General features: G+C 75.4%; 56 protein-coding genes (2 of these 56 only partly in view). 28 read left to right on the forward strand and 28 right to left on the reverse strand.

Annotated elements, in window-relative coordinates:
- The 5 genes from mmsB to FHX36_RS14325 form a co-directional block, all read right to left on the reverse strand.
- Positions 1-1241, reverse strand: the 5' portion of a protein-coding gene (gene mmsB, locus FHX36_RS14305) for a multiple monosaccharide ABC transporter permease (RefSeq protein WP_110552082.1). It extends 13 nt beyond the left edge of the window; 1241 of the gene's 1254 nt are visible here — the first part of the coding sequence; it begins with the start codon at positions 1239-1241; its stop codon lies beyond the left edge, outside the window.
- A complete protein-coding gene (gene mmsA / locus FHX36_RS14310; RefSeq protein ID WP_110552083.1) occupies positions 1238-2776 on the reverse strand; it encodes a multiple monosaccharide ABC transporter ATP-binding protein in 1539 nt (512 codons plus the stop codon). The genes mmsB and mmsA overlap by 4 nt, the downstream gene beginning before the upstream one ends.
- Before the next feature lie 183 nt (positions 2777-2959).
- Positions 2960-4108 (reverse strand): multiple monosaccharide ABC transporter substrate-binding protein, encoded by a 1149-nt coding sequence (chvE, locus tag FHX36_RS14315; RefSeq protein WP_220035927.1) that lies wholly within the window; start codon positions 4106-4108, stop codon positions 2960-2962.
- Between the two features lie 212 nt (positions 4109-4320).
- A complete protein-coding gene (locus tag FHX36_RS14320) occupies positions 4321-6885 on the reverse strand; it encodes an FtsX-like permease family protein (protein WP_183513841.1) in 2565 nt (854 codons plus the stop codon).
- Positions 6882-7784 carry an ABC transporter ATP-binding protein gene (locus tag FHX36_RS14325; RefSeq protein ID WP_246405484.1) on the reverse strand — a complete coding sequence of 301 codons (903 nt, stop codon included), beginning with the start codon at positions 7782-7784 and terminating at the stop codon, positions 6882-6884. The genes FHX36_RS14320 and FHX36_RS14325 overlap by 4 nt, the downstream gene beginning before the upstream one ends.
- Before the next feature lie 195 nt (positions 7785-7979).
- Here FHX36_RS14325 and FHX36_RS14330 point away from each other — a divergent pair, with 195 nt between their 5' ends.
- Entirely contained in the window at positions 7980-9596 is a 1617-nt protein-coding gene (locus FHX36_RS14330; protein ID WP_110553824.1) for a long-chain fatty acid--CoA ligase, read from the forward strand.
- On the opposite strand, the gene FHX36_RS14335 is transcribed toward FHX36_RS14330, so the two are convergent.
- Positions 9593-9937 (reverse strand): rhodanese-like domain-containing protein, encoded by a 345-nt coding sequence (locus FHX36_RS14335; RefSeq protein ID WP_246405485.1) that lies wholly within the window; start codon positions 9935-9937, stop codon positions 9593-9595. The genes FHX36_RS14330 and FHX36_RS14335 overlap by 4 nt on opposite strands.
- Positions 9938-10008: 71 nt before the next feature.
- Here FHX36_RS14335 and FHX36_RS14340 point away from each other — a divergent pair, with 71 nt between their 5' ends.
- From FHX36_RS14340 to FHX36_RS14355, 5 genes are all read left to right on the forward strand, one after another.
- Entirely contained in the window at positions 10009-10524 is a 516-nt protein-coding gene (locus FHX36_RS14340) for a PH domain-containing protein (protein WP_110553822.1), read from the forward strand.
- Complete coding sequence (locus FHX36_RS14345; protein WP_183513842.1) at positions 10521-12002, forward strand: PH domain-containing protein; 1482 nt, start codon at positions 10521-10523, stop codon at positions 12000-12002. The genes FHX36_RS14340 and FHX36_RS14345 overlap by 4 nt, the downstream gene beginning before the upstream one ends.
- Before the next feature lie 38 nt (positions 12003-12040).
- Positions 12041-12349 carry a hypothetical protein gene (locus FHX36_RS23975; protein WP_343056622.1) on the forward strand — a complete coding sequence of 103 codons (309 nt, stop codon included), beginning with the start codon at positions 12041-12043 and terminating at the stop codon, positions 12347-12349.
- 154 nt (positions 12350-12503) lie between these two features.
- On the forward strand, positions 12504-13376 hold the full coding sequence (gene yidC, locus FHX36_RS14350; RefSeq protein WP_110554311.1) for a membrane protein insertase YidC: 873 nt from the start codon (positions 12504-12506) through the stop codon (positions 13374-13376).
- Positions 13377-13391: 15 nt separating this feature from the next.
- Positions 13392-14033 (forward strand): pentapeptide repeat-containing protein, encoded by a 642-nt coding sequence (locus FHX36_RS14355; protein ID WP_110554310.1) that lies wholly within the window; start codon positions 13392-13394, stop codon positions 14031-14033.
- Between the two features lie 27 nt (positions 14034-14060).
- On the opposite strand, the gene FHX36_RS14360 is transcribed toward FHX36_RS14355, so the two are convergent.
- The 3 genes from FHX36_RS14360 to FHX36_RS14370 all read right to left on the reverse strand — a co-directional run bounded on the left by FHX36_RS14360 (position 14061) and on the right by FHX36_RS14370 (position 17266).
- On the reverse strand, positions 14061-15107 hold the full coding sequence (locus FHX36_RS14360) for a hypothetical protein (protein ID WP_183513845.1): 1047 nt from the start codon (positions 15105-15107) through the stop codon (positions 14061-14063).
- A gap of 150 nt (positions 15108-15257) precedes the next feature.
- Positions 15258-16505 (reverse strand): glutamate mutase L, encoded by a 1248-nt coding sequence (locus FHX36_RS14365; protein ID WP_110552059.1) that lies wholly within the window; start codon positions 16503-16505, stop codon positions 15258-15260.
- 116 nt (positions 16506-16621) lie between these two features.
- A complete protein-coding gene (locus FHX36_RS14370) occupies positions 16622-17266 on the reverse strand; it encodes a response regulator (protein WP_258372702.1) in 645 nt (214 codons plus the stop codon).
- 37 nt (positions 17267-17303) lie between these two features.
- On the opposite strand from FHX36_RS14370, the gene FHX36_RS14375 reads away from it, so the two are divergent.
- The 3 genes from FHX36_RS14375 (at position 17304) to FHX36_RS14385 (ending at position 19500) form a co-directional block, all read left to right on the forward strand.
- Positions 17304-18080 carry a sensor histidine kinase gene (locus FHX36_RS14375; protein WP_246405486.1) on the forward strand — a complete coding sequence of 259 codons (777 nt, stop codon included), beginning with the start codon at positions 17304-17306 and terminating at the stop codon, positions 18078-18080.
- Between the two features lie 124 nt (positions 18081-18204).
- A complete protein-coding gene (locus FHX36_RS14380; RefSeq protein WP_110552061.1) occupies positions 18205-19068 on the forward strand; it encodes a manganese catalase in 864 nt (287 codons plus the stop codon).
- Positions 19069-19200: 132 nt separating this feature from the next.
- Complete coding sequence (locus FHX36_RS14385; protein ID WP_258372704.1) at positions 19201-19500, forward strand: hypothetical protein; 300 nt, start codon at positions 19201-19203, stop codon at positions 19498-19500.
- 109 nt (positions 19501-19609) lie between these two features.
- On the opposite strand, the gene FHX36_RS14390 is transcribed toward FHX36_RS14385, so the two are convergent.
- The gene (locus FHX36_RS14390) at positions 19610-21247 is read right to left on the reverse strand and encodes a solute symporter family protein (RefSeq protein ID WP_181428752.1); all 1638 of its coding nucleotides are present in this window, start codon (positions 21245-21247) and stop codon (positions 19610-19612) included.
- On the reverse strand, positions 21240-21614 hold the full coding sequence (locus tag FHX36_RS14395) for a DUF485 domain-containing protein (protein WP_110552062.1): 375 nt from the start codon (positions 21612-21614) through the stop codon (positions 21240-21242). Before FHX36_RS14395 ends, FHX36_RS14390 begins: the two co-directional genes overlap by 8 nt.
- Positions 21615-21782: 168 nt before the next feature.
- Here FHX36_RS14395 and FHX36_RS14400 point away from each other — a divergent pair, with 168 nt between their 5' ends.
- Both FHX36_RS14400 and FHX36_RS14405 read left to right on the forward strand, forming a co-directional pair.
- Positions 21783-23147 carry a Rieske 2Fe-2S domain-containing protein gene (locus FHX36_RS14400; protein WP_110552063.1) on the forward strand — a complete coding sequence of 455 codons (1365 nt, stop codon included), beginning with the start codon at positions 21783-21785 and terminating at the stop codon, positions 23145-23147.
- A 42-nt stretch (positions 23148-23189) separates the two neighbouring features.
- A complete protein-coding gene (locus FHX36_RS14405) occupies positions 23190-23642 on the forward strand; it encodes a universal stress protein (RefSeq protein WP_110552064.1) in 453 nt (150 codons plus the stop codon).
- 231 nt (positions 23643-23873) lie between these two features.
- Here FHX36_RS14405 and FHX36_RS14410 read toward each other — a convergent pair whose 3' ends face one another.
- The gene (locus FHX36_RS14410; RefSeq protein WP_110552065.1) at positions 23874-25100 is read right to left on the reverse strand and encodes an MFS transporter; all 1227 of its coding nucleotides are present in this window, start codon (positions 25098-25100) and stop codon (positions 23874-23876) included.
- A complete protein-coding gene (locus tag FHX36_RS14415) occupies positions 25097-25561 on the reverse strand; it encodes a GNAT family N-acetyltransferase (RefSeq protein WP_110552066.1) in 465 nt (154 codons plus the stop codon). The genes FHX36_RS14410 and FHX36_RS14415 overlap by 4 nt, the downstream gene beginning before the upstream one ends.
- 96 nt (positions 25562-25657) lie before the next feature.
- On the opposite strand from FHX36_RS14415, the gene FHX36_RS14420 reads away from it, so the two are divergent.
- Together FHX36_RS14420 and FHX36_RS14425 are read left to right on the forward strand one after the other, a co-directional pair.
- Entirely contained in the window at positions 25658-26842 is a 1185-nt protein-coding gene (locus tag FHX36_RS14420) for a sensor histidine kinase (RefSeq protein ID WP_110552067.1), read from the forward strand.
- On the forward strand, positions 26839-27549 hold the full coding sequence (locus FHX36_RS14425) for a response regulator (RefSeq protein ID WP_110552068.1): 711 nt from the start codon (positions 26839-26841) through the stop codon (positions 27547-27549). Before FHX36_RS14420 ends, FHX36_RS14425 begins: the two co-directional genes overlap by 4 nt.
- A 1-nt stretch (position 27550) precedes the next feature.
- On the opposite strand, the gene FHX36_RS14430 is transcribed toward FHX36_RS14425, so the two are convergent.
- Together FHX36_RS14430 and FHX36_RS14435 are read right to left on the reverse strand one after the other, a co-directional pair.
- Entirely contained in the window at positions 27551-28027 is a 477-nt protein-coding gene (locus FHX36_RS14430) for a hypothetical protein (protein ID WP_110552069.1), read from the reverse strand.
- Between the two features lie 2 nt (positions 28028-28029).
- On the reverse strand, positions 28030-28455 hold the full coding sequence (locus tag FHX36_RS14435; RefSeq protein ID WP_110552070.1) for a hypothetical protein: 426 nt from the start codon (positions 28453-28455) through the stop codon (positions 28030-28032).
- A gap of 146 nt (positions 28456-28601) precedes the next feature.
- On the opposite strand from FHX36_RS14435, the gene FHX36_RS14440 reads away from it, so the two are divergent.
- Positions 28602-29375, forward strand: coding sequence for an ABC transporter ATP-binding protein (locus FHX36_RS14440; RefSeq protein ID WP_220035926.1), 774 nt, complete (start codon positions 28602-28604; stop codon positions 29373-29375).
- A gap of 14 nt (positions 29376-29389) precedes the next feature.
- Positions 29390-31849 (forward strand): FtsX-like permease family protein, encoded by a 2460-nt coding sequence (locus FHX36_RS14445; RefSeq protein ID WP_183513846.1) that lies wholly within the window; start codon positions 29390-29392, stop codon positions 31847-31849.
- Between the two features lie 37 nt (positions 31850-31886).
- On the opposite strand, the gene FHX36_RS14450 is transcribed toward FHX36_RS14445, so the two are convergent.
- Positions 31887-32678 (reverse strand): helix-turn-helix domain-containing protein, encoded by a 792-nt coding sequence (locus tag FHX36_RS14450; RefSeq protein ID WP_183513848.1) that lies wholly within the window; start codon positions 32676-32678, stop codon positions 31887-31889.
- Positions 32679-32795: 117 nt separating this feature from the next.
- On the opposite strand from FHX36_RS14450, the gene FHX36_RS14455 reads away from it, so the two are divergent.
- The gene (locus FHX36_RS14455) at positions 32796-33806 is read left to right on the forward strand and encodes an ABC transporter substrate-binding protein (protein WP_220036056.1); all 1011 of its coding nucleotides are present in this window, start codon (positions 32796-32798) and stop codon (positions 33804-33806) included.
- A gap of 49 nt (positions 33807-33855) precedes the next feature.
- The gene (locus tag FHX36_RS14460; protein ID WP_110553755.1) at positions 33856-35049 is read left to right on the forward strand and encodes an MBL fold metallo-hydrolase; all 1194 of its coding nucleotides are present in this window, start codon (positions 33856-33858) and stop codon (positions 35047-35049) included.
- On the opposite strand, the gene FHX36_RS14465 is transcribed toward FHX36_RS14460, so the two are convergent.
- Positions 35033-35710, reverse strand: coding sequence for an HAD family hydrolase (locus FHX36_RS14465; RefSeq protein ID WP_110553757.1), 678 nt, complete (start codon positions 35708-35710; stop codon positions 35033-35035). The genes FHX36_RS14460 and FHX36_RS14465 overlap by 17 nt on opposite strands.
- Positions 35711-35799: 89 nt before the next feature.
- Here FHX36_RS14465 and FHX36_RS14470 point away from each other — a divergent pair, with 89 nt between their 5' ends.
- Positions 35800-36612 carry a hypothetical protein gene (locus FHX36_RS14470; protein ID WP_246405489.1) on the forward strand — a complete coding sequence of 271 codons (813 nt, stop codon included), beginning with the start codon at positions 35800-35802 and terminating at the stop codon, positions 36610-36612.
- A gap of 36 nt (positions 36613-36648) precedes the next feature.
- Here FHX36_RS14470 and FHX36_RS14475 read toward each other — a convergent pair whose 3' ends face one another.
- A complete protein-coding gene (locus tag FHX36_RS14475) occupies positions 36649-37518 on the reverse strand; it encodes an Fpg/Nei family DNA glycosylase (RefSeq protein WP_110553758.1) in 870 nt (289 codons plus the stop codon).
- A gap of 158 nt (positions 37519-37676) precedes the next feature.
- Entirely contained in the window at positions 37677-38603 is a 927-nt protein-coding gene (locus tag FHX36_RS14480; RefSeq protein WP_246405490.1) for an NAD-dependent epimerase/dehydratase family protein, read from the reverse strand.
- Positions 38604-38699: 96 nt separating this feature from the next.
- On the opposite strand from FHX36_RS14480, the gene FHX36_RS14485 reads away from it, so the two are divergent.
- On the forward strand, positions 38700-39221 hold the full coding sequence (locus FHX36_RS14485) for a TetR family transcriptional regulator (protein ID WP_220036123.1): 522 nt from the start codon (positions 38700-38702) through the stop codon (positions 39219-39221).
- A gap of 4 nt (positions 39222-39225) precedes the next feature.
- Here the strand turns inward: FHX36_RS14485 and FHX36_RS14490 are convergent, their stop codons facing one another.
- The 3 genes from FHX36_RS14490 to FHX36_RS14500 form a co-directional block, all read right to left on the reverse strand.
- Complete coding sequence (locus tag FHX36_RS14490) at positions 39226-40692, reverse strand: NAD-dependent malic enzyme (RefSeq protein WP_110554338.1); 1467 nt, start codon at positions 40690-40692, stop codon at positions 39226-39228.
- 77 nt (positions 40693-40769) lie between these two features.
- Entirely contained in the window at positions 40770-41246 is a 477-nt protein-coding gene (locus FHX36_RS14495) for a DUF309 domain-containing protein (RefSeq protein WP_183513849.1), read from the reverse strand.
- A 1-nt stretch (position 41247) separates the two neighbouring features.
- On the reverse strand, positions 41248-42222 hold the full coding sequence (locus FHX36_RS14500; protein WP_110554413.1) for an anti-sigma factor RsbA family regulatory protein: 975 nt from the start codon (positions 42220-42222) through the stop codon (positions 41248-41250).
- Between the two features lie 155 nt (positions 42223-42377).
- Here FHX36_RS14500 and egtE point away from each other — a divergent pair, with 155 nt between their 5' ends.
- From egtE to FHX36_RS14525, 5 genes are all read left to right on the forward strand, one after another.
- Positions 42378-43520, forward strand: coding sequence for an ergothioneine biosynthesis PLP-dependent enzyme EgtE (gene egtE / locus FHX36_RS14505; protein ID WP_183513850.1), 1143 nt, complete (start codon positions 42378-42380; stop codon positions 43518-43520).
- 90 nt (positions 43521-43610) lie between these two features.
- On the forward strand, positions 43611-44435 hold the full coding sequence (locus tag FHX36_RS14510) for a DUF4397 domain-containing protein (protein ID WP_110554241.1): 825 nt from the start codon (positions 43611-43613) through the stop codon (positions 44433-44435).
- 25 nt (positions 44436-44460) lie between these two features.
- Positions 44461-45117 carry a class F sortase gene (locus tag FHX36_RS14515; protein WP_110554242.1) on the forward strand — a complete coding sequence of 219 codons (657 nt, stop codon included), beginning with the start codon at positions 44461-44463 and terminating at the stop codon, positions 45115-45117.
- 71 nt (positions 45118-45188) lie between these two features.
- Positions 45189-45770, forward strand: a complete 582-nt coding sequence (locus FHX36_RS14520; RefSeq protein ID WP_181428955.1) for an RNA polymerase sigma factor — start codon at positions 45189-45191, stop codon at positions 45768-45770.
- Positions 45751-46479 carry an anti-sigma factor domain-containing protein gene (locus tag FHX36_RS14525; protein WP_183513852.1) on the forward strand — a complete coding sequence of 243 codons (729 nt, stop codon included), beginning with the start codon at positions 45751-45753 and terminating at the stop codon, positions 46477-46479. Before FHX36_RS14520 ends, FHX36_RS14525 begins: the two co-directional genes overlap by 20 nt.
- 64 nt (positions 46480-46543) lie before the next feature.
- Here FHX36_RS14525 and FHX36_RS14530 read toward each other — a convergent pair whose 3' ends face one another.
- A complete protein-coding gene (locus tag FHX36_RS14530) occupies positions 46544-47917 on the reverse strand; it encodes an 8-oxoguanine deaminase (RefSeq protein ID WP_110552820.1) in 1374 nt (457 codons plus the stop codon).
- A 107-nt stretch (positions 47918-48024) separates the two neighbouring features.
- On the opposite strand from FHX36_RS14530, the gene FHX36_RS14535 reads away from it, so the two are divergent.
- Genes FHX36_RS14535 through pucD form a run of 3 tightly spaced genes read left to right on the forward strand, consistent with a single transcriptional unit; the run spans position 48025 to position 51769 of the window.
- On the forward strand, positions 48025-48861 hold the full coding sequence (locus FHX36_RS14535; RefSeq protein ID WP_110552821.1) for an FAD binding domain-containing protein: 837 nt from the start codon (positions 48025-48027) through the stop codon (positions 48859-48861).
- Positions 48858-49361: a (2Fe-2S)-binding protein gene (locus FHX36_RS23980; RefSeq protein ID WP_110552822.1), complete on the forward strand. Its 504-nt coding sequence runs from the start codon at positions 48858-48860 to the stop codon at positions 49359-49361. Before FHX36_RS14535 ends, FHX36_RS23980 begins: the two co-directional genes overlap by 4 nt.
- Before the next feature lie 38 nt (positions 49362-49399).
- Positions 49400-51769, forward strand: coding sequence for a xanthine dehydrogenase subunit D (gene pucD, locus FHX36_RS14545; RefSeq protein ID WP_258372822.1), 2370 nt, complete (start codon positions 49400-49402; stop codon positions 51767-51769).
- Between the two features lie 3 nt (positions 51770-51772).
- Here pucD and alc read toward each other — a convergent pair whose 3' ends face one another.
- Complete coding sequence (alc, locus tag FHX36_RS14550) at positions 51773-52888, reverse strand: allantoicase (RefSeq protein ID WP_110552824.1); 1116 nt, start codon at positions 52886-52888, stop codon at positions 51773-51775.
- 88 nt (positions 52889-52976) lie between these two features.
- Here alc and FHX36_RS14555 point away from each other — a divergent pair, with 88 nt between their 5' ends.
- The gene (locus tag FHX36_RS14555) at positions 52977-53132 is read left to right on the forward strand and encodes a hypothetical protein (RefSeq protein WP_181428823.1); all 156 of its coding nucleotides are present in this window, start codon (positions 52977-52979) and stop codon (positions 53130-53132) included.
- A 4-nt stretch (positions 53133-53136) separates the two neighbouring features.
- Here FHX36_RS14555 and allB read toward each other — a convergent pair whose 3' ends face one another.
- The 4 genes in view from allB to FHX36_RS14575 are tightly spaced (at most 18 nt apart) and all read right to left on the reverse strand, a layout consistent with a single transcriptional unit that may run on beyond the window.
- Positions 53137-54465 carry an allantoinase AllB gene (allB, locus tag FHX36_RS14560; RefSeq protein ID WP_110552825.1) on the reverse strand — a complete coding sequence of 443 codons (1329 nt, stop codon included), beginning with the start codon at positions 54463-54465 and terminating at the stop codon, positions 53137-53139.
- A complete protein-coding gene (locus tag FHX36_RS14565; protein ID WP_110552826.1) occupies positions 54462-55178 on the reverse strand; it encodes an urease accessory protein UreD in 717 nt (238 codons plus the stop codon). Before FHX36_RS14565 ends, allB begins: the two co-directional genes overlap by 4 nt.
- Before the next feature lie 4 nt (positions 55179-55182).
- A complete protein-coding gene (gene ureG / locus FHX36_RS14570; protein ID WP_110552827.1) occupies positions 55183-55863 on the reverse strand; it encodes an urease accessory protein UreG in 681 nt (226 codons plus the stop codon).
- An 18-nt stretch (positions 55864-55881) separates the two neighbouring features.
- On the reverse strand, positions 55882-56072 hold the 3' portion of the coding sequence (locus FHX36_RS14575) for an urease accessory protein UreF (protein ID WP_183513853.1). The gene runs 457 nt beyond the window's last position; 191 of the gene's 648 nt are visible here — the last part of the coding sequence; its start codon lies beyond the right edge, outside the window; the stop codon is at positions 55882-55884.

Below are 56072 nucleotides of genomic sequence, written 5' to 3' on the forward strand. Positions count from 1 at the left end.
CCCGCGCGCCGCTTGTTGTAGACGTCGAAGGCGACGGCGAGCAGCAGGATGAGGCCCTTGATGACCGACTGGATGGACTGGTCGACGCCCTGGAGCTGCATGCCGTTGCTCAGCACCGCGACGAGCAGACCACCGACCATCGCCCCGGCCACCGTGCCGACACCACCGGTGACGGCGGCGCCACCGATGAAGGCCGCCGCGATGGCGTCGAGCTCGAAGTTCTGGCCGGCCGCGGGCTGCGCGCCGTTGGACCGCGAGGAGTAGATGATCCCCGCGACCGCGGCCAGGAAGCCCATGTTGACGAAGATCCAGAAGTTGACGACCTTCACCTTGACGCCGGAGAGCGTCGCGGCGGCCAGGTTGCCACCGATCGCGTAGACCTGGCGGCCGAACACCGAGCGCTTGGTGATCAGGCCGTAGACCGTGATCAGCACGCCGAGGATGATCAGCACGATCGGCAGGCCGCGGGCGTGGGCCAGCTGCCAGGCGAAGTACATGACCACGGCAGCGACCAGGACGACGCGGGCCACGAAGAGCGGGAAGCTCTCGACCGGCTGCTTGTAGCGGATCCGAGCGACCCGGGTGCGGAAGCCGCTGACCGCGTAGCCGGCCACCGCGAGGGCACCGATGAGCAGCGTGAAGGCGTCGTAGCCGTTGCCGCCCAGCAGGCCGTTGAGGAAGCCGCTGGCGACCTTCTGGTACTCGGGGGTGAAGGGCGACAGCGAGATGTTGTCCAGCACCTGCAGCGTGAGGCCGCGGAAGATCAGCATGCCCGCGAGGGTCACGATGAACGCCGGGATGCCGACGTAGGCGACCCAGAAGCCCTGCCACGCGCCGACGGCCAGGCCGACCGCGATGGCGGCCAGCATGCCGACCCACCAGGGGGCGCCGTGCCGGATCACCAGGACGGCGGACGTGGCCCCGCTGAGCGCGACCACCGAGCCCACCGACAGGTCGATGTGGCCGGCGATGATCACGATGACCATGCCGATCGCCAGCACCAGCACGTAGCTGTACTGCAGGACGATGTTGGTGATGTTGCCCGGGCTCAGCGACGTGCCGCCGGTGAGGATGGCGAAGAGCACCACGACGACGAAGAACGCCACGTAGATGCCGCTCTGCCGCAGGTTGCGGGTGAGCAGCTCACGGAGGTCGCTCGTGCCGGTCTTCAGGGCCTTCGACTGGGCGTCGGACACCTCAGCCGGGGTCTCGTTGGTCTCTGGACCCGCGGTCCTGGTCATGCTGCGAGCTCCCTCTCCTTGGTCATGAGCTTCATGAGGCTCTCCTGCGTGGCCTCACGGACCGGCTGCTCGCCGGTGATGCGCCCGGCCGAGAGCGTGTAGATGCGGTCACAGATGCCGAGCAGCTCGGGCAGCTCGGACGAGATGACGATGACGGCCTTCCCGGCCGCCACCAGCTTGTTGATGATCGTGTAGATCTCGTACTTGGCGCCGACGTCGATGCCGCGGGTGGGCTCGTCGAGGATCAGCACGTCGGGGTCGGTGAACAGCCACTTGGACAGCACGACCTTCTGCTGGTTGCCGCCCGAGAGCTTGCCGACGATCGAGGAGACGCTCGGCGCCTTGATGTTCATGTCGCGCCGGCTGTCCTCGGCGACCTTGGTCTCCTCGTTGCCGTTCACCCAGCCGCGGGTGGACAGCTTGGCCAGCGCGGCCGCCGAGACGTTGCGCCGGATGTCCTCGATGAGGTTGAGGCCGTACTTCTTGCGGTCCTCGGTCGCGTAGGCGATGCCGTTGTCGATGGCCTCGGAGACGCTGCGCGCCCTGACCTCGCGGCCGTGAACGAAGACCCGACCGGAGATGTCCCGGCCGTAGGACCGGCCGAAGATGCTCATCGCCAGCTCGGTGCGCCCGGCGCCCATGAGGCCGGCGATGCCGATGACCTCGCCCGCCCGCACGTTGAAGTTCGCGTGGTCGACGACGAGGCGGTCCTGGGTCGGGTGCTTGACGGTCCAGTCCTCGACCCGCAGCACCTCCTCGCCGGGGTGCGACTCGCGGTCGGGGTAGTAGGACTCCAGGTCGCGGCCGACCATGCCGCGGATGATCCGGTCGGTGTCGACGTCCGGGGCGCTCATGTCGAGCGTCTCGACCGTCTGGCCGTCGCGGATGATCGTGGTGTGCTGCGCGATCGCGACGATCTCGTTGAGCTTGTGCGAGATGATGATCGAGGTGATCCCGCGGTCGCGGAGCTGGCGCAGCAGGTCGAGCAGGTGCGCGGAGTCGGTGTCGTTGAGCGCCGCGGTCGGCTCGTCGAGGATGAGCAGCTTGACGTCCTTGGAGATGGCCTTGGCGATCTCCACCAGCTGCTGCTTGCCGACGCCGAGCTGGCCCACCGGGGTGACCGGGTTCTCGTCCAGGCCGACCTGGGCGAGCAGCTCGGCCGCGTCGGCGTTGGCCTTGTTCCAGTCGATGAGGCCGGAGCGGCCCTTGCGCTCGTTGCCCAGGAAGATGTTCTCCGCGATGGACAGGTAGGGCACCAGCGCGAGCTCCTGGTGGATGATCACGATGCCCACGTGCTCGCTGTCGCGGATGCCGCTGAACTTCTGGACGGCGCCGTCGAAGACGATCTCGCCGTCGTAGCTGCCGGCCGGGTACACGCCGGACAGGACCTTCATCAGCGTGGACTTGCCCGCGCCGTTCTCACCGCAGATGGCGTGGACCTCGCCGCGCCGCACCGCGAGTGACACGTCCGACAGCGCCTTCACGCCGGGGAACGTCTTGGTGATGGAGCGCATCTCCAGGATGTTGTCGTCCATGGACGCCGTCGTCCTCGCCCTCTCTGCACAGATGTCGGGCCGGGTGTCAGAGACCCGGCCCCTTGTTCGGTTGCCCGGCGACCCGGGCTGTCCCGACCTGTTCGACAGAGCAGGGTCAGGAGGTGGTACCGGCCGGGCCCGGCAGTCGTGCTGCCAGGCCCGGCCGGGACTGTGGGGCGGACGTCAGTCCGACTGGCCCTTGGCGACCTCGTCGGCCGTCCAGTACTCCGAGTCGATCAGGACGGACTGGATGTCGTCCTTGTAGACCGTCTCGACGGGCAGCAGGTAGGACGGGACGACCTTGACACCGTTGTCGTAGGTCTCGGTGTCGTTGGCCTCCGGCTCGTTGCCCTCGAGGAACGCCTGGGCAGCGGTGACGGCCTGCTCGGCCAGCAGCCGGGTGTCCTTGAAGATCGTCGAGCTCTGGACGCCGTCGTTGATCAGCTTGACCGAGGCGATCTCGGCGTCCTGACCGGTGACGATGGGCAGCGGGTTCGCCGAGGCGATGTCCGGGCCGTAGCCGGCGTTCTGCAGGGCGGTGATGATGCCGCGCGAGATGCCGTCGTAGGGCGAGAGGACGCCGTTGACCTTGGTGCCGTCGCTGTAGCTGCCGGTGAGGAGGTCCTCCATGCGCTTCTGGGCGGTCTCCTGGGACCAGCGCAGCGTGGCGGCCTGCTCGATGTCGGTCTGACCCGACTTCACGACGAGCGTGCCGTCGTCGATCTTGGGCTGCAGGACCGACATCGCGCCGTCGAAGAAGAAGGCGGCGTTGTTGTCGTCCAGCGAGCCGGCGAAGAGCTCGACGTTGAACGGCCCGGTGGCGGTGCCCTCGGAACCGTCGGCGTTGAGCACGCCCAGGCCGGTCAGCAGGGCGGTGCCCTGCGCGACGCCGACCTTGAAGTTGTCGAAGCTGACGTAGAAGTCGACGTTCTCGGTGTCGCGGATGAGCCGGTCGTAGCTGATGACCTTGATGCCCTCGTCCGCGGCGGCCTGGAGCTGGCTGCTCAGCGCGGTGCCGTCGATCGCGGCGACGATCAGGAGGTCAGCGCCCTCGGTGATCATCTGGTCGATCTGCTGGCCCTGCGTGGGGATGTCGTCGTTCGCGAACTGCAGGTCCACCTCGTAGCCGGCGTCCTCGAGCTGCGACTGCACGGCATCGCCGTCGGCGATCCAGCGCTCGGAGGTCTGGGTCGGCATCGAGACGCCGATGGTGAGGTCCTCAGGGGCCGCGTCCTCGGTGTTCGAGTTGCTGCCGGCACCCTCGCCACCACAGGCCGTCAGGCCGATCGCCAGCGCGGCGCCCAGGGCGGTCAGCCCCAGCTTCTTGTTCACTGCCACATCTCTCCTTCGAGACATCTGCCGCCCGTTGGCGCAGGTCCGCATCTGTGCGGACAGCCACAGTGTGAGCGCTAACAACCCGGGTGCGTCAAGCCCTGGGGCACAAGTCCCGCGTCACGGTCGCGTAACGACGCGTTCACGTGCCTCCTGCCAGGCGGAACACCGGTGGCGCCTCCCCCGGAGGGGTGGGCCACCGGTGCGCCCTGCTACTCGCGGGTGCCGACGGCGGCCGCGCGCGGGCGGCGGAGCAGCAGCCGGGTCGGCGCCCAGGTGCAGACCAGGGTCAGCACCAGCACCCCACCGGCGATCCCGGCGGCGACCGGCAGCGGGACGTAGGGCCCGGACCCGGTGGCCCCCTGGACCGCCGGCTGCAGGGTCACCCAGGAGATGGCCGCGCCCAGCCCGAGGGCCGCGCCGGCCACCACGAGCGCCTCGAGCCGGGCGGTGCGCAGCACCTGGCGGCGGGTGGCGCCGATCATCCCGAGCAGGCCGATCTCCCGCCGGCGGGACAGCGCCACCATCACCAGCGTGTTGGCCGCGGCGATGGCGGCGAACCCGGCCAGCCCCGCCGCGAACACGTTGTTCAGCCAGCTGTCCTGCGCCCCGGCGGCGCGCTGCTCGACCGTGGCGGTCTCCCGGTCGGTCAGCGACCCGCCCGGCCCCACCAGGTCGGCCAGCGCCGCGCGCCCGGTGGCGGTGACCGGCCCGTCGTGCCGGACCAGCAGCTGCTCCAGCCGGTCCGAGGGCGCGTGCGGCGCCACCGTCTCCAGCGGCAGCAGGGCCGAGGCGACCCCGAGCCCCCGGGTGTAGAGGGCGACCACCTGCAGCTGCAGCGGGGCGCCGTCGGCGGCGTAGAGCTGCACCTCGTCACCGACCGAGGCGTCCAGCGAGCCGGCGAACAGGGCGTCCAGCGCGACCGTGCCGTCGTCCCCGTCGCCGGTGCCCGGCCGCAGCGCGGCGAGGTCGCCGTCCTGCACGCCCACGTCCAGGGCGAGCGCGACGTCGTCCAGGTCGCCGGTGAGGCCGGCGGCGCTGTGCGACATCAGCTCCCCGGCGGAACCGGCGACGACCGAGCTCGGCAGCACGCCCACCGCCGCCTGCACGCCGGGCAGCCCGGCGGCCTCCTCGACCAGCTCGGCGGGGAGCCCCGCCCCGGTGGAGGTGACGACGGTGTCGGCCTGCAGCGCCGCCTCCCGCTGCTCGGTGGTCGCCCGCTGCAGGCTGCCCTGCAGGAGCAGCAGGGTGCCCGCGAAGGCCACCGCCATCACCAGGGGCACCAGCGCCGAGGCCAGCCGCCGGTTGTTGGCCCGGCCGTTGGCCGCGGCCAACCGGCCCGGCGCCCCCAGCCTGTCGAGCAGCGGCTCGACCGCCCGGGCGACCAGCCCGGCGACCACCGGCCCGAGCAGCCCGACGGCCAGCAGCAGCGCCAGGACGACGGTCGCCCCCAGCCCCATGCCCAGGTCGCCGGCGGAGGTCGCGGACAGGATGAGCAGCGGCACGCTGCCGGCCAGCGCGACCAGCCCGAGCACCCAGCGCAGCGGCCCCAGCCGCCCGCCGGTGGTCGCGGACTCGCGGAGCGCCTCGGCCGGCCGCACCCGCGCCGGCCGGCGCGCGGCGAGCAGCCCGGCCACCAGCGCGGCGCCGGCCACCACCGCCACGGTGACGGCGAGGGCGAGCGGTCCGGTGTCGAGCTCCACGCCAGGCACGAGGTAGCCGCGGTCGGTCATCGCACCCAGCAGCCAGCGGGCGACCAGCACGCCCGGCACCAGCCCGAGCGGGGCGGCCAGCAGGGCGACGACGGCCGTCTCGGTGGCCACGGTGCGGCGCAGCTGCCGCGGGGTCGCGCCGATCGCGCGCAGCAGGGCCAGCTCGCGCGCCCGCTGCTCGACGGCCAGGCCGGTGGTGGACATGACCACGAAGACCGCCACCACCAGCAGCACCCCGCCCAGCGAGCCGCCGATGGCCACCAGGGTCTCCCGGGTGGCGCCGAAGCCGACGGTCTCGACCTCGCCGCGCTCCTGGCCGGTGGCCACCACGAAGCCGGTGGCCGGTGCGGGGACGTCGGGCAGGGCGGCCCGGACGGCCGCCGCGAGCTCCGCGGTCGAGGTGCCCGCGGCGGGCTGCACCGTGACGGCGTCCACCCGGTCGGGGTGGCCGGCCAGGGCCGGGGCGTCGTCGTCGACGAACCAGGCCCGGGTGGAGCCGCCGTCGACCAGCCCGGCCACCTCGAACGACCCGGTGCCGTTCGCCGTCGTCAGCCGGACCTGGTCACCGACCTCCAGCCCCGCGGCCTCGGCGGTGGCCCGGTCCAGGACGACCTCGCCCGGCCCGGGGGCGGTCGCGCCGGGCCGGACGGGCTGCAGGGCGGCCGCCGACCACGCCCCGGCCGACCAGGTCGCCCCCGCCGCGCCGGCGACGTCCGGGTCGGCCGGCGACACGTCGAAGGCGACGTCGGCGACGACCTGGCCGGTCTCCGGCAGATCGGCCAGCACGCCGGCCAGCCCGGCGTCGACCAGCGGGCGGACGGCGAGCGGGAGCGTGGCGGTCCAGCCGTCGCCCTGCCGCTCGCGCAGCTCGTCGTCGGCGGCGACGACCACCGGGGCGCCGGCGTACCGGACCGGGTCGGCACCGGTGGTGATGCCGGTCTGCAGGAACAGGGCGGCGGCCGAGACCACCGTGGAGGCGAACAGCAGCGCGACGAAGGCGCCGACGAAGGAGGAGGGCCGGGCCCGCACGGACGCGCGGGCCAGCCCGTTGGGGCGCCAGCTCATCGCAGCGACCCCGCCCCGGCGGGCGCGCCCCCGGTCAGCTGGACCATCCGGTCGGCGATCTCGGCCACCGACGGGCCGGCGAGGTCGGCGACCAGCCGGCCGTCGGCGAGGAACAGCACCCGGTCGGCGTAGGAGGCGGCGCGCGGGTCGTGGGTGACCATGACGACGGTCGCGCCGTCCTGGTCGACGATGCCGCGCAGCAGACCGAGCACCTCGGTCGCCGTCCCGCTGTCCAGCGCCCCGGTGGGCTCGTCGCCGAAGACGACGTCGGGGCGGCTGACCAGCGCCCGGGCGATGGCGATCCGCTGCTGCTGGCCGCCGGAGAGCTCGGCCGGGCGCCGCTGGGCGTACCCGCCCATGCCGACCCGCTCAAGCACCTCGGCCGCCATCCGCCGCCGGGCCGGCCGGCCGGCCAGCCGCAGCGGGAGCAGCACGTTGTCCTCCGCCGTCAGGGAGGGCAGCAGGTTGAAGGACTGGAAGACGAACCCGATGCGCTCGCGGCGCAGCCGGGTCAGCTGCTCCTCGCTGAGCGTGGTCAGGTCGGTGCCGCCGAGCAGCACCGAGCCCGACGTGGGGCGGTCCAGCCCCGCCGCGGTCTGCAGCAGGGTGCTCTTGCCCGAGCCCGACGGGCCCATCACCGCGGTGAACGAGCCGCGCGCCATGCCGACCGAGACCCCCCGCAGCGCGTGCACGGTGGAGTCGCCGCGCCCGTAGGTGCGCGCGACGTCCCGCAGCGACACCACCTCGCGCGGGTCGGCCGCCGGCTGCTCCGGTGCCGTGGCGCCGACCGCTGCCGGGCGCCTCCTGGTGATCCTCATCAGCTCATCTCCGTCTTCGTCGCAGGTCACGTCGACGGCGCTGTCGATCTCGATCATGTCCAGGGCGCGGCGGACGGCCATCGGACCAGGGCCCGACGTCGAGAGGGTCGACCTCGGTGGGATGGACGAAGACGTCCGCTGTGCCTCGGAGTCGATCTTGCTGGACGCCGGCCGCCGCGTCGATGACGCCAGCCGGTGTCCGCGGGTCGGGCCAGCCCGACGGCGGGCGTTCCGGGACGGGTGGAACGTGAGCCGGGTCACTGGCACCATGCGGCCATGCGCGGGCTGATGCAGGACGTCCCCCTGACCGTCGACACGATCTTCCGGCACGCCGAGCAGCACCACGGCGACGTCCCGATCGTCACGAACAACCCCGGCGGCAAGGTGCGCACCACGTACGCCGAGTGGGCGCAGCGCACCCGGCGGCTCGGCGGCGTGCTGGACACCCTGGGCATCACCGCCGACGGCCGGGTGGGCACGTTCGCCTGGAACTCCGCCCGGCACCTGGAGCTCTACTTCGCCGCGCCGTGCACCGGCCGGGTGCTGCACACGCTGAACGTGCGGCTGTTCCCCGAGCAGCTCACCTACATCGCCAACCACGCCGAGGACGAGGTCGTCTTCGTCGACCGCACCGTGCTGCCGCTGCTGTGGCCGCTGATCGACTCGATGAAGACCGTGCACCACGTCGTGGTGATGGACGACGGCGGCGACAACCCGGTCCCCGACGACCCGCGGGTGCTCGACTACGAGACCCTGCTGGCCGATGCCGAGCCGGTCGAGTTCCACGTCACCGACGAGAGCTCAGCGGCCTCGATGTGCTACACGAGCGGCACGACCGGCAACCCCAAGGGCGTCGTCTACTCCCACCGCTCGACGGTGCTGCACACCATGGCGGTGGTCGCGCCCAACGGCTTCGGCATCGGCGTCGAGGACGTCGCGATGCCCGTCGTCCCGATGTTCCACGCCAACGCCTGGGGCATCGCGCAGGCGGCGCCGGCGGCCGGGGCCGCGATGGTCTTCCCCGGCGCGATGATGCAGCCGCAGGCGCTGGCCGACCTGATCGTCGACGAGGACGTCACCTTCACCGCCGGCGTCCCGACGATCTGGCAGGGCGTGCTGCCGCACCTGGCCGGCCGCCCGCACAAGCTGCGCAAGATCGGCTGCGGCGGCTCGGCGGTGCCGCCGGCGCTCTCGCAGGCCTACCAGGAGCAGGTCGGGCTGCCCATCTACCAGGCGTGGGGCATGACCGAGACGCACCCGGTCGCTTCCGGCGGCACGCTCAGCCGGCGCTGGCAGGACGCCGACGAGGAGACGAAGACCGCCCGCCGCGCGCGCCAGGGTGTGCCGCTGTTCGGCGTGGAGGCGCGGATCGTCGAGGCCGGCACCACCGACACGCTGCCCTGGGACGACACCGCGACCGGCGAGCTGCAGGTGCGCGGCCCGTGGTGCGCGAAGGACTACTACAACCCCGACGCCGGGGTGGAGCTGTCGACGCCCGACGGCTGGATGAAGACCGGTGACGTCGCGGCGCTCGACGAGTACGGCAACATCCGGATCGCCGACCGCACCAAGGACCTGATCAAGTCCGGTGGCGAGTGGATCTCCTCGGTCGACCTGGAGAACGCGATCATGAGCCACCCGAAGGTCGCCGAGGCGGCCGTCGTGGCGATCCCGCACCCCAAGTGGGACGAGCGCCCGCTGGCCTGCGTCGTCCTCAAGCCGGGCGAGACCGCCACGGAGGAGGAGATCCTCGACCACATCCGGCCGCTGGTGGCCAAGTGGTGGCTGCCCGACGCGGTGGAGTTCATCGACGAGGTGCCCAAGACCAGCGTCGGCAAGTTCTCCAAGAAGGACCTGCGCAGCCGCTTCGCCGAGTACCCGGTGAAGGGCTAGACGACGTACGGGGGGCGGCCGGTCTCGCTCACCATCGGCCGGCCGGCCGCGTCCCACTCGCCCATGCCCCCGGCGACGTTGACCGCGTCGTAGCCGTTCTGGTTCAGCCAGGCGGTGACCCGCGCGGAGCGGCCGCCGGCCCGGCAGGTCACGTAGATCGGGTCGCCGTCCGGCACCTCGCCGAGGCGGGCGGGGACATCGCCCATGGCGATGTGGGTCGCACCCTCGATGTGCCCGGCCACCCACTCGTCGTCCTCGCGCACGTCGAGCACGACGGCGTCCTCGGGCACCTCGGCGGCCGGCACGGAGGGCACCTGCTGCGGCATCATCACGCTCGCCATGGTCCCACGCACCACCTCGGGCCACCGGCGGAGCGGGCAGCCGGTGGCCGGGCACTGCCAGGATGAGAGCGATGTCCCCTCCCCCGCCGGCGCCCGTCCGCGAGCCCGCCTGGTCGCTGTCCCGCTCGGCGATCGGGCTGTGGGTGGCCCAGGGGGTGCTCGGCACCGTGGTCTACGGCCTGGCGGTCACCGCCTTCCTGCTCTTCGTCCCCGCGGACGCCGGGTGGCTGGTCACCGTCGTCCGCTGGGCCGGGCCGGTGCTGGTCGTGGTGTACGGCGTCGTCGCCATCGGGGTCCGCCCCCGGCTGCGCTACCGGGTGCACCGCTGGGAGATCACCGCCGAGGCGGTCTACACCCTCACCGGCTGGCTGGACCGCACCTGGACGCTGGTGCCGGTCTCCCGGATCCAGACCGTCGACGTCACCCGCGGCGTCGTCCAGCAGGTGTTCGGCCTGGCCAGCGTGGCGGTGCTGACCGCCTCCTCGCAGGGCACCGTGCGCATCCCGCACCTGGAGGCCGAGGTCGCGCGCCGGGTGGCCGACGACCTGGCCCGCCGGGCGGAGCTGGTCCGGGACGAGGCCACGTGAGCGACACCCGCCAGCCGGCCGGCCGGCGGACGTCGGCCTGGGTGCTGGTGCTGCACACGGTCACCTTCAAGCAGGCCCGCGCGCTGGTGCCGGTGGTGCTGGCGGTCGCCGCCGGCCGCGGGCTGGGCGACGGCCCGACGACGGTGGTCGTGCTGGCGGTGGCCGTCACGCTGCTGTCGCTGCTGTGGGCCGCGCTGTCCTGGTGGCGCTTCAGCTACGCCGACGGCCCGACGTCGGTCGTCGTCACCCGCGGGCTGCTCTCCCGGTCGGTGCGCACGGTGCCGATCGACCGCATCCGCGGCGTGGAGGTCGAGGCACCGGCGCTGCACCGGCTGGTCGGCCTGGTCCGGGTGCGCATCGACGCGGCGGCCGGCTCGGTCGGCGGCAAGGAGGAGGAGCTCGTCGTCGACGGCGTCCCGCGCGCCGAGGGCGACCGGCTCCGGGCCCGGCTGCTGACCCGGCGGGTGCCGGCCGGTGTCGAGGTGGGCCCGGACGGCGAGCCCGCCGGGCCCGAGCCGGAGGAGGAGTACACCCGCTTCGACCCCCGCTGGCTGCGTTACGCCCCGCTGGTCGGTGGCTACCTCGCCGTCCCGATGGCCGCGGTCGGCGCGCTGTTCCGGGTGGCCGACGAGGTGCCCGACCGGTGGCGTCCCGACCTGGGCCAGCCCGACCTGCCCGGGACGACGGTCGTGGCGCTCTTCCTGGTCGCCGCGGTGGTCGTGCTGGTCGCCGGGTCGGTCATCGGCTGCGCGGCGGTCAACTGGCGGTTCCGGCTGGTCCGCCGCGGCGGGTCGCTGGTCGCCGTCCGCGGGCTGGTCACCCGCCGGCACACCGAGCTGGAGATCGACCGGATCCGCGGCTGGACGATCAGCGCGGGCCTGGGCATGCGGCTGGCCGGCGCGGCCCGGGCCAGCGCGCTGGTCACCGGGCTGGGCGACGCCGCCCGGCGCGGGCAGCTGCTGCCGCTGGGCCCGCGGCCGGCCGCCTGGAGGCTGGCCGCCCGGCTGGTCGACGACCCCGGCGAGCTGCGCCGGCACCCGCCGGCCGCCCGCCGGCGCAGCGTCGTCCGGGCCTGCGGCCTGGGGCTGGCCGTGCTGCTGGCGGGCGCGGTGCTCACCCCGCTGGCCGGCTGGTGGTGGCTGCTCGCCGCCGGCGCCGTGCTGACCGTGCTGGGGGTGCCGCTGGGCCGGGCCAGGTACGCGGCCCTGGGGCACACCGCCGGACCGCGGTCGTTCGCGGTGCGGTCGGGCTGGCTCGTGCAGGAGCACACCGTGCTGCAGCGGCGGGCGGTCGTCGGCTGGCAGGTACGGCAGAGCGTCGTCCAGCGCCGGGCCGGGCTGGTGACCGTGCTGGCCTGCGTGGGCGCCGGCCGGGGCGGCTACGCGGCGGTGGACATGGCCGCCGAGGAGGCCGCCCCGTTCACCCGCGCCGCGTCCGGTGCCTGGGCCGCCACGCTGGAACCCGCCCGCGGCGGCTGATCTTGCTCCGCCGGCCCCGCCGGGCCCACACTGGAGCCGTGGCATGGGTCTCCGAGCTGGCGACGCGGCGCGCTCTGCTGCTGTCCTGCCTGCTCAGCGCCCTGGTGCTGGTGATCCCCGTCGACGGCTCGGCCGCGTCGGTCACCGCGCTCAGCGCCGCGCTGACCGTCGCGCTGGCCGCCGGGCTGCTCACCCGGGCGCCGCGGGCCGCTCATGTCGCCACCCGCACCGAGGTCTCCCCCGACGCCCCCGCGAACGACGAGAGGTGCCGCCGCGGCGTGTTCCGCCGGCAGAGCAGCCCCCGCGCTCCCGGCCGGGTGCTCCCCCGGGCACCGCAGCCCGCCTGACCCTCCCGCGGTCCGCCGCCGGCTGAGCCGGCCCACCGCCGCAGCGGTCCTGCTGCGCGCGCCCGCCCGTCTCCCGAGGAGACCGGGCACCTCCGTGTTCCCCGCGTCGCGCCCCGAGGGCGCGCCGCGCCCCGACCCGTCTCGAGGTCCCCCCGTGCTCGACTGGCTCTACACCCCGATCGCGTGGCTGCTGAAGCAGTGGCACGCGCTGTTCTCCACCGTCCTCGACCCGGCCAGCGGCGCCGCCTGGGCCCTGGCGATCGCCCTGCTCGTCGTCACCGTCCGGTTGCTGCTGTTCCCGGTGTCCACCCGGCAGGTGCGCTCCCAGCGCGCCGTGCAGGAGCTGCAGCCGCAGGTCCAGGCGCTGCGCGCGCAGCACCGCGACGACCCGCAGGCCCTCGCGGCCGCGATCCGCGGGCTCCAGCAGGAGCGCGGCGTCAGCCCGCTCGCCGGCTGCCTGCCGGCCCTGCTGCAGGTGCCGGTGTTCCTCGCCCTGCTGCACGTGCTGCGCCGGCTCGCCCCGGGCAAGGAGGGGCTCTACAGCTGGTCCTACGAGCTGACCCAGCAGGCCGCCGAGGCGACCCTGGCCGGCGCTCCGGTCTCCAGCTCGTTCACCGACCACCCGGCCGGGACGACGACGGCGGTGGTCGCCGTCGTGCTGATCGTCGCCATGTGCCTCACCAGCTTCCTCACCCAGCGGGCGACGCAGCGGCGCTCGGGGCCGGTCACCGGCCAGGCGGCGACGGTGCAGCGGCTGCTGCTCTACGGGATGCCGACCAGCCTGGCGGTGACCGGCTTCTTCTTCCCCGTCGGCGTCCTCCTGTACTGGACGACGAACAACCTGTGGACCCTCGGCCAGCAGCTGTACGTGCTGCGCCGGTTCCCGCCGCCGGGCTCCCCGGCCGCCCTCGCCGCTGCCGGTCCCCCGCCGCCGTCCCCGTCGCGGACGCTGCCCCCGCGCCCGGGCGCGCGACCCGACCGGGGCAGGGGCTCCGGCCGGGGTCGGGGACCGGGCCGGCGCCGCTGAGGCCAGGATGGGGTCGTGCCGATCGACGCCGACGACCTCCAGGCCCTGCTCCCCGAGCTGGACGACGCCCCCGGACCGGAGCTGACCGGCGGGGGCACCGCCGACGGGCTGCGCTACACCGGCCTGGAGCTCACCGGCGACGCCACCGGCGCCCGCTTCCTGGAGTGCGCGCTGGCCGACTGCGACGTTGCCGGCGTGGTCTTCGACCGCGCCCGGCTGGCCAGCTGCCTGCTCACCGACCTGCGGTCCCCGGACTGGTCGCTGGTCGGCGCGACGCTGCTGGACGTCGTGGCGTCCGGCGGCCGGTTCGGTGCGCTGACCGCGCACGGCGCCCAGCTCACCCGGGTCGCGCTGGACGGCGTGAAGGTCGACTTCGTGAACCTCCGCGGAGCCACGGCGGTCGACCTCACGCTGACCGGCTGCACCATCGGGGAGCTGGACCTCAGCGGCGCCGACCTGCGCGACGTCCGGCTGGCCGGGTGCACGATCGGCTCGCTGGTGCTCGCGGGCACCCGCAACCGGGGCGTGGACCTGCGCGGCGCCGAGGTGGAGCAGCTGGACGGCGTCACCGGCCTGCGCGGCTGCACGATCAGCGGGGCGCAGCTCGCCGGCTGGTCGGCCGGCATGGCCGCCGAGCTCGGCATCCGGGTGGGCTGACGGCGCGCGGGCCCGTCGGCCCCCCGGTCAGCGGTAGCCGGGGGAGACGTACCCGGCGCCCACGGTGCCGGCCGGGACGAAGTCGCCGCCGAGCGGCGCGCCCTGGCGGACGACACCGGTCGTCGACGGGGAGCCCGGCCAGCTCGCCACCCCACCGGACACGGTCGCCGGGCAGGTGGCGTTGGTGATGCCGGGCCAGACGCTCTGCCCGAACACCCGCCCGCTGCGCGGGGACACGTACACGTCCTCCAGCGCGATCGGGTGCTGGTCGCAGTTCATCCAGAAGAAGTAGCCGCCCTTGTCGACGGGCGTGACCCCGGAGCTGGCGATGTTGGTGTTGCGGATCGTCCCCGAGCCGATGCCGCCGGTGGCCGGCTTGACGTTGATCCCCTGGTAGTTGGTGCTGGCCGTGAGCCGGTCGATGCGGTACTCCCGCACCCCGCCCCAGGGCTGGAAGACGTCGGCGTGGTTGCCGCTCTCGCTGCCGCGCAGCCCCATCACCCGCACGTTCTGCACCTGTACGACCGCCGACGGCGCGCTCACCGCGATCCCGTCGGACTCGGCGCCCGCGACGTTCCCGTCGATCAGCACGCCCTCGATGTGCACGGTGCCGGTGCAGCCCTTGACGTAGATGGCGCGCTGGTCGGCGCCGTTGACCAGCGAGGACGGCAGCACCCGGATGCTGCCGCCGATGAGGACGGCGTTGCGGCAGTTCTGGATGGTGATCGGGCCGACCGGGGTGCTGGGCAGGGTGACCCGCAGGTCGCCGCCGCGGCCGTCCAGCACGGTGAGCGCGGTCGCCGAGGTGACCGTCTTCTGCGGGAAGGCCTGCCAGCCGGCCGGCGGGGCCCAGGAGAGCGCCGAGCCGGTCACGGCCGCGACCGGCGTCGCGGCCGGGGTGGTCGTCGCCGGTACGGCCGACGGGGCGGGCGCCGTGGTCGCCGGCGCGCTCGGGAGGGAGCTCGCCGGGGCCGCCACGGGCGCGGCGACGGGGGCGGGGGCGGGGGTCGGCGTGCCGGAGCCCATCAGGGCCAGCACGGCGGCCACCATCGCAGCTGCCAGGTTCGTCATCATCAGAGATCTCTCGTCGTGCTCGAGGAGGGAGACCGGGCCTGCAGACGTCTGCGTCGCAGCGGCGGAGCGAGCGAACTGTAACGGTTCGGTATCGCTCCGTGACAGGCTTTCAGCGGGCAGCGCGTCGCGGCCGGGAGCGGTCCCGGCGGCTCACCTGGGCAGCAGCGTGCGCAGCAGCCCGGCAGCCGCCACGGGGTGGTCGTCGGCCAGCAGACCCGCCCCGGCCAGCACGTACTGCGTGTCGACGACGACCTGGGTGCCGGCCAGCACGCCCCCCGCCCCGCCCCGATCGGCGGCCACCCGCTCCACCACGGCGGCCACCGCGGCCGGGTCGGAGTGACGGAAGACACCTCCCGACAGCACCACCAGCCCCACGCCCCGCGCGCTGGCCCCACCCGGGCCGTAGGCCGCCTCCGCCCGCAGGTGCCGGCGCAGCGCCACCACCGCGGCCGCCTCGCCGAGCGACAGCCCGTCCGCGCCGGGAGGTGCCAGCCCCTCGGCCGCGGCCGCCTCGCGCAGCGCCCCGGCGCTGGCCTGCACCCCGAGGTCGCCCTCCACGGTGCGCCGCCGGGCTGGGACGCCGACCGCCGAGCGCTGCAGCGCCGACTGCTCGGCGTCGGCCACCGGGACGCAGTGCACGTCGGTGGTGGCGCCGCCGACGTCGAGCACCAGCACGCCGGGCACCTCGGCGCCGGCGCGCAGCCCGGCCAGCGCCGCGACGCCGTCCAGCACGGCGTCCGGGGTCACCGACCGCACCCACCGCCGCAGCCGCGGGTCGGTCGACAGCCGGTCGCCGCCGATCACGTGGGTGAGGAAGACGTCCCGGATCGCAGCCCGCGCCGACTCCGGCGCCAGCCGGCCGATGTCGGGCAGCACGTTGTCGGCGGGGGTCACCGGCATCCCGGCGTCGGCCAGCAGCGCGACCACCTCGTCCCGGACGGCGACGTTCCCGGCCACCACGACCGGGATCGGCCGCGCCAGCCCGGCCAGCGCGGCCGCGTTGTGCAGCAGCACCCCGGCCTCCCCGCCGTCCGTGCCGCCGACCAGCAGGACGACGTCGGGCGCCACCCCGGCCAGCTCGGCCAGCGCCGCGCCGGAGAGCCGCCCGGCGGCCACGTGCACCACCCGCGCACCGGCCGACAGCGCGGCCCGGTGCCCCGCCTCGGCGCTGATCAGCTCCTCGTAGCCGACCACCGCCAGCCGGAGCCCGCCGCCCGCGCTGGAGCACGCCCGGACCGGGGCGTCCCACCCCGCGGTGGCCGCCAGCACGCCGGAGACCACGTCGTCGGGCGTCGTCGGGGCCTGCCGGGTCGCCACCAGCCGGCCACCGGCCGGCTCGACCAGCGCCGCCTTGGTCCACGTGGAGCCGATGTCGACGCAGCAGAGGAGGTCGGCCATGCGCGGACAGTAGCGACGGCGACCGGAGCGCTACGGAACTGTCCGGTCCGGGAATGCGGGCGGGGGCACCGGGTAGGGCGCGCGTGATGCTGCCGAGCTGCCCGCCCCCGCGCCGGTCAGTTCGCCGTGCCCTCCAGCCCCACCCGGCCGGCCAGCGCCGCGGCCTCCACCCGGGTCGAGACCTTGAGCTGGCGCAGCAGGTTGGCCACCAGCCGCTTCACCGTGCGCTCGGAGACGTGCAGCGTGGTGGCGATGTCGACGGTGCTGGTGCCGGCGGCCACCAGCCGCCACAGCCGCCGGTCGTCGGCGGAGAGCCGGCTGGCGATGCCCCGGTCGGCGGTGGGCGCCGCGTCGTGCAGCAGCTGGCGCAGCAGCTCCTCCGGGATCACCGACCAGCCGTCCAGGACGGCGAGCAGCGGCCGGACCAGCGCCTCGGGCGACGTCGTCTTCGGCAGGAAGCCGCTGGCCCCGGCGCGCAGCGCCTCGAGCGCCGCGTCGGCCTCGGCCAGCCCGGACAGCGCGACGATCCGCACCATCGGGTCGGCGCGGTGGATCGCCGCGATCGCCCGGGTGCCACCGGGCGGGGGCATGTGCAGGTCGACGACGGCGACGTCCGCGTTGTGCCGCCGCACCAGCGCCGCACCGGCCGAGGCGTCCTCGGTGGTGCCCACCACCCGTACCCGCCCACCGCTCTCCGGGGGCAGCAGCAGTTCCAGCCCCCGGCTGAACAAGGGGTGGTCGTCGATGACGACCACGTCCACGGGGGGTCGGTGCCCAGCCTCGGCGTCGAAGCCCTCCATGTCTCTCCCACAGGTCTCGCTGCGCCCGGCGTGGCTGACCGACCGCAACCCGGAGGTGCCCGTGACCCTCGCAGCTGACACGCGGACCGGCTCGTTCCCCCATCTGGTCACCGAGGTGGTGCGCACGCTGCGCACCCGGTTCCGCCCGTCCGCACCGGAGCAGGTGAGCACCGGCGACGCCCTGGTGCGGGCGATGTGCCACGACATGCGCAGCCCGCTGGCCGCGCTGGAGTCGGCCCTGGCCCGGCTGGACGACGACACCGCCGGGTCCGAGCTGCTCGAGCTCGCCCGCGCGCAGACCCGGCACCTGGCCTCGATGCTGCGCACCGCCGACGCAACCGGCGGCGCCCCGGGACGGCGCGGCACCCGGCGGCTGGTCGACGTCGTCCGCGCCTCGGTCGACGCCTCGGGCCTGCCGGCGCACCAGCTGGCGGTACGGCTGGGCGAGGACGCCGCCGACGTCGGTGTGGCCGACGCGCGGGTGCAGCGGGTGCTCACCAACCTGCTGGAGAACGCCCACCGGCATGGGGAGGGCCGGCCGGTCCGGCTGGACGCCGACCGGCGCGACGGGTGGGTGCGGCTCGCGGTGACCCAGGCCGGGGTGCCGGCCGAGGCCGTGGTGAGCCGGCTGAGCCAGGAGACGCCGCCGGTCGACCTGGACGGCCTGGGCCTGTGGTCGGTGCGGCGGCAGACCCGGGAGCTCGGCGGCCGGCTGCTGTGGTCGCAGGGGGCCGACGGCGCGTTCACCCTGGTCGTCGCGCTGCCCGACCGCTGACGGGGGGCCCGCGCAGGTCGGCCCCGAGGGGCCACGGGACGGCACGGGGGTGACAGCGGGCGGGGGCATCAGAGAGGTGTCACCGCGAGGGCGGCGACGACGACGACGCAGAGGGAGAACGCCCGTGTTCACGCACACCCACGCCCTGCAGTTCGAGGCCAAGCCCGACGGCCCGGACCCGGACTTCGCCCGCAAGATGCAGGAGGTGCTCGGCGGCCAGTGGGGCGAGATGACCGTCGCCACCCAGTACCTGCTGCAGGGCTGGAACTGCCGCCTGCCCGGCAAGTACAAGGACCTGCTCCTGGCCATCGGCACCGAGGAGCTGGCCCACGTCGAGATGATCGTGACCTGCATCGACCGGCTGCTGGACCACATGCCGCTCAAGCCCGACGCGGCGGACCGCACCAAGGAGGCCGCGGCCGGCTACGGCCAGCACAACCCGCAGCACCCGATCGTCAACGGCGGCGGCGCGTCCTACATGGACAGCATGGGCAACCCCTGGACCGGCGCGTACGTCACCGCCAGCGGCAACCTGATGGCCGACTTCTCCTACAACGCCACCGCCGAGATGCAGGGCCGCCTGCAGGTCGCCCGGCTCTGGAACATGACCGACGACCACGGCGTCAAGGACCTGCTCCGCTTCCTGCTCACCCGGGACCACTACCACCAGCAGCAGTGGCTGGCCGCCATGGAGCAGCTCAAGGAGGACGGGCTCGAGGGCCTGCCGGTGCCGGAGGCGTTCCCGCTGGAGGAGGAGCTGCCGGAGTTCGCCTACACCTTCATCGACGCCTCCGACGGCCCCGAGGCCGCCAACGGCCGCTGGGCCAGCGGCCCGGCGCTCGACGGCACGGACAACGTGTTCCGCGCCGCCCCGATCCAGGCGATGGCCGACGCGCCGATCCTGCCGCCGGGCGACCCGCGGCTCTACGGCACGCCGCAGACCGAGATCACCGGCCTCCTGCAGAAGGCCAAGGACGCCCTCAAGTGAGGTGCCGCCTCGCGCGTCCGCACGCGTGAGGCACCCCGTCGCCGTCGCCGTGCCGGCGCCCCCGACCCGCTCGCGAGCGGTCCTGGGACGCCGGCCCGGCGGGCGCCCGATCACCTGCTGGAGGTCTCCGCCGTGCACCTGCCCGTGTCCGCCCCGCACCTGCCCGCCCTGCACGTCCCCGCGCTGCACCTGACCGGCCGGCTCCCGGTCGCCACCGTGCTGCTGTCGGCCGTCTACGCCACCGCGATCGTCATCGCCCTGGCCGCCCCGGGTCAGCACGCCCTCGCCGGCTGCGCCGTGCTCGCCGGCCTGGTCAGCCGCTCCGTCGTCCGACGTCGCCGGTCGACCCTGGGGGCCGTCGCGGCGGCGACCGTCGCCGTCGACGCGATGGCCCCGGACGTCGTCCTCGCCGAGGAACCCGCCGCCGCATGACACGCCGCGAGGCGCGCCCCCCACGGGGGACGCGCCTCGCGCCGTTGCCCTTCGGCCCCGTCCAGGGGCTCGCCCCGAGCCTGCGAGGGGTGAGGAGGACGGGGTCCTCCTAGTGCTGGACGGCCTTCTCCGCGCCGATGCCGGTGAGGGACCGGACCTCGAGCTCGGCGTACTTGCCGACGTCCGGGCGCTCCTTGGAGAGCTTGGTGCCCAGCCAGCCGAGGAAGAACGACAGCGGGATGGAGACCAGCCCCGGGTTGTTGAGCGGGAACCAGGAGAAGTCGACGTCCTGGAGGAGCGAGGTGCTCTTCCCGGTCGCCGGGTTCACCGGGGCACCCGACACCACCGGCGAGAAGATGATCAGCGTGACGCAGGCGATGAGCCCGCCGTAGATCGACCACAGCGCGCCCTGGGTGGTGAAGTTCTTCCAGAAGAGCGTGTAGAGGATGGTCGGCAGGTTCGCCGACGCGGCCACCGCGAAGGCCAGCGCCACCAGGAAGGCGATGTTCAGCCCCGCCTGGAGCGCCAGGATGCCCAGCCCGATGGCGACGGCGCCGATCACGATCGCGGCGATCCGGGCGACCTTGACCTCCGAGCCCGGTGCGGCGTTGCCCTTCTTGATCACCGAGGCGTAGATGTCGTGCGCGAAGGACGCCGACGCGGTGATCGTCAGGCCCGCGACGACGGCCAGGATGGTGGCGAACGCGACGCCGGAGATGATCCCCAGCAGGGCCGTGCCGCCCAGCTCGAAGGCGAGCAGCGGAGCCGCCGCGTTGACCGCACCCGGCGCGGCGAGGATCTCCTCGCGCCCGACGAGCGCACCCGCGCCGTAGCCGATGACCAGGCTGAAGATGTAGAAGATGCCGATCAGCCAGATGGCCACGACCACCGAGCGACGGGCGTCCTTGGCCGTCGGCACCGTGTAGAAGCGCATCAGCACGTGCGGCAGGCCGGCGGTGCCGAGCACCAGGGCCAGCCCGAGGCTGATGAAGTCGAGCTTGGTCACGTTGGTCAGGCCGTACTGGGCGCCGGGCTCGGCGACCGCCTGACCGCCGTTGTCGATCGCGCCGCCGATCAGCGAGGACAGGTTGAACCCGTACTTGCCGAGCACCCACACGGTCATCACGAAGGCGCCGGCGATGAGCAGCGTGGCCTTGATGACCTGCACGTAGGTGGTGCCGCGCATGCCGCCGACGAGCACGTAGAAGATCATCAGCGCGCCGACGACGACCACCACGAGGGCCTGCGCGGCCTCGCCGCTGACACCCAGCAGCAGGGTGACCAGGCCACCCGCACCGGCCATCTGCGCGAGCAGGTAGAAGAGGCTGACCACCAGGGTCGAGATGGCGGCCGCGGTGCGCACCGGGCCCTGCCGCATCCGGAACGCCAGGACGTCGGCCATCGTGAACCGGGCGGTGTTGCGCAGCAGCTCGGCGACGAGCAGCAGGGCCACCAGCCAGGCGACCAGGAAGCCGATCGAGTACAGGAAGCCGTCGTAGCCGTAGACGGCGATGGCGCCGGCGATGCCCAGGAACGAGGCGGCCGACAGGTAGTCGCCGGCGATCGCCAGGCCGTTCTGGGTGCCGCTGATGTTGCGGCCGGCGGCGTAGAAGTCGGCCGCGCTCTTGTTGTTGCGGCTGGCCTTGAACGTGATGACCAGGGTGATCAGGACGAAGGCGCCGAAGATCGAGATGTTGACGGCCGGCTCGCCGATGGTGCCGGCGTCGGCGGCGATCAGGTCAGCCACGGGTGGTCTCCTCGCGGTGCGGGTCGGCGAACTCGTGCGCCTCGAGGCGGTTGCGCATCTCGTCGGCGATCGGGTCGGTGGACCTGCCGGCGTGCCGGACGTAGAGCTGGGTGATCAGGAACGTGGACACGAACTGCCCGAGGCCCAGCAGGATCCCGATGTTGACGTTGCCGAAGACCTGCGTGGACATGAAGTCGTGGGCGTACGTCGAGAGCAGGACGTAGAGCAGGTACCAGGCCAGGAACGCCACCGTCATCGGGACGGCGAAGCTGCGGAACCGGCGGCGCAGCTCCGCGAACTCCGGGGACTCCTGCGCTTGGCGGTACTCCTCGGGGGTCAGGAGCTTGCGGTCGGTCGGTGGGGTCACGGGACACCTCTCTGTGCGTGGCCTGAGTGGTGATCGCGGTCACCATAGGGTGCGCCACCGGCATTGGGGAGAGCTCGTGTTCCGATAGTTACGCGGCGACTTTCGAACGACCCCTGACGTCCACGCAGGTGCAACGCCGGGGAAACGGCGAGGTGGTGGCATGGGTGCATGGCCTCGACCAGGACCAGCACCGCCCGGACCGGCCCGCACCGCGTCCCCGCGCAGCCGGGGTCCGAGACCGGCTGGTACCCGGTGGCCCGCTCCGCCGAGGTGGGCACGACGCCGGTCCCCGTCGGCGCCGGCGGGCAGGCCTACGTCGTCGTCCGGCTGCGGCCCGGCGCCGAGGTGACGGCGCTGTCGGCCCGCTGCCCGCACCGGCTGGTGCCGCTGGCGACGGCCACCGTCGTCGACGGCCGGTTGCAGTGCGGCTACCACGGCTGGCAGTTCAACGCCGAAGGTCGCTGCGTGCACATCCCGTCGCTGGGGGCGGACGGCACACCGCCCCCGCGCGCCGACCTCTCGGCACCCTGGGCGGTCGAGGAGCGCGACGGCTGGGTCTGGCTGGCCCCGGAGCGCACGCCCGCCGTCCGGCCCCCGCGGGTGGCCGCACCGGTCCCCGAGCCGGTGCCCGCTCCCGCGCCGCCCGCCGGGCCGGTGTTCGGCAACCTCGACCCGGCACTCGAGCACGCCTGGCACCCGGTGGCGCTCTCCGCCGAGCTGCACGAGGGGGGCTACCTGCAGGCCCGGCTGCTCGGCCGGAACTGGACGGTGCACCGGCGCGCGGGCGTGCTGGCGGCCGACCCGCCGGCCTGGGGCGTCACCGAGCGGCACGGGCTGATCTGGATCGCCCCGGCCGAGCCCCGCGACGAGCTGCTCGAGGTGCCGGAGACGACCGACGCCCGGTTCACCGCCGGGTGGCTGCGGCCGGCCCGCACGACCGCGCCCGCCGGGCTGCTCGCCGACGCCTTCCTCGACGCGGCGCACGTCCCGTTCGTGCACGCCGGCACCGCCGGCGCCGCGGCGGGCGAGGAGGTGCCCGGCCCCGAGGTCACCCCCGAGCCCGGCGGCTTCCGCGGCGTGCAGAAGCAGTTGTCCGACGACCCCGAGGCGGGCACCGGCGGGAACCCGCTGCGCCGGGCCACCTACCGCTACCGCGCACCGTTCCAGCTGCTGCAGCGGGTCGAGGAGCTGGACGGCGGCGCGGTGCGGACCGTCCTGTTCCTGCTCCAGCCCGAGGACGCCGACTCGACGCGGGTCTACACCTGCGTGCTGCTGCGCGGGACCGGCGGCGCGGCGGTCGTGCCGCCGGACGTGGTCGCCGCGGAGGTCGCGCTCCAGCAGGCCGTGCTGGCCGAGGACCTCGCCCAGCAGGCCGCCATGGGCAGCACCGGCCTGCCGCTGCTGCTCCGCGACGAGCTGCACGTCCCGGCCGACCGGCTGGGGGTGGCGCTGCGCCGGGCGCTGGCCGACCTCGCCGCCGACTGCGCCGCCGCCGACCAGGCCACCGCGCTGCAGCAGCGGGCCTCGGCCTGACCCTGGTCCCGGTGCCCGGCGGGCGCGGAGGACGATCGGCACGTGACCGCACCAGGAGCCTTCGAGCGGGGCACCGACGGCCCCCGCGTCATCCTCGTCGGCGTGGACGGCTCACCGACGTCGCTGCGGGCCGCCGCCTACGCGGCCGGGCTGGCCCGCCGGCAGCACTCCCGGCTGGTCGCGGTCTACGTCACCGGGGCGACCACGCCGATGGCCGGCTGGGTGCCGGCTGCCGAGGTCGCGGCCCGGGAGGCCTCGGCCGCGGTGGACGCCGAGCTGCGCCAGCTCACCGAGCGGGCCGACGAGCTGGGCATCGAGGCGGAGTACCGCACGGTGCACGGCGACCCGGTGGCCGAGCTGACCCGGATCGCCGACGCGCTGCCGGCCGACGCCGTCCTGGTGGGGGCGTCAGAACAGGCCGGGCACCGGGTGGTCGGCTCGGTGGCGGTGCGGCTGGTGCGGGTCGGCCGCTGGCCGGTGACCGTCGTCCCGTGACGCCGCCGTGAGCATCGCAGGGAGCGCCAGCGACCGAGGAGCGGAGCGGGGGCGGAACGGGACCAGTGCAGTCGTCCCGTGACGCCGCCGTGAGCATCGCAGGGAGCGCCAGCGACCGAGGAGCGGGGGCGGAACGGGACCAGTGCAGTCGTTCCGTGAGCGCCGCTGGTCGAGTGGGCAGTTGGGGTCGCCGACCCGCACGGACACGCCGCTCGGGGTGACCCGAACTGCTCAGTCGTCGTCGTCGAAGGCGCCGGCGACCAGCCCGCGGTGCACCACCAGCAGCCGCCACAGCACCCCGGCGAGCAGCAGCAGGCACGCCCCGGCGACGGCGAAGACGGTCCGCACGGCCGTGGCGTCGGCCAGCACCCCGCCGACCAGCGCGCCGAGCGGGATCCCGCCCCAGACCAGGGTGCGGTAGCCGCCCTGCACCCGGCCGAACAGCTCCTCGGGGATGAGCGCCTGGCGCAGCGACATGGTCAGCACGTTCCAGAACAGCACCCCGGCCGTCTCCAGCCCGAACAGCACCCCGGCGACCAGCGCGTTCCCGGTGAACGCGATCGAGCCGAGGGCGAGCGCGCTGAGCACGGCGCCGGCGACCAGCGTCGCGGTGCGCCCGATCCGGCGGGCGAGCGGCGCGGCGAGGAGCCCGCCGACGACCGCACCGACACCGGCCGCGGTGAGCAGCAGCCCGTACCCCGCCTCACCGATCCCGAGGTCCTCCAGGGCGAACAGCACCAGGACGCCGGTGGTCATCGACTGCACCAGCGACGTGCTGGCCGACACCAGGGTCAGGCCGCGCAGGAAGCGGTGCCGCCACAGCCAGCCGACGCCCTCCGCGACGTCCCGGCGGATGGTGGTGCGCGGCCCGGGGGCGCGGGCGGGCCGGTGCACCCCGGCGATCCCGAGCACCAGCAGGGCGGCCAGCAGGAACCCACCGGCGGTGGTCAGCAGCGGCGCCGCGGCGGCCAGCGCGAACAGCACCGAGCCCAGCGGCGCGCCGAGGAACCCCTGGCTCGCCTCCTCGGCCGTGGTCAGCAGCCCGTTGCCCCGGTCGAGCTGGTCGCGGCGCACCACCTGCGGCAGCACCGCCCGGGCGGCGCTGTCGTAGACGGTCTCGGCCACCCCGACCGAGAAGGCGACGGCGTAGAGGACGACGAGCGACGCCGTCCCGGTCAGCGCGGTGACCGCCAGCCCGCCGAGCGCGACGGCCCGGACGGCGTTGGCGCCGGCCATCGCCCGCTTCCGGTCGACCCGGTCGACGACGGCCCCGGCGGGCAGCGCGAACAGCAGCCAGGGCAGGAAGGCCAGCGAGGTCAGCGCCGCGATCAGCACCGGGTCGCGGGTGAGCGTGGTGGCCAGCAGCGGGAGCGCCACCCGGTTGACGCCGTCGGCCAGGTTCGACGCCGAGCTGGCCGCGTAGAGCTGCCAGAAGGCCGGGCCGAGGGGTGCGCTCACCGCAGCGGCTTGGCCAGGTGCACGAAGGTCAGCTCGTCGTCCACCCGCTGGCGGCGCTGCTCGACGTACCCGGCCCGGGCGTAGAGCCGCAGGTTGCCCGCGCTGCGGTGGCCGGTGAACAGCGCCGCGGTGTCCACGCCGGGCCCGGCGGCCCGCTCGACGGCTGCCAGCAGGGCGGCGCCGATGCCCTGCCCCTGCTGGTCAGGCGCGACGACCAGCCGGCCGACGTGCAGCACGCCGTCGGCGACCCGGGCGCGCACCGAACCGACCAGGCGCGGGCCGCTGCGCGCGACCAGGGTCGGCCCCCGCTGCACCGCGGCGAGCAGCTCGGGCAGCGTCTCGACCAGGGCCGGCAGCCGGGGGTCGCCGTAGAGCTGGGCCTCGGTGACGAAGGCGGCCCGCTGGAGGGTGAGCAGCTCTCCGCCGTCCTCGCGGGTGAACGGCGCGATCCCCAGGTCCACCGGCGGACCGTACCGGGCACCTCATCCCGCGGGCGGACACGCGGTTCACCCCTCAGGACGACGACGCGCGGCCGACCGGCTCCTAGGGTCGGCAGCATGGACCAGCCGCTGCTCGAACGCGCGGCGACGTGGCTCCGGCAGCACCCCTTCGGCGTCGACGTGAGCGCCGCCGCGCTGGCCGCGCTGGTGCTGGTGATCGCGCCGGCGGGCAGCTACAGCGCCAACGGCGGCCTGGACTTCGTGCTGGGCATGGCGCTGGTCGTGCCGCTGGCCTGGCGGCGGCGCCGCCCGGTGCGCGCCGCCGCCGTCGTCGTCGGCGTCTCGCTGTTCGAGCTGGTCGTCGGCACGGAGTTCCTGCCGGCCAACGTCTCCGCCCCGGTGATGGTCTACGCGCTGGCCGCCTACGCGCCCCGCTGGGCCAGCCGGGCGGGGCTCGGCGTCGGGCTGCTCGGCGCCGTCCTGGCCTCCGGCGCCTACTTCAGCAGCAGCGACGGGATCACGTTCGTCACCTCCGCGGTGGCCATCGGCGTGCTGGTGATCGCCTCCTGGGCGCTGGGCGACCTGCGCCGGGCGCGGCTGCAGCAGGTCGCCTCGCTGCAGGAGCGGGCCCGCCTGCTGGAGCTGGAGCGGGAGCAGGAGATGCAGCTGGCGGCGTCGACGGAGCGGGCCCGCATCGCCCGCGAGCTGCACGACGTCGTGGCCCACTCGCTGTCGGTCGTCATCGCCCAGGCCGACGGCGGCCGCTACGCCGGGCAGCACGACCCGGCCGCGGCCACCGGCGCGCTGGAGGCGATCTCGGCGACCGGCCGGCAGGCCCTCACCGACATGCGCAAGCTGCTGGGCGTGCTGCGCGAGGGCGACGGGCAGGAGTTCGCCCCGCAGCCCGACGTCGCCGCGATCGACCAGCTGGTCGCCGACGTGCGCGCCAGCGGCCTGGACGTCGACCTGATCGTCGAGGGCAGCCAGCGGCCGATGCCGGCCGGTGCCCAGCTCGCCGCCTACCGGATCGTGCAGGAGTCGCTCACCAACGTGCTCAAGCACGCCGGTCCGGCCGGGCGGGCCTGGGTGCGGCTGCACTGGCGGGCCGACGGGCTCGAGCTGGCCGTGCTGGACGACGGCCGGGGCGCCTCGGCGGCCATCGCGGAGTCCGACGGCCAGGGGCAGGGGCTGCTGGGCATGCGCGAGCGCGCGGCGCTGCACGGCGGCCGGCTGACCGCCGCGCCCCGCGAGGGTGGCGGGTTCGGCGTCCAGGCCCACCTGCCCTACGGTCCCCAGCGATGAACACCGGCCAGATCCGCGTCGTCCTCGTCGACGACCAGCAGCTCGTCCGCGCCGGTTTCCGGATGGTGATCGACTCCCAGCCCGACCTCACCGTCGTCGGCGAGGCCGGGGACGGCGGGGCGGCGGTCGACCTGCTGCGCCGGACGCCGGCCGACGTCGTGCTGATGGACGTCCGCATGCCCGGCACCGACGGCATCGCCGCGACCGCGCAGGTGACCGCGCTGCCCGATCCGCCGCGGGTCGTCGTCCTCACCACCTTCGACCTCGACGAGTACGTCGTCGCGGCGATCGGGGCCGGGGCCAGCGGCTTCCTGCTCAAGGACGCCCCGCCGGAGGAGATGCTCGACGCGGTGCGCACCGTGCACGCCGGCGACTCGGTGATCGCGGCCAGCTCCACCCGCCGGCTGCTGCAGCACGTCGCACCGATGCTCCGCGGCGCCGGTGGCCCGGCCGGCACGACGCAGGCCGACCCCGGCGCGCTCGCCGAGCTGACGCCGCGGGAGAAGGAGGTGCTGGTGCAGATGGCCTACGGCGCCAGCAACACCGAGATCGCCTCCCAGCTGTTCGTCAGCGAGGCGACGGTGAAGACGCACGTCGGCCGGGTGCTGGCCAAGACCGGCTCCCGGGACCGGGTGCAGGCCGTGGTGCTGGCCTACCGCACCGGCCTGGTCGCCCCGGCCGACCTGCTCCGCGACGCCCCCGCCTGACTCACCCGCCGGGGCAGGTGGTGTCGCCGCCGCTGTGCTCCTGGCACACCCGCGGCCCCGGGGGCTCGGGTGCCTCCGGGGTGACCACCCCGTGCATCCACAGCCCGAGGCACAGGCCGAGCACCGCGCCAGCGCCGAGGACGACCGCCGCGAGCGTCCGACGGCAGGCCAGGGCGAGCAGCAGGCCCAGCCCGGGCGGCACCGCGCCGAGCAGCGTGGCCAGCCGGGCGTGCTGCTGCGCCTCGGCGCGCGCGGGGTCGGGCCCGGGTGGCGCGGACGAGTCCGGCCAGATGTCGAAGAGGTCCGGTGTGGCGAGGTCCGTGGCGGCGCCCGCCCACTGCAGCCACTGCCAGCCGGTCAGCACCAGCCAGACGACCACGACCAGGACCAGCGCGGCGGTGGACCAGCCGGCCGGCCTCCGGGCCGGGCGGTCGGGTGTCCGGACCGCCCGGGGTACGTCCTCGGTCCACTCGAACACGGTCAGCCGCCGGGGCAGGTGGCGTCGCCGCCGCTGTGCTCCTGGCACACCCGCGGCCCGTCGTCGCGCACCGGGGCGTCGGGGGCGTCCGGCGAGACCATCCCGTAGAGCACCAGCCCACCGACCAGCCCGAGGACGGCGGCGAGCGCGTACACCGTCGGGGCGACCGACCGCTGCGACCGCACCGCGAGCCACCAGGCGAGGCCCGGGAGCCCGGCGGCCACCGCAGTGGTCAGCACCGCGTGCCGCTGGGCGGTCGCGTACTCGGCGGGTGCCGGCGGCTCCCCGTACAGGTGCCAGGTGTCCAGCGCCGTGCCCAGCGCCAGCACCGGGGTGCCCAGCAGCCAGCCCGCCGTCAGCAGCACCAGCACCGTCGTCACCCAGAGCGGCTCCTGCGGCTGCCGCGCGTCCCCGACCTGCTCCACCATCGGTCCCCCATCAGCCCGGGGGATGAGACCAGGTCAGCCTGCGGGTGCACCAGGGGCCACGCCGGAAACCCCCTGGGCTCCGACGCGCGGGGAGGCCCCTCGGCGAGAACGTGATCACGTCCCGATCACCGCCTCTGGAGGCCGCAGTGTCCGTCCCCGTCATGACCGTCCCGGGTGAGCCCCCGGCGTCGCTCTCCTCCGCCGCCGTCCGCGCCAGCGAGCTGCGCAAGACCTACGGCTCCGGCGAGACCGCGGTGCACGCCCTGGCCGGGGTCGACGTCGCCTTCGACCGCGGGGCCTTCACCGCGATCATGGGGCCGTCCGGGTCGGGCAAGTCCACGCTGATGCACTGCCTGGCCGGCCTCGACGCCGCCACCTCCGGCTCCGTCTGGCTGGGTGACACCGAGCTCACCAGCCTGCGCGACGACCAGCTCACCAAGCTGCGGCGCGAGCGGATCGGCTTCGTCTTCCAGTCGTTCAACCTGCTGCCGGTGCTCGACGCGCAGGACAACATGCTGCTGCCGATGCAGCTGGCCGGGCAGCGGCCGGACCGCGCGTGGATGGACTCCGTCATCGGCCGGCTGGGCCTGCGCGACCGGCTCAAGCACCGCCCGCACGAGCTCTCCGGCGGCCAGCAGCAGCGGGTGGCCGTCGCCCGCGCCCTGCTCCCCCGCCCGGACGTCGTCTTCGCCGACGAGCCCACCGGCAACCTGGACTCCCACGCCGGCGCCGAGGTGCTGGACCTGCTGCGCTCCAGCGTCCGGGAGACCGGCCAGACCGTCGTCATGGTGACCCACGACCCGGTCGCCGCCGCCTACGCCGACCGCGTGGTGCTGCTGGCCGACGGCCGGCTCGCCGGCGAGGTCCACCAGCCCACGACCGACTCGATCATCAACGCACTGCGCGGACTGGGGGCCTGACCACCATGCGCGCAGTGACCCTCGCGAGCATCCGGGCGCACCTGCCCCGGCTGATCGCCTCCACGCTGGCGATCGTCATCGCCGTCGGCTTCGTGGTCGCCACCCTGGTGCTCAACGAGACGACGAAGGCCACGGTCCTCGAGGCCGCCGGCGCGCAGTACGTCGACACCGACGTCGTCGTCACCTCCGACAGCGGCAGCGGGCTGCTCGACCGGGTCGACGCGCTCACCGCCCTGGACGGCGTCCAGGCGGTCGACCCGAGCTGGCAGACCTCCGTGCAGGCCGTCGTCCCCGACCGCAGCGGCGCCCAGTACCTGCAGGTCGACTCGGTGGCCGGCGAGCCGCAGCTGCGCTGGCAGCAGCTGAGCGCCGGCTCGCTGCCGGTGCGGCCCGGCGAGATCGCGGTCAGCGAGCGCGTCGGCGCCGACGTCGGCGACCAGCTGTCGGTCACCACCTACGACGACGACGGCAACGCCTCGACCACCGAGGCCACCGTCACCGGCGTGGTCGACCTGCGCGGCGACCCGACCGCCGGCGTCTTCGGCCGCGGCTTCGTCACCGCCGACCAGGCGCAGGCCTGGGGCGCCCAGGAGCCGGTCGAGCTGCGGATCGCCGGCACGACCGGCACCGACCCGGGCACGCTGGCCGGCGAGGTGACCAGCGCGCTGTCGGGCACGGGCGCCACCGTCCGCACCGGCACCGAGCAGGCCACCGAGTCCGTCGCCTCCTTGACCGGGGACGCCGCCTGGCTCACCACGGGCCTGCTGGTGTTCGCCACCATCGCCGTGCTGGTCGCCGGCCTGGTCATCGCCAACACCTTCGCCGTGCTGCTGGCCCAGCGGACCCGCGACCTGGCGCTGCTGCGCTGCGTCGGCGCCACCGCCCGGCAGGTGCGCCGCAGCGTGCTCGGCGAGGCCGTGCTCACCGGGCTGGCCGCCTCGGTCATCGGCGTCCTCGCCGGGATCGGGCTGTCCGCCGCCGTCTCGGCGCTGGTCGCCACCACCGACTCGCCGATCCCGCTGTCCGGGGTGTCGGTGCCGGTCTACGTCGTGCTGGTCGGGCTCGCCGTCGGCACCCTGACCACCCTGGTCGCCGCGCTGGCTCCGGCACGCGCCGCCACCCGGGTCGCCCCCCTCGCCGCGCTGCGGCCGACCGACCCCGCGCCGCTCCGCTCCCGCGGCGGCGTGGCCCGGCTGGTCGTCGGGCTGCTGCTCGCGGTGCCCGGCATCGCGCTGATGGCCCTCGGCGTGGCGAGCTCGCAGATCCTGGTCTCGCTGGCCGGCGGGGTGCTCAGCGCCCTCGGCGGGCTGCTGCTCGCCCAGCGGGCGCTGCCGCCGGTCGTCGCGGCCGCCGGCCGGCTGGTGAGCCGCGTCGGAGGGCTGCCGGCTCGGCTGGCCAGCGGCAACGCCACCCGCAACCCGCGCCGGACGGCGGCGACCGCGACCGCGCTGCTCATCGGCGTCACGCTGACCAGCGCGATGGTGGTCGGCGCGGCCTCCACCCGGGCCACCGCCCAGGCCGGGCTGGCCGCTGCCTACCCCACCGACGTGGTGGTCAACGGCAACGGGACCGAGCTCCCGGCGTCGTTGCTGGGCCAGCTCGAGTCGGCCGACGGCGTGGTCGCCACCACCACCCTGGCCGGGGGCACGATCACCGGCCCGGACGGCTGGGAGACCTGGGTCCTCGGGGTGCAGCCCGCGGCGGCGCTGCCGGTGCTGCGCTCCACCTCGGACACGACGCTGCCCGAGCTCGGTCAGGTCGCCCTGTCCACCTGGCAGCGCGAGAGCTGGAGCACGTCGGTGGGCGGCAGCGTGACGCTGACCGCCGGCGACCGGTCGCGCACGCTGACGGTGGTGCGCGGCGACTCCGACAGCGCGCTGCTCAACGAGGCGGACCTGCGCGCCCTGGTGCCGGACGCGGCCGAGGACACCGTCTGGATGCGGCTGGCCGACGACTCCGACCAGGCCGCGGTGATCGACGAGGTGACCGACCTGTCCGGGGCCGCCGTCCCGACGGCCTTCGTGACCGGGCTGGCCAGCGAGCGGGCTGCCATCGACCAGGTGGTCGACGTGCTGCTGCTGGTCGTCACCGGGCTGCTGGGCGTCGCCGTGCTCATCGCGCTGATCGGGGTGGGCAACACGCTGGCCCTCTCGGTGGTCGAGCGGCGCCAGGAGAGCGGCCTGCTGCGCGCCCTGGGCCTCACCCGCGGCCAGCTCCGCGGGCTGCTGGCCTGGGAGGCGGTGCTGGTCGCCGGGGTCGCCGCGGTGCTCGGCGTGCTGGTCGGCAGCGCCTACGGGCTCGTCGGCGTCTCGTCGGCGCTCGGCGGTGAGGTCGACGAGGTGGTGATCAGCCTGCCGTGGCTGCAGATCGGCGCGATCGTCGTGGTCGCCACCGCGGCCGGGCTGCTGGCCTCGGTCCTGCCGGCCCGCCGGGCGGCGCGGACACCACCGGTCGCGGCGATCGCCGCCGCCTGACGGGGGCAGCGCGGCGGTACCGGTTCGGCGGAGGGGGTCAGCTCCCTCCGCCGGCCCGCCGCCAGCTGCCCGGCGTGCTGCCGTGCAGCCGGCGGAAGGCCGCGGTGAAGCCGTTGACCGAGCCGTAGCCGACCTGCCGGGCGACCGCCGCCACCGGGAGCCCGCGCTCGAGCAGCGGCAGGGCCGCCTGCAGCCGGGCGCGGCTGCGCCACTCGGAGAAGGGCAGCCCGGTCCCGGCGACGAAGGCGCGGCGGAGCGTGCTCTCCCCCACCCGCAGCCGCTGCGCCCAGCCGGCCAGCGGGGTCTCGTCGGCCGGCTGCTCCACCAGCTGCGCGGCCACCCAGGCGGCCCGGCTGTCGGTGGGCACCGGCAGGCCGTCGTCGGGCAGCCGCGCGGCGGCCAGCTCGTGGAAGACGACGTCGCGAGCCTGCGCCGCCACCGGGCTGCTTCCTCCGGGGCCGCCGAGGCTGCGCAGCAGCGCCGCCAGCAGCGGCGACACGGTGACCAGCGCGGGCTCGGTCCAGCCCAGCGGGCAGGCGGCCGGCCACACGTAGAGGCAGTGCAGCGCCGCCGGCACCCGCAGGACGACGTCGTGCGGCACGCCCCCGGGCACGAACAGCGCCCGGGACGCCGGCAGCACCCAGGACCGCCGGCCGGCCGTCACCCGCGCCGAGCCGGCCGCGGTCCACACCAGCTGGTGCTGCTCGTGCACGTGCGCACCCCAGCCGCCGGGCTCGTCCGGGCCGAAGGTGCAGGTCCACGCCTCGTGCTCGGCGGACCCGGCGTGGTCGACCAGGGGCACCTGCCGGCCGGCGTCCAGGAGCGTCACCGCGACCGTCCTCCCTGGACGCTGACCGTCCGACCCGGAACGCTCCGCTGGTGTCCGCAGCGAGCAAGGGCAGCCTAACCTCACCGGGTTCCGTCGTCGCTGCCCTGGAGTCGTCCCGTGCCGTCCCCGTCCGCCCGCCTGCTCGGCCTCGTCGTCGCCGTCGCCCTCCTCACCGCCTGCTCCTCGGAGGGCGACGACGCCGACGCGGCGGTCGCCGGCGGGGACGGCGTCTTCCCGGTCACCGTCGAGCACGCCTTCGGCACGACGACGGTGGAGTCCGAGCCCACCCGCATCGTGACCGCCGGGGTCACCGAGCAGGACGCCGTCCTGGCCCTCGGCGTCGTCCCGGTGGGCATCACCGACTGGTACGGCGAGCAGCCCCACGCCGTCTGGCCCTGGGCGCAGGACGAGCTGGGCGACGCCGAGCCGACCGTGCTGAGCAGCGCCGACGGGCTGCAGTTCGAGGCGATCGCGGCGGTGGAGCCCGACCTCATCGTCGCCACGAACGCCGGGCTCACCGAGGACGACTACGCGAAGCTGTCGGAGATCGCCCCCACCGTCGCCCACTCCGACGACGACTACTTCGAGCCGTGGGACACCCAGGCGCTGGCCATCGGCACCGCGATGGGCAAGGAGGCCGAGGTCCGCGAGCTGATCGCCGACGTGCAGGGGCAGTTCGCCGACGCAGCGGCCGCGCACCCGGAGTTCGCCGGCACGCCTGCTGCGTTCCTGCAGAACGCGGTCTACGACGGTGACCTGATCGCCTACCAGGAGGGGCTGTCCACGGCCTTCCTCACCGACCTCGGGTTCACCGTGCCGGCCTCGCTGGACGCGTTCGCCACCGAGGGCCAGGCCTTCGTCCCGCTCGAGCAGGCCTCGGTGCTCGACGACGCCGACGTGCTCATCTGGGGCACCGAGGCCGACGGCGACCGGGCCGCGCTGGAGGAGCTCGGCGTCTACCGGGCGCTGGAGGCGGTGCAGGGCGGCCACCTCGTCTTCACCGGCCCGGTGCTGGCCGGGGCCATCTACTTCACCAGCCTGCTGAGCCTGCCGTACGTGCTCGACGAGCTCGTGCCGCTGCTGGAGGCAGCGGTGGCCGGTGCCCCCTCGACCGTCCCGGCGGACTGACCCGGGAGGGGCCGAGCGCGCGCACAGCTGTTCGGGGGATGCTGGGGGCGTGCCGTTCCTCCGCCGTGCCGCCACCGTCACCGCTGCCGCCGCCCTCGCCGGGGGCGTGAGCTGGGTCGCCCGGGCCGCGTGGGGCCTGCCCACGGCCCTGGGCGCCAGCCAGCGCCGCCTGCGCCCCACCGTCGCCGGCTCGCCGCAGTTCTCCGGCGGCAAGTTCCACAACACCCTGCCGACCCCGGCGCTGGCCCCGGCCAACGCGCGGGACGGGCTGCTCCGCCAGTGGCACGAGGACCGGCACAAGGGGCTGCCCGGCGGTCCCATCCCGCTGGTCTCCCCCGAGCTGCCCGAGCAGGCCGGCGACCTGGCGGTCACCTGGTTCGGCCACTCCAGCGCGCTGCTGGAGGTCGACGGGCACCGCGTGCTGGTCGACCCGGTGTGGGGTGAGCGGGTGTCGCCGTCCCCGCTGATCGGGCCGTCCCGGCTGCACGAGCCGCCGGTGCCGGTCGAGCTGCTGCCGCCGGTCGACGCCGTGCTGATCAGCCACGACCACTACGACCACCTCGACCTGCCCACGGTGCGCGCGCTGATCGGCAGCCAGTCGGCGCCGTTCGTCGTCCCGATCGGCATCGGCGAGCACCTGCGCGGCTGGGGCGTGCCCGAGGACCGGATCGTCGAGCTGGACTGGGACGGCTCGACGACGGTCGCCGGCCTGACGCTGACCTGCACCGAGGCGCGCCACTTCTCCGGCCGGTTCTTCGCCCGGGACACCACGCTGTGGTCGTCCTGGGTGGTCAGCGGCCCGCGGCACCGGGTCTTCTTCGGCGGCGACACCGGCTACACCCCCGCCTTCGCCGGGATCGGCGCCCGGCTGGGGCCCTTCGACCTCACCCTGCAGCCCATCGGCGCCTACAACGACGCCTGGCACGCCATCCACATGGACCCCGAGGAGGCCGTGCGCGCGCACGGCGACCTCGGCGGCCGGGTGCTCATGCCGATCCACTGGGCGACGTTCAACCTGGCGTTCCACCGCTGGGCCGAGCCGGTGCAGCGGCTGCTGGCCGCGGCCGGCACCCGTGACGTCCAGGTCGTCGTCCCGCGGCCCGGCGAGCGGGTCGACGTGCTCGCCCCGCCGCCGCTGACCGACTGGTGGACCGAGGTCGGCTCGGCCGACGACGCCGCCGCACCGGCCGCCCCCGAGGCGGGACGGACCGGTCCGCTCCGCCGGGTCAGCCCCCGGCGCTGAGCAGCACGGCGGGCAGCTGACCCAGGTCGGCGACCTCCCGCTCCGGCTGCGGGCCGTCCGGGTCGACCCGGTGGCCGGGCCGGCGCACCCGGACGACGGCCAGCCCGGCCTCCAGCGCGCCACGGGTGTCCCGGGCGGAGGCCGGCACGTGCACGTCGACGCCGGCGCCGCGGGCCCGCAGGTAGAGCTCGGGGTGCGGCTTGTAGGCGCGCAGCCGCTCGCTGGTCAGCACCGCGTCCTCGTCGACCAGCGCGGCGGCCCGGGTGCGGCGGAACAGCTCGTCGTCCACGTTGGACAGCACCCCCACCCGGTGGGTGCGGGCCACCTCGGGCAGCGCGGCCTCGACGTCGGGCCACAGCGGCCACCGCGGCAGCGAGCCGAGCAGCACCTCGACGTCCGCGGCGGGGTCGGCGACCAGCCCCCGGGCGGCGTAGGTGGCGGCCAGCGCCCGGCGGCAGTGCTCGGCGAAGGGCACCCACGGGGCGTCGTCGTCGTGCGGCACGTCCTGCTGCGACGCCTTGTTGCGGGCGTCCCAGTCGTCGTAGAGCTCGGTGCCCGCGACGTCCCAGCCGTGCGTCGTGGCGAGGCCGGCGAACGCGGCCGAACCACCCGTCCGGGAGTCGATCAGGGCGCTGAACAGGTCGAAGGTCACCAGGGGCACCCCGCCATCGTGCGCGTCGGACGGTTGGACGGCGCCCCGGAGGGGCACTCTGTGCCGACGATCCAGAACGGGTCACCAGGAGGAACGACATGGCAGCGCACAGCGACAGCTCGTCCGACCCGACCCAGGCCATCGGCAGCACCGGCGCCGGGGCCCACGCGGCCACCGGCACCCCCCGCACCGACACCGTCCGCACCGACGCACCCCGCGCCGAGGCGCCGGCCGCCGACTACACCCCGGTCGACCGGACCCCGACGACCCCGGCCACCACCGTGCCCCCGGCCGCACCGGCCGGCGCCGCGCTGGACCCGGACACCGACCGGCACCGCGGCATGGGTCGCGGCGAGCGCCAGCAGGTCGTCGCCGCGCAGAAGGAGCGCTTCGGCGGCGTCTCCTGGGGCTCGGCGTTCTTCGGCTGGCTGTCGGCCAACGGCATGGCGGTCATCCTGATCGCGCTGCTCTCCGCCGGCGGCCTGGCCTTCGGCCTCTCCGAGAGCGTCGACTCCCCGGAGCAGGCGGCCGACTCCGCGACGTCCGGCATCGGGCTGGGCGCCGGCATCGCGCTGCTGGTGGCGCTGTTCCTCGCCTACCTGGCCGGCGGCTACGTGGCCGGCCGGATGGCCCGCTTCGACGGCGTCAAGCAGGGCATCGCGGTGTGGGTGATCGGCCTGGTGGTCGTCATCCTGCTCGCGCTGGCCGGGCTGGTCTTCGGCTCGCAGTACAACGTGCTGGCCGAGCTCGACCTGCCGCGCATCCCGGTCGACGAGGGCACCGCGACCACCGCCGGCATCATCTCGCTGGTCGCCGTCCTGGTCGCGACGCTGGTCGGCGCCGTGCTCGGCGGCTCGCTGGGCGCCCGGTACCACCGCAAGGTCGACCGCGTCGGGTTCGACGCCGTCTGACGCACCGGCCGGGTGGGCGCGCGGCGCCCACCCGGTCTAGCGCAGCAGCTTGGACATCCGCCGGTCGGCCAGCGGCTTGCCCCCGGTCTGGCAGGTGGGGCAGTACTGCAGCGAGGTGTCGGCGAAGGAGACCTCGCGGACGGTGTCGCCGCAGACCGGGCAGGGCAGACCGGTGCGGGCGTGCACCTGCAGCCCGGCCCGCTTCTCGCCCTTGAGCGTCGCCGCCCGCTGGCCGAGCTGGCGCTCCAGCGCCCCGGTCAGCGTCTCGCGGACCGCGGCGTGCAACCGGAGCAGCTCCTCGTCGGTGACCTTGTCCGCCATCTTGAACGGCGACAGCCGCGCGGCGTGCAGGATCTCGTCGGAGTAGGCGTTGCCGATGCCCGACAGCACGGTCTGGTCGGTCAGCGTGCCCTTGAGCTGGGTGTGCCGGCCGGCCAGCAGCGCGCCGAACTGCTCGGTGTCCACGCTCAGCGCGTCCGGGCCGAGCCGGGCGATGCCGGGCACCTCGGACGGCGACCGGACGACGTAGACCGCCAGCCCCTTGCGGGTGCCCTGCTCGGTGAGGTCGAAGCCCTCGGGCAGCTCCCCCTCCCGCGCCTCCAGGTGCACCCGCAGCGCGAGCGGCCCCTTGCCCGGCTTGGGCGGCGCGGTGGGCAGGTCCTTGCGCCAGTGCAGCCAGCCGGCCCGGGCCAGGTGCACCACCAGGTGCAGGCCGGAGACGTCCAGGTCGAGGAACTTGCCGTGCCGGGAGGCGCCGGTCAGCTCCAGGCCGGCCAGCGCGGACAGCGGCGGGTCGAAGGTCTTGATCGCCTGGACCGCGGCCAGGTCGACGCGCGTGACGACGCGGCCGACGGCGTTCTCCCGGAGGAACGCCGCCAGCGCCTCCACCTCGGGCAACTCGGGCATCCGTCCATGATCCACGCCCGGGGGCCGCTGCGCCCCACCCCGAAGGGCGAACATGGCCATCTCCGGTCGCCGCGCACCCCCGAAGATGGCCATCTGCGGGCTCCTCATCACCCCGAAGATGACCATCTTCGGGGTGGGCGGCGTCGGGTGGGGCGGGGTCAGCGGGCGGCGGCCAGGTCGGTGGACCAGCGGCCGAGGTCGGCCAGCAGGCCCGGTCGGGTGGGCCGCCACCCCAGCAGCTGCTGGGTCAGCACGCTGGACGCCGGCGCATCGACCGCCAGCTCCCCGCCCAGCCGCCCGAAGTGCGCAGCGGGCACCTGCGCGACGGGCAGGCCCAGGTGCCGGCCGATCTCCTCCGCGACCACCCGCAGCGGCACGCCCTCCTCGGCGACCCCGTGCAGCACCGACCCGGCGGGGGCTCCCTCGGCGGCCAGCCGGACCAGCCGCGCGGCGTCGGCCAGGTGCAGCGCGGGCCAGCGCTGCGAACCGTCGCCCAGGTACCCGGAGACCCCGCGGGCCCGGGCGGTCCCGACCAGCTCGCCGACGACGCCGCGCCGGGCGCCGTCGTGCACCGCCGGGGCGAACCGCACCACGCTGGCCCGCACGCCGCGGCCGGCCAGGGCGAGCGCTGCCGCGGCGCCGAGCACCCGCGGGCTGGCACCGAGCCGGTGGGCGGGTGCGGGGTCCCGCTCGGTGACCGGCCGCCCCGGCGCCAGGCCGAGCAGCGCGGCGGCGACCACCAGCGGACCGCCGCTGCCCGCGAGGCCGGCGCCCAGCGCCTCGATCGCGCGCGCCTCGACCACCGCGGCACGGGCGGACCGGTGGCCGTCCGGGTCGGCGGCCAGGTGCACCACGCCGTCGACGACCGTGGCCGCGGCACGAAGCCCGTCGACGTCCTCGAGCGAGCCGGGCAGCACCTGCGCGCCCGTGGCGGCGACGGCGTCGGCTGCGACGGCGGACCGGGCCAGCCCGACCACGCTGTGGCCGGCGCTGAGCAGCTCGGGCACGACGGCGGAACCGATGAGACCGGAGGCTCCGGTGACCAACACCCGCATGGTGCGCTCCTCGATGTCAGGGACTGTCATGACCGTAGCAGCCGATGACAGCTCCTGACATCACCTAGGATGCACCTCGTGGGTCGATGGGAGCCGGGTGCGCGCGGCCGCCTCGGTGAAGCGGCCATGGAGCTGTTCGCCGAGCGCGGCTTCGAGGGGACGACGGTCTCCGCCATCGCCGAGCGCGCCGGGGTGACCGAGCGGACCTTCTTCCGGCACTTCGCCGACAAGCGCGAGGTGCTGTTCTCCGGTGCCGACGACGCGCGGGACGTGCTGCTGCGCACCATCGCCGAGGCACCGCCCACCCAGCCGCTGCTGGAGGTGATCACCGCGGCGATGCAGGTGATCGCGGAGGAGGCATTCTCGGACCACCTCGAGCAGGCCCGCGCCCGCCAGGCGATCATCAGCTCGAACGCGGAGCTGCGGGAACGCGAGATGCTCAAGTTCGCCGTGGTCACCACCGAGCTCGCCGAGGCCGTGCGCAGCCGGGGGGTGCCCGAACCCGCCGCCACGCTGACCGCCGAGCTCGGCGCGATCCTGTTCCGGGTGTCGCTGCACCGGTGGCTGGAGGCCGACAACGACCGCCCGCTGGCCGAGCTGATCACCGACTCGCTGCAGCACCTGCGCGCGGTGACCTCGCCCGCCTGACCGGTCAGTCCGCGTCGGCGGCCACCCGGACGGTCGCGCCGGGCTCGGCGCGGGCCGAGCTCTCCACCGCCGCCGCGACGGCCTGCGTGACGGCCGGGTCGAAGACGCTCGGGATGATGTAGTTGGCGTTGAGCTGGTCGTCGCCCACCACCGCGGCCAGCGCCTCGGCGGCGGCCAGCAGCATCCCGGGGCGGATCTCCTTGGCGCGGGCGTCGAGCAGGCCGCGGAAGACGCCGGGGAACGCGAGCACGTTGTTGATCTGGTTGGGCAGGTCCGAGCGCCCGGAGGCGACGACGTCGGCGTACTGCCGGGCCCGCACCGGGTCGACGTCCGGGGTCGGGTTGGCCATCGGGAAGACCACGGCCCGCTCGTTCATCCCGGCCAGCGCCTCGGGCTGGATGACGTTGGCCGCGCTGACGCCGATGAACACGTCCGCCCCGACCAGCGCGTCGGGCAGCTCGCCGCGCCGGCAGCCTGGGTTCGTCCGACGGGCCAGGTCGAGCTTCGCCGGGGAGAGCCGCTCGTCGTCGGGCGAGAGGATGCCCTCCCGGTCCCAGACCAGCACCTTCGTGGCGCCGGCCTCCAGCAGCAGCGAGACGATCGCCGTCCCGGCCGCGCCACCTCCGGCGACGACGACCTGCACCTGCTCCAGCTGCTTGTCGACCACCCGCAGCGCGTTGCGCAGCGCGGCCAGCACGCAGATCGCCGTCCCGTGCTGGTCGTCGTGGAAGACCGGGATGTCCAGCTTCTCGCGCAGCCGTGCCTCGATCTCGAAGCACCGCGGCGCGGCGATGTCCTCCAGGTTGATGCCGCCGAAGCCGGGGGCGATGAGCTCGACCGTGCGCACGATCTCGTCGACGTCCTGGGTGTCCAGGGCGATGGGCCAGGCGTCGATGTCGCCGAACCGCTTGAACAGCGCGGCCTTGCCCTCCATCACCGGCATCGAGGCGCCCGGGCCGATGTCGCCCAGGCCCAGCACCGCCGAGCCGTCGGTGACGACGGCGACGGTGTTGCCCTTGATGGTCAGCCGCCGGACGTCCTCGGGGTGCTCGTACAGCGCCATGCAGACCCGGGCCACGCCTGGCGTGTAGGCCATCGAGAGGTCGTCGCGGGTCTTCAGCGGCACCGTGGACGCGACCTCGAGCTTGCCGCCCAGGTGCAGCAGGAAGGTGCGGTCGCTGACCTTCTTCACGTGCACGTTGTCCACCGCGTCGAGCGCGGCCACGACCTCGTCGGAGTGCGCGGCGTCCGCGGCCGAGCAGGTGACGTCGACGGTGAGCCCGTCGGGCCGGGACTCGACGACGTCGATGGCGGTCACCGCCCCGCCGGCGCTGCCCACGGCGGTGGCGATCCGGCCGACGCTGGCCGGGTCACCATCGGCCGCCAGCCGCACGGTGATGGAGTAGGACGCCGACGTCACCGGCCCGCGGTGGACGGCGGGGGCAGACTGGTCGGGAGTGAGGGCGGTCACGTCGCCATCCTGGCACTGCTCCGCCGATACTTCCACCACGCGGTGGCGTCGTCCCGCTTCGTGGAATACGTGCGCGCTCAGCGGCGGAGCTGGGGCGGCGTGAGGTCGAGCGGGGTGCCGCCCACCGCGGCCGCGCCGAGCCGCGCCGCCCAGGCCACGAGGCCCGCGTCGTCGACGCCGTGCCGCTCGGCCGCCGCGCCGGCGGTGCCCAGCGACCGGGCGCCCCGGGCCAGCAGGGTGGCCGCCCCAGCGGTGTTGCCGCGGGCCGCGTGGGTCAGCCCGACGGCGAGCTGGGCCAGCCCACGCCACAGGTCGCGCTCGTCGTCCGGGCCGGTCTTCCAGGCGTCCTCGAGCACCTCGTGCGCGTGGAACGGGCGGCCCGCGTCGAGCAGCTCCTGGGCCTCGTGCAGCGTCCGGGTCGGCGTGCGGACGACGCCCTCCGGGGCCCGCGGCTCGCCCGGCTCGCCGTAGGGCAGCGGGCGGCCCAGCGCGTCGCGCGGGCGGGCGTTGCGGGCGCGCCCGGCTGCGTCCCGGTCGCGGGCGCTGCCGGTCACCTCAGCGCAGGACGGTGGTGAGCCGGACCTGGACGCCGTCGTCGGTGAGGGTGATGTCGACGTGGTCGCAGAGCTGGCGGGCCAGCCACAGCCCCATGCCGCCGAGCGACAGGTCGTCGCCGTGCGCGGGGCCGTAGCCGATGAACGGGTCCTGCAGGCCGGCGCCGCGGTCGGTCACGGTGCAGACCAGCCGGTCCTGGCCGGCCCACAGCCGCAGGTCGACCGGCGGGCGGCCGTGCCGCAGCGCGTTGGTGGTCATCTCGTCGACGGCGAGCAGGAAGTCCTCGAGCGCGGGCTCGGAGCCCGGCGGGAGGCTCGCGCCGCCGGCCTGCGAGGCCAGGTCGCGCCGGAGCCCGCGCAGGTCGCGGACGGCGTCGGCGCGCATGAGCGGCTCGGTGGCCTCCAGCGGCTCGGCCGGGACCGGCAGGGTGGTCAGGTACTCGGCGGCGTCGACGTGCCCGGGGTTCGGCTGGGCGTGGCCGTCGACCTGCAGCAGCGGGTGGGTGGCGCGCACGGCGTCGACCAGCAGGGCGGGGACCCGCCGGGTGTCGCAGACGCACAGCACCACCAGCGGCTCCACGCCCAGCTGCTCGGCCTCGTCCAGCTGGTGGTCCAGGACGGCGTCGTAGCGCTGCCACTCCCGCCAGGTGTCCTGGTCCGGGCCGGCGAAGGGCTCCAGGACGACGTGCACCACGGGGCTCGCCGGGGTGCGGTGGCGCTCGCCCAGCCGGCGGACGGCGGTGATCGCGGCGGCCGGGCCGTTGCCGTAGACGTCGGCCCAGTCGGCCCACACCACCTGCGGGCGGTCGGCCAGCGCCTTCTGCAGCAGCTCGCCGGTGGGCTCGGTGACGGCGACGACGACGGGCTCGCCGGCGTCCAGCCCGGCGCACACGAAGGCGACCGTGCCGTCGACCAGGTCCTCGTCGGAGCTGCCGATCAGCGCCCGGTGCGTCCCGGACCCGGCTGCCCCGTCCATGTGCCCTGGTCCCCGTCCCGTCGTCGCGGAGCTGCCGTGCTGGCAGCCGTGTCCACCCGGTCCCTACCCGGCCGGAGCGGACCTAGGCCTGGCGTGACGCACGACCCCCGTCGGGGTGATCCTGCCCCATCTGCCGGTGCCCTAGCGTCGGGGGCGTGAGCGCTCTCCCGCACGACGAGCTGGGCACCTCCTGGCGGGCAGCCAGGCCTGCGCCGGCGGTGGTCCACCTCGACTCCGCGGCGTGCAGCCGGCAGAGCACGCAGGTGCTCGACGCGGTGGCCAGGCACGCCCGCAGCGAGGCGGAGGTGGGTGCCTCCGTGGCCGAGCGGGCCGCCGACGGCCTGCTCCAGCAGGGCCGCTCCGTGCTGGCCGGGCTGGTCGGCATGGCGGCGGCCGACGTCGCCTTCACCGAGAGCGCCTCGGCGTCGGTGCGCACGCTGTTCGACCGCTGGCGGCTGCCGGCCGGCACCCGGGTCGGCGTCCTGCCCGGGGAGTACTGGCACGACCTGGCCGTGCTGGTCGACCGCGGGCTGCAGCCGGTGGTGCTGCCCGCCGACGACCTGGGCCGCGCCGACCTGGCCGGCGTCGAGCGGGTGCTGCGCGACGACCCGCCGGCGCTGGTGCACGTCACCCTGGTCGCCAGCCACCGCGGCGTCGTCCAGCCCGGCCGCGAGCTCGCCGCGCTGTGCCGCGCGGCCGGCGTCCCGCTGGTGCTCGACGTCGCCCAGGCGCTCGGGCACGTCGACTGCGACCTCGGTGCCGTCGTCGCCTACGCCCCCGCCCGCAAGTGGCTGGCCGGACCCCGCGGAGTCGGCTTCCTGGTGATGCGGCCGACGGTCACCGCCCAGCTCAGCCCGGTGCTGCCGCCCTCGCTCTTCGACGACGACGGCGCCGGGGTCGACCACGCCCGCTGGTACGAGTCGCACGACGCGCACGTCGCCGGGCGGGTGGGGCTGGTCGTCGCGCTCGGGGAGCACCTGGCCGCGGGGCCGGACCGGGTGCGCGCCCGGCTCGCCGCGCTCGGCCGGGCCACCCGGGAGCGCCTCGACGGCCGCGGCGGCTGGACGGTGGTGGAGCCGCTGGACGAGCCGACCGCGATCACCACGCTGCGCCCGCCGGAGGGGGTGGGGGTGCCCGCGACGGCCGCCCGGCTCGCGGCCGAGCACGGCGTGCTGGTCACCCCGGTCGGGCGGGAGCGGGCCCGCGGCGAGCTCACCGGCCCGGTGCTGCGGGTGTCACCGCACGTGGACGCCACGGTCGCGGACCTGGACGCGCTGGCGGTGGCCCTCGCCCGCTGATCCGGGACCCGGTGCGGCGGCGCTGCATCCACGGCCGGGGGTGGGGCGGAAGGGACGGATGAGAAGCCTCCCCCACCGGAAGGAACCACCGTGAGCCGGATCCGCAGCACCACCCTGGCCGCCGTCGCGGCCAGCGGCCTCGTCGGCGGCCTCGCCGTCTTCGCCGCTCCCGCCGCCCTGGCGGCCGACACCGCCACCGTCTCGGTCCTGCACGCCGTCCCCGGCGTGCCGGTCGACGTCTACGCCAACGGCGAGGAGCTGATCCCGGACTTCCAGCCCGGCACGCTCACCGACCCGCTGGAGCTGCCGGCCGGCAGCTACGACCTGGCCATCTACCCGGCGGGCTCGGACCCGGCCAGCACCCAGCCGGCCGCCAGCGCCGACGACGTCACCGTCCCGGCCGGCGCGAACGCCACCGTGGTCGCGCACCTGACGCCGGAGGGCGCCCCGGTGCTCACCCCGTTCGTCAACGACGTCTCGGCCGTCCCGGCCGGCCAGGCCCGGGTCACCGTCCGGCACACCGCCGCGGCGCCCGCGGTCGACATCCGGGCCGGCGGCGCCGTCGTCGCCCCGGGGCTGACCAACCCGGACGAGGCCGCGCTGACCGTCCCGGCCGGCACGATCTCCGCCGACGTGGTGCTCGCCGGCACGACCACCGTGGCGATCGGCCCGGCCGACCTGACCCTGGCCGAGGGCACGAACACCATCGTCTACGCCTGGGGCAGCGGTGACGCCGGCTACCAGCTCGCCGTCCAGACGCTGAGCGGTCTGCACTCCTCGCCGTCCGGCGTCCCCGGCGGCTCCGCGGGTCTGGCCGACGACGGTGGCCTGCCCACCCCGCTGGTCGCCCTCTCGGCCGCTGGTCTGGTCGCCGCTGCGCTGGCCGGTCGCCGGCTGCTCGCCACCCGGGTCTGACCCCCGGTCAGCTCAGGAGGCCACCGTGCGCGCCCCCGTCGCCGTGCTCGTGCTGGGCACCGTCCTCGCTGTCGGCCTGCCGACCGCCTGGGCGGTGACCCGGCCCGAGGCGGCGGCGGGGCCGTCGGTGGCCGCCGTGCTCAGCACGGCACCTGCACCGGCCGCCCCCTCGGCGGCCGGTGCGCTGCCGCAGGTGGCGGCCCGCCCGGCCACCCCGCCACCCGTGGTCACCGCCGTCCCGCCGGTCCGGCTGGAGGTCCCCGGCGCGGGCATCGACGCCCCGCTGGACCCGGTCGGTGTCGAGCCGGACGGCGCCATGACGCTGCCCGAGGACGTCGGCCGCGCCGGCTGGTACCGGTACGGTCCGGTGCCGGGTGCAACCGAGGGCACGGCGGTCCTCGCCGGTCACGTCGACGACGAGGAGCAGGGGCTCGGCGAGCTCGCGCCGCTGCGCGGCGTGGAGCCCGGCGCAGAGGTACGGGTGACCGACGCCGCGGGGGTGGTGACCCGCTGGCAGGTGGTCGGCCGCGAGGTGATCGAGAAGCAGGCGGTGCCGCTGGACCAGCTCTTCCAGCGGACCGGGCCGCCACGGCTGGTGCTGGTCACCTGCGGCGGGGACTTCCTGCCGGAGCTGCGCAGCTACCAGGACAACGTGGTCGTCGTGGCGGAGCCGCTGCCGTGACCGCGGTCCCCCGGGTTCACCTCCCGGTGTCCGCGCCCTACGGTCGACGCATGGTCAGGGAGGTGGTGCCGATGTCAGCAGTCACCACCGACCCCGACGACGCCGAGGTCGCCCGCCGGTTCGCGGCCGGCGACGAGCAGGCGCTCGCCCTGGCCTACGAGCGGTGGGCCGGCCAGGTCCACGGCATGGCGGTGCGCGCCTTCGGGCCCGGACCCGACGCCGAGGACGTCACCCAGCAGACCTTCGTGTCGGCCTGGACCGGCCGCGCCGGGTACAGCGCCGCCGCGGGCCCGCTCCCGGCCTGGCTGGTCGGCATCTGCCGGCACAAGATCGCGGACAACTGGGCGAAGCTGGAACGGCAGCGTCGGTCCGCGGAGGCCGTGGCCGCCGACGCCCGCTCCGCCGCGGCCCCGACCGGCGGCGACGGGCTGGCCGGCGCGGTCGCCGACCGGGTGCTGCTGCTCGGCGAGTTGAACCGGATCGGCCAGCCGCAACGAAGGATCATCGAGCTCGCGTTCTTCGAGGACCTGACCCACGCCCAGATCGCCGCCCGCACGGGCATCCCGCTGGGCACCGTGAAGAGCCACATCCGTCGCACGCTGGAACGCCTGCGGGACCGCTTGGAGGTGGACGGTGCAGCACTGCGCTCCTGAGCAGCTCGCGCTGGCCGCGCTCGCCGAGCAGCTCCCCGCCGGCGACGCCGCCCACCTCGCCTCGTGCCCGCAGTGCCAGGCCGAGGTCGCCTCGCTCCGCCGGCCGGTCGACGTCCTCGCCGTCCCGCCGCTGTCCGGTGGGGGCACGGAGGTCGCGCCGCCGCCGCGCGTCTGGGACGCCATCGCCGCGGCCACCGGCGTCTCCGCCGCCCCGCGCGCCGAGGCGCTCACCGGTGACCCCGCCGAGCCGGCGGGCGCCGTCGTCGTCCCGCTGCAGCCCCGGCGCCCCGCCACCCGCTGGCTGACCGTGGCCGCCGCCGTCCTGGTCGGTGGGGTGCTCGGCGGTGGTGCCGTCGCGCTCACCCGCGACGACGACGGCTCCGTGGTCGCCACCACCGCGCTCGACCCGCTGGCCGCCGAGAACGCCTCCGGCCGGGCCGAGGTGCGCGAGGTCGACGGCGTCCGCTCGTTGCAGATCGACCTGGACGCCCCCGAGCTCACCGACGGCTACTACGAGGTCTGGCTGCTGCAGCCCGACGCCGTCCGGATGGTGCCGGTCGGCGTCGTCCGGGCCGGTGACACCGTGCTGCCGCTGCCCTCCGGGCTCGACCTGGGCGAGTACCCGCTGGTCGACGTCTCGGTCGAGCCGATGGACGGCGACCCGACGCACTCCGGCATCTCCGTGGCCCGCGGCGAGCTCTCCACCTGACCGTTCTCACTCTCGGCGCCGAGAGCGAGCCAGGTTTCGGCGCCGGAAACTGGAGGAGGTCGGGTCAGTCCAGCGCGGCCTGCATGCGCTCGGAGACCCGGCGGTGGACGGCGAGCTGCTCGTCGAGCCCGGGGTGCACCACCGCGCCGTCGTCCACGACCAGCCGGCCGCCGACGACGGTCTGCCGCGCCGCCACCGGCCCGCAGCGCAGCCACGCCTCCACCGGGTCGGACAGCGCGCCGGCGAACCGCACGCCCTCCAGCGACCACACCGCCAGGTCACCGCACGCCCCGACCGACAGCTGGCCGATCTCGCCGGTCCGCCCCAGGCAGGCCGCGCCGCCGCGGGTGGCGATCTCCAGCGCGTCCCGGGCGGACATCGCCGCGGCGCCGTGCCGCAGCTTGCCCTGCAGCATCGCCGTCCGGGCCTCCAGCCACAGCGAGGCGGAGTCCGCCGACGCCGAGCCGTCGACCCCGAGCCCGACCGGGGCACCGGCGGCGCGCAGCTCCTGCACCGGCGCCAGCCCGCTGCTCAGGATCATGTTCGACGACGGGCAGTGCGCCGCGCCGACACCCGCGGCCCCCAGCCGGGCGACCTCGCCGGCGTCCGGCCACACGACGTGCGCCAGCCAGGTGCGGTCGGTCATCCAGCCCACGTCGGCCAGGTAGTCGACCGGGCGGCGGCCGAAGGTCTCCAGGCAGAACGCGTCCTCGTCCTGGGTCTCGCAGAGGTGGGTGTGCAGCCGGACGTCGAGGGTCTCGGCCAGCTCGGCGGTGCGGCGCATCAGCGCGGTCGAGACGCTGAACGGCGAGCAGGGGGCCAGCGCGATCCGGGTCATCGCCGTCGCCGAGCGGTCGTGGTGGGCCTCGACCAGGCGCTGCGAGTCGGCCAGGATCTCGTCGTCCTCCTGGACCACCGAGTCCGGTGGCAAGCCGCCGTCCTTGACGGACAGCGACATCGAGCCGCGGGTGGGGTGGAACCGCACCCCGAGCTCCCGGGCGGCGGTCACCTCGGCGGTGATCAGGTCGCCGCCGCCGCGCGGGTGCACGTAGGAGTGGTCGGTGCTGGTCGTGCAGCCCGACAGCGCCAGCTCGGCCAGCCCGACGTAGGCGCTGACGTGCGCCGCCTCCTCGTCCAGCCGCGCCCACAGCGGGTAGAGGGTGACCAGCCAGTCGAACAGCCCGCCGGTCAGCGCGGGGGCGTAGGCGCGGGTGAGGTTCTGGTAGAGGTGGTGGTGGGTGTTCACCAGCCCCGGCGTCACCAGGCAGCCGCGGGCGTCCACCCGGCGGGTGGCGTCCGGTACGGGGTCGGCCGGGCCGCCGAGCGCGGAGACGACGCCGTCGGTCACGGCGACCCACCCCCCGGCGATCTCGCGGCGGGCGTCGTCGACGGTGGCGATCAGCTCGGCGTCGTGCACGAGCAGGTCAGCTGTCTGCACGGGCGCATCCTGCCCACCTCGTGTGTCGGAGAGCGCACCGGCCGTCATCTGCGCGGAACGATCCGGGGCTACCGTGACCGTCCCACCACGGAAGTCGAGGCCCGTACGTGCTCCTGGCTGCACCCCGTTTCGCCCTCCCCGAGACCGTCACCGAGGCGCTCGCCGCGTTGGCCGAGCGCCCGGACGCCGTCGTCGTCGCCGGCGGCACCGAGGTCATGCCGGACCTGCTGTGGCGCAACCGGACGGCGGCCGGTTTCGTCTCGCTGCGCCGGGTGGCCGGGCTGCGCGGGGTGAGCAGCGTCGACGGCGAGCTGGTCGTCGGCGCCGGCACCCCGGTCGCCGCGCTCACCGCCGTGCCCGACGCCGGGCTGCGGTCGGCCGCCTCCTCGCTGGGCACCCCGCTGGTGCGCACCGAGGCGACGATCGGTGGCAACGTGGTGAGCGCGCTGCCCTACCGGAACCTGCTGCCCGCACTGCTCGCCAGCGGCGCGACCCTGGAGCTCACCTCGGCGGCCGGCACCCGCACCGTGCCCTTCGACGGGTTCGTGACCGCCCCCGGCCGCACCGGGCTGGCCGAGGGCGAGCTGCTGACCGCCGTCCGGCTGCCCGCGCACACCGGCTTCGCCGACTACACCAAGGTCGGCCGGCGCAACGCCCAGTTCGTCGCCACGGTCAGCGCCGCGATCGTCTCCCGCGACGGCGCAGCCCGGCTGGCCTTCGGCAACGCCGCACCCACGCCGCTCCGCTCCGACGACGTCGACGCCGCGGCCACCGCGCTGCTCGACGGCCGAGCCGATGCCGGTGACCTGCGGGCCGCGGTCGCCGCCGCGGTCGACCCACCCGACGACCCGATCGCCTCGGCCGGCTACCGGCGGCACGCGCTCGGCGTGCTCGCCGTCCGGCTGGTCACCCGGGCCGCGGTCGACGGGGGGCTGGGCTCGTGAGCGACGAGGTCCGGTTCTCCCTCACCGTCGACGGGACGTCGCACGAGGTGACCGCCCGCTGGTCGGAGTCGCTGCTCACCGTGCTGCGCGACCGGCTCGGCGTCCGCGGCCCGAAGACCGGCTGCGCGCACGGCCGGTGCGGGGCCTGCGCGGTACGCGCCGACCTCGGCGACGGCGACCCGCACGTGCTCTGCGCCTGCCTGGTGCCGGCGGCGACGGCGGCCGGCGGCACGGTGGAGACGATCGCCTCGATCGGCGGCCCGGACGGCGAGCTCTCCGACGTCCAGGAGGCGTTCCTGGCCGAGGGCGCGGTGCAGTGCGGCATCTGCACGGCCGGGTTCGTCACCGCCGCCACGGAGCTGCTGGAGAGCAATCCCGAGCCCACGCGCACCGAGATCGAGGAGGCGCTGTACGGCAACCTCTGCCGCTGCACCGGTTACGGGCGGATCGTGGCCGCTGTGGAGACCGCCGCCCGCACCCGCCGCGGGGAGGCCCGATGACCCCCGACGCGGTTTCGCGCGAACACGTACACGCGGTTGTGCGCGAGCAAGCGCAGCTGGGTGGGGTCGGGACGTCGGCGCGGCGGCCGGACGGGCCGGCGAAGGTGCGCGGCGAGTTCACCTACGCCGGCGACCTGGCCGCCGAGGGGATGCTCGTCGGTGTCACGCTGCGCTCGCCGCACCCGCACGCCCGGATCACCCGGATCGACACCGCGGCCGCCCGGGCGCTCCCCGGCGTGCACGCCGTGCTCACCGCGGACGACGTCCCGGGCGACCTGCACTTCGGTCTGACCCTGCGGGACGAACCGGTCCTGGCCGACGGCGTCGTGCGCTACGCCGGCGAGCCGGTGGCCGTGGTGGCCGCCGTCGACGCCGCCACCGCCGGCCGCGCCGCGCGGGCGGTCGAGGTCGACTACGAGCCGCTGCCGGCGCTCACCGACCCGCAGCTGTCGCTGACCGCCGAGCCGCTGCACCCCGACGGCAACGTCTACCGGCACGTCTCCTACCGCTGCGGCGACCCCGACGCCCGCGGCGTGGTCACGGTCGAGAACACCTACCGGATCGGCATGCAGGACCCGGCGTTCCTCGCGCCCGAGGCCGGGCTGGCCTGGCCCACCCCGGACGGCGGGGTGGCGATCGACGTCGCGACGCAGTGGCTGCACTCGGACCAGCAGCAGATCGGCTGGGCGACCGGGCTGCCGCCGGAGAAGGTGCACGTGCGGCTGGCCGGCGTCGGCGGGGCGTTCGGCGGCCGCGAGGACGTCACCCTGCAGACCCACGCCTGCCTGCTCGCGCTGGCCACCGGGCGGCCGGTGAAGTTCGAGTACACCCGCGAGGAGTCCTTCCTCGCGCACCGGCAGCGGCACCCCGGCACCATCTGGCTGCGGCACTCCGCCGACGCATCGGGGCGGATCGTCAGCGTCGAGGGCCGGGTGCTGCTCGACGGCGGGGCGTACGCCTCCACCAGCCCGGTGGTCATCACCAACACGGTCACCCTGCTGCAGGGCCCCTACCGCGTCGACAACGGCCGCTTCGAGGGCTGGTCGGTGCGCACCAACAACCCCTCCTGCGGGGCGATGCGCGGGTTCGGCGTGCCGCAGGCGGCGTTCGCGCACGAGGCCCAGCTGGACGCGCTGGCCGCGGCGCTGGGCATGGACCCGGTGGAGGTCCGGCTGCACAACGCGCTGCAGCGGGGCGACGTCGCCACCTACGGGCAGCGCTTCGACGCGCCGACCCCGGTCCGCGAGGTGCTCGAGGGCGTCCGGGCCGTCCCGCTCCCCCAGGGCCCGGCGCGCAACGCGCCCGGCGGCGTCGGCCGGTCCGCCGAGGGCGGCACCGTCCGGCGCGGGGTCGGCTACGCGGTGACGATCAAGAACCTGGCGTTCAGCGAGGGGCACGTGGACGAGTCGACGGCCGAGGTGAGCCTCTGCGACGGGCACGCGACCGTGCACACCGCCTGCGCGGAGGTCGGCCAGGGCTTCGTCACCGTCGCCGAGCAGGTGGCCCGCACGGTGCTGGGCGCCTCGACGGTGGAGGTCACCCAGCCGGACACCCTCATCGCCTCGGCCGGATCCACCTCCGCCTCCCGGCAGACGATGGCCTCCGGGACGGCGGTGCACCGGGCCTGCCTCGCCGTCCGGGACCGGCTGCTGGGCCGGGTTGCCCGAGAGCACGGACTGGACGCCGCCGAGCTCACCGTGGCCGACGGCGTGGTCTGCGCCGCCGGGCAGCCGCTGACCACCGTGGCCGAGGCGGCGCCCGGCCGGACGTTCCGGGCCACCGAGCACTTCCAGCACCCGGACACCCACCCGCTGGGATCGCCCGAGGCTCGGATGTACGTCGGCTACGGCTTCTCCGCGCAGCGGGCGGTGGTCGACGTCGACGTTGAGCTCGGGCTCGTGAGCGTCGTCCAGATCGCCTCGTGCCAGGACGTGGGCACGGTCATCAACCCGACCCAGCTGCTCGGCCAGATCGAGGGCGGCATCGTGCAGGGGATGGGCCTGGCGCTGATGGAGGAGGTGGTGGTCGCCGACGGGCGGATCACCAACCCGGACTTCCAGGACTACCTGATCCCGACGATCATCGACGCCCCGGAGATCGTGTCCACCTACGTCACCGACCCCCAGCCGGGGATGCCGCACGGCTGGAAGGGCGTCGGCGAGCCGCCGCTGTGCACCGCGGTGCCGGTGGTGGCCGCCGCCGTCCGGGCCGCGACCGGGCTGGCGCTGCCCGCGGTGCCGATCAAGCCCGAGCACATCGCGCTCGGGCTGGGCACGCCGCCGACGGTCACCTGGACGACGCCCCGCCCGGCCGACCCCACCCTCATCGGCACCGTGGTGCTGGCCGACGAGGAGGTCGAGGACGCGCTCGGGACGATGGCCGAGGAAGGCGCCTCCCCCGGCCGCTGAGCCTCAGCCGTCGAGCAGCGCGGCCACGGCGGGCGGCAGCTCGCCGGTCAGCGGGCGGCGGCCGACGAGCCGGCCGGCCTCCGACGGGTCGACGCCGAGGGAGCCCAGCACCTGCAGCGCGGTGACGTCGGGCAGCGCGTCGAACCAGCGCCGTCCGAGCTCCGCCCGGCCGGTCGCCGTCGGCCGGCCCCAGAGCCGCAGCCGGGCCATCCCGCCGTCGGGGAACACGTCGAGCCGGACCGACCGCACGCCCGGTGCGCCGTCCAGCACGAAGCGGTGCCGGGTGTCGGGCTGCAGCCGGGTGCGGGGCAGCAGCTCGACCTCGGCGCCGTCGGCGGTGCGCCCGGTGAGCGAGGCCGAGCCCGGGGCGTTGCCCAGGAAGTACGAGGTGTCCAGCTCGGCGAGGGTGACCACGCCCTCGCTGGCCAGCTCGAGGTCGACCCAGTCGTTGCCCGGGCCGCGCCGGCGGGCGTTCTCCCAGCCGTCGCCCATCGAGCGCGCCAGCCCGCGGCCGATCAGCTGGTGCGGGCTGCCGTAGTGGGCGTTGCTGACCCCGGTCACCCGGCCGCCGTTCTCCAGCGCCGCCAGGTCGAACGGCCCGGCGTCGACCAGCCGGGGGTCGGGGACGACGGTGCCGTGCACCCGCAGCCGGGCCACGCCGCCGTCGGGGTGGATGGACAACCGGACGTGCGTGCACCGCCGGTCGGAGGTCACCGGGAAGGCGTTGGCGGTGTCGCCGGCGAGGTCGGACAGTGGGAGCAGCGGCTGCCAGTCGGCCTTCGCCAGCTCGTCGACCGTCGGGTGCCCCTCGACCGCGGCACCCTCGACGGAGGCCTGCGGCGGGTAGTTGCCGGTGAAGAAGGCGGTGTCGATGACGACGCCGGCCACGGTGCCGGGGGCGCCGAGCCGCACGATCGCCCAGTCGTGGCCCGGGCTGCGGCGCCGGCGGGTCTCCCAGCCGTCGTACTCCTTGCCCTTGTGCCCGAACTCGGTGCGCGCGACGGCGGGGTGCGGCAGCACCAGGTTCTCCCGGGCCGCGAAGAACTCGTCGTTGGCCGCGACGACGGCTCCGCCGAGGTCCCGACGGGCGAGGTCGGGCAGGTCGGTGAACGGAGTCATCGTTCTCCACTTCTTCGTGCGGATGCGGTTGTCCCGCGCCGCGAGGGTAGGGGAGGGTCGATCGACCACCGACCCCTGGGAGGCACCAGTGACCAGCCCCGACGACGACCTGAAGGCCCGCGCCAAGCAGCACGTCGAGCAGCTGCCCGCCGAGACCGCGCTGGGCAACGCCGACCCCGCCGGTGGGGTCGACGACGACCCGAAGATCCTCGACCAGGCCGCCGAGGAAGAGCGCCAGCAGTAGGGGCTCAGTGCCCCCTCGGCGGGCTGATCAGCCGGCCGAGGGGTGCTCCGCCGTCCTCGAGCAGCTGCCCGCGCAGCCAGGTCCGGCGCACCACCCCGGTCAGCTCGCGGCCGGCATAGGGCGTGACCGGGTTGCGGTGGTGCAGCCGGGTGACGCTCCACCGCTCGTCGGGCGCGAACGCGACCAGGTCGGCGTCCTTGCCCACCGCGATCGCCCCCTTGCCGGTCAGCCCGGTGAGCCGGGCCGGCGCCGCGGACATCCAGCGGACGACGTCGCCGAGCGCCAGGCCCCGCGCGCGGGCACCGCTCCACACCACCGGCAGGGTCACCTGGAGCCCGGCGATGCCGCCCCAGGCCAGCGCGAAGTCACCCACGTCGAGCCGTTTGAGCTCCGGGGTGCACGGCGAGTGGTCGCTGACCACCAGGTCGATGTCGCCCTCGGCCAGCGCCGTCCAGAGCGCCTCGCGGTGCGCGGCCTCCCGGATCGGCGGGCAGCACTTGTACGAGGTGTCGCCGTCGGGCACCTCCTCGGCGCTGAAGGTCAGGTAGTGCGGGCAGGTCTCCACGGTGATCCGCACGCCCTCGGCGCGCGCGGCCCGCAGCATCGGCAGTGCCCCTGCGTCGGCCAGGTGGACGACGTGCACCCGCGCGCCGGTGTCCCGGGCCGCGGCGATCAGCCGGCCGATCGCCGTCTCCTCGGCGGCCTCCGGCCGGGAGGCCAGGAAGTCGGCGTAGCTGCGCCCACCCGCGTCCGGCGCTGCGTCGATCACGTCGTCGTCCTCGCAGTGCGCGATGAGCAGGCCGTCGACCTCGGCGAGCGCGGTGAGCGCGGCGCGCAGCCCGGCGTCGTCCAGGGGCGGGAACTCGGGCACCCCGGAGTCGAGCAGGAAGCACTTCACGCCGACCGCGCCGTCGGCGAGCAGCCGCGGCAGCTGGCTCGCGTTGCCGGGCACCGCACCGCCCCAGAACGCGACGTCGACGCTCACCTGCCCCTGCGCCACCTGTCGTTTCACGTGCAACGCCTTGACGGTGACCGTGGGCGGGATCGAGTTGAGCGGCATGTCCACGATCGTGGTGATGCCACCGGCGGCCGCGGCCCGGGTGGCGGAGGCGAAGCCCTCCCACTCGGTGCGGCCCGGCTCGTTGACGTGCACGTGGCTGTCGACGAGGCCGGGGAGGAGCACCTCGTCGTCGGCCAGGGTGACCGGGTGGTCGCCGGCGTCGTCGAACCCGCTCACCGCGGCGACCACGCCGTCCTGCACGTGCACCGCCGCCGGCCGCTCGCCGTCGGGGAGCACCACCCGCTGCGCCCGAACCACGAACGCGCTGCTCACCGGGTCACCTCCACCAGTTGCGGGTCACGGGTGACCGACGCCAGCCGGTCCACCGCGTCGTGCAGCTCGCCGGCCCACGCGGTGGCCACCCAGCCGCCGGGCAACGGCAGCCGGACGGCGTCGACCCCGGTCTCGACCTCGGGTCGAGGGTCGCCCACCGCGACCGTGGAGACGTAGGCGCGCGGGGCGACCGGCGGGAGCCAGGCCGGCGCACCGGGGCCGAGCCCGACGGCGGTGTGCAGCACCGGCCGACCTTCGCACACGACGCGGGTCGTACCGGTCCAGCGCCCGGGTGCCTCCCCCACGCGGCCGAGCAGCACCTGCTCGGTCGCGGTCAGCACCCCACCGTCGGCGACGTCGGCGGACAGCTCGGCGAGGTGGACGGCCCGCGCGGTGACCACGGTCGGCTCCGGCGCGAGGTCCAGCGCGCCGGCCACTTCCGCGCGCACCAGCTGGCGGGAGGGCGGCGACTCCCCGCGGGCGGGCAGCACCACGGCGGCCGCGACTGAGCGCACGCTCAGCCGCGCACCCGCCTCGACGACCAGCCGGATCTCCGCGTCGTCGCCGCCCAGCGGGCCGAACGCCGTCGCGACCAGGTGCACCGTGGTCGGCCCGGTCCGGCGGACGGCGTACTGCCCGCTGGCCCGGACCACCGGGAGCACCGTGCGGCCGCGCGCGTCGCAGCGCGCGACCACCTCCACCAGCGTCCTCATCTCGTCACGAGGTGGTCTGCAGTGCCTTCGTGCGCACCTGCTCGCGCACCCACTCCGCGACGGCCGCGGCCGTCGGGTCCTCCCGGAGCGAGATGAGCAGCGTGGGCTTGCTGCCGCGCACCGCGTCGGCGTCCCGGCGCATCACGCCGAGGTCGGCGCCCACCAGCGGCGCGAGATCGGTCTTGTTCACCACCAGCAGGTCCGATGCGGTGACCCCGGGGCCGCCCTTGCGCGGCACCTTGTCCCCGCCGGCCACGTCGACGACGAACACCTGCACGTCGACCAGCCCGTAGCTGAACGACGCCGTCAGGTTGTCGCCACCGGACTCGACGAACACCAGCTCCAGGCCCGGGTGCCGGGACTCCAGCAGCTCGACGGCGTCGAGGTTGGCGGTGATGTCGTCGCGTATCGCGGTGTGCGGGCAGCAACCGGTCTGCACCGCCTCGATCCGGTCGTCGGGCAGCACGGCGTTGCGGCGCAGGAAGTCGGCGTCCTCGGTCGTGTAGATGTCGTTGGTGACGACGGCGAGGTCGTACTCGCCGCCCAGCGTCCGGCACAGCGCGGCGGCCAGCGCCGTCTTGCCGGAGCCCACCGGGCCGCCGAGCCCGACCCGCAGCGGACCGCCGTGGCGGTGGCCGGGGCTGTAGGGGTCGACGTAGTCGTCCAGGTTGTGGTCAGGCGGCATGGTGACTCTCCTTCGGGTTCATGAGGCGAAGAACCGGTCTGTGCGCACGGCGTGCACTTCGGCGAGCAGGTCGAGCAGCGGGTCGGCGGGGACCGGCAGCCCGTCGAGGGCGGCCGCGGCGACCTCGTCGACCTCCGGGCTCAGCCGGGCGGTCACCGCCGCGACGGTGATCGGGTCCATGGCCAGCAGGCGCTGGGCCGCGGTGGCCG

Source organism: Modestobacter versicolor (assembly GCF_014195485.1).
Lineage (GTDB): Bacteria > Actinomycetota > Actinomycetes > Mycobacteriales > Geodermatophilaceae > Modestobacter > Modestobacter versicolor.

Excerpts from the sequence above, each read along its gene's own strand:
- FHX36_RS14475 (WP_110553758.1), bottom strand. The coding sequence starts at position 37,518 with ATGCCCGAGTTGCCCGAGGTGGAGGCGCTGGCGGCGTTCCTCCGGGAG.
- FHX36_RS14340 (WP_110553822.1), top strand. The coding sequence starts at position 10,009 with ATGTCCCCTCCCCCGCCGGCGCCCGTCCGCGAGCCCGCCTGGTCGCTG.
- FHX36_RS14330 (WP_110553824.1), top strand. The coding sequence starts at position 7,980 with ATGCGCGGGCTGATGCAGGACGTCCCCCTGACCGTCGACACGATCTTC.
- FHX36_RS14320 (WP_183513841.1), bottom strand. The coding sequence starts at position 6,885 with ATGAGCTGGCGCCCCAACGGGCTGGCCCGCGCGTCCGTGCGGGCCCGG.
- FHX36_RS14435 (WP_110552070.1), bottom strand. The coding sequence starts at position 28,455 with ATGGTGGAGCAGGTCGGGGACGCGCGGCAGCCGCAGGAGCCGCTCTGG.
- FHX36_RS14400 (WP_110552063.1), top strand. The coding sequence starts at position 21,783 with ATGGCCTCGACCAGGACCAGCACCGCCCGGACCGGCCCGCACCGCGTC.
- alc (WP_110552824.1), bottom strand. The coding sequence starts at position 52,888 with ATGACTCCGTTCACCGACCTGCCCGACCTCGCCCGTCGGGACCTCGGC.
- FHX36_RS14500 (WP_110554413.1), bottom strand. The coding sequence starts at position 42,222 with ATGGACGGGGCAGCCGGGTCCGGGACGCACCGGGCGCTGATCGGCAGC.
- FHX36_RS14565 (WP_110552826.1), bottom strand. The coding sequence starts at position 55,178 with ATGAGGACGCTGGTGGAGGTGGTCGCGCGCTGCGACGCGCGCGGCCGC.
- FHX36_RS14425 (WP_110552068.1), top strand. The coding sequence starts at position 26,839 with ATGAACACCGGCCAGATCCGCGTCGTCCTCGTCGACGACCAGCAGCTC.
- mmsA (WP_110552083.1), bottom strand. The coding sequence starts at position 2,776 with ATGGACGACAACATCCTGGAGATGCGCTCCATCACCAAGACGTTCCCC.
- FHX36_RS14480 (WP_246405490.1), bottom strand. The coding sequence starts at position 38,603 with ATGACAGTCCCTGACATCGAGGAGCGCACCATGCGGGTGTTGGTCACC.
- ureG (WP_110552827.1), bottom strand. The coding sequence starts at position 55,863 with ATGCCGCCTGACCACAACCTGGACGACTACGTCGACCCCTACAGCCCC.
- FHX36_RS14325 (WP_246405484.1), bottom strand. The coding sequence starts at position 7,784 with ATGGCCGTCCGCCGCGCCCTGGACATGATCGAGATCGACAGCGCCGTC.
- FHX36_RS14365 (WP_110552059.1), bottom strand. The coding sequence starts at position 16,505 with ATGGCCGACCTCCTCTGCTGCGTCGACATCGGCTCCACGTGGACCAAG.
- FHX36_RS14485 (WP_220036123.1), top strand. The coding sequence starts at position 38,700 with ATGGAGCTGTTCGCCGAGCGCGGCTTCGAGGGGACGACGGTCTCCGCC.
- FHX36_RS14335 (WP_246405485.1), bottom strand. The coding sequence starts at position 9,937 with ATGGCGAGCGTGATGATGCCGCAGCAGGTGCCCTCCGTGCCGGCCGCC.
- FHX36_RS14360 (WP_183513845.1), bottom strand. The coding sequence starts at position 15,107 with ATGATGACGAACCTGGCAGCTGCGATGGTGGCCGCCGTGCTGGCCCTG.
- FHX36_RS14520 (WP_181428955.1), top strand. The coding sequence starts at position 45,189 with ATGTCAGCAGTCACCACCGACCCCGACGACGCCGAGGTCGCCCGCCGG.
- FHX36_RS14375 (WP_246405486.1), top strand. The coding sequence starts at position 17,304 with ATGTCTCTCCCACAGGTCTCGCTGCGCCCGGCGTGGCTGACCGACCGC.
- FHX36_RS14470 (WP_246405489.1), top strand. The coding sequence starts at position 35,800 with ATGGCAGCGCACAGCGACAGCTCGTCCGACCCGACCCAGGCCATCGGC.
- FHX36_RS14420 (WP_110552067.1), top strand. The coding sequence starts at position 25,658 with ATGGACCAGCCGCTGCTCGAACGCGCGGCGACGTGGCTCCGGCAGCAC.